Annotated in this window: 50 protein-coding genes (1 of these 50 running past the window's edge); 31 read left to right on the forward strand and 19 right to left on the reverse strand. The window is 62.9% G+C overall.

Annotated features, from left to right (window positions below):
- From rplI to ACK4FJ_RS16680, 6 genes are all read left to right on the forward strand, one after another.
- Positions 1-453, forward strand: a 453-nt coding sequence (rplI, locus tag ACK4FJ_RS16655) for a 50S ribosomal protein L9 (RefSeq protein WP_409767856.1), incomplete at its 5' end; no start/stop codon positions are given.
- Between the two features lie 313 nt (positions 454-766).
- Complete coding sequence (locus tag ACK4FJ_RS16660; protein WP_409767857.1) at positions 767-2,281, forward strand: replicative DNA helicase; 1,515 nt, start codon at positions 767-769, stop codon at positions 2,279-2,281.
- A gap of 156 nt (positions 2,282-2,437) precedes the next feature.
- Positions 2,438-4,528: a methyl-accepting chemotaxis protein gene (locus tag ACK4FJ_RS16665; RefSeq protein ID WP_409767858.1), complete on the forward strand. Its 2,091-nt coding sequence runs from the start codon at positions 2,438-2,440 to the stop codon at positions 4,526-4,528.
- Between the two features lie 2 nt (positions 4,529-4,530).
- Positions 4,531-5,019, forward strand: coding sequence for a chemotaxis protein CheW (locus ACK4FJ_RS16670; RefSeq protein ID WP_409767859.1), 489 nt, complete (start codon positions 4,531-4,533; stop codon positions 5,017-5,019).
- Between the two features lie 165 nt (positions 5,020-5,184).
- On the forward strand, positions 5,185-5,727 hold the full coding sequence (locus ACK4FJ_RS16675) for a Spy/CpxP family protein refolding chaperone (RefSeq protein ID WP_409767860.1): 543 nt from the start codon (positions 5,185-5,187) through the stop codon (positions 5,725-5,727).
- A gap of 53 nt (positions 5,728-5,780) precedes the next feature.
- Positions 5,781-6,617, forward strand: coding sequence for a ZIP family metal transporter (locus ACK4FJ_RS16680; RefSeq protein ID WP_409767861.1), 837 nt, complete (start codon positions 5,781-5,783; stop codon positions 6,615-6,617).
- Positions 6,618-6,643: 26 nt separating this feature from the next.
- On the opposite strand, the gene ACK4FJ_RS16685 is transcribed toward ACK4FJ_RS16680, so the two are convergent.
- A complete protein-coding gene (locus ACK4FJ_RS16685; RefSeq protein WP_409767862.1) occupies positions 6,644-7,558 on the reverse strand; it encodes a DMT family transporter in 915 nt (304 codons plus the stop codon).
- Between the two features lie 178 nt (positions 7,559-7,736).
- Here ACK4FJ_RS16685 and alr point away from each other — a divergent pair, with 178 nt between their 5' ends.
- The 15 genes from alr (at position 7,737) to ACK4FJ_RS16760 (ending at position 23,035) form a co-directional block, all read left to right on the forward strand.
- The gene (gene alr, locus ACK4FJ_RS16690) at positions 7,737-8,882 is read left to right on the forward strand and encodes an alanine racemase (protein WP_409767863.1); all 1,146 of its coding nucleotides are present in this window, start codon (positions 7,737-7,739) and stop codon (positions 8,880-8,882) included.
- Positions 8,879-9,655: an MlaE family ABC transporter permease gene (locus ACK4FJ_RS16695; protein WP_409767864.1), complete on the forward strand. Its 777-nt coding sequence runs from the start codon at positions 8,879-8,881 to the stop codon at positions 9,653-9,655. The genes alr and ACK4FJ_RS16695 overlap by 4 nt, the downstream gene beginning before the upstream one ends.
- Positions 9,652-10,428: an ABC transporter ATP-binding protein gene (locus ACK4FJ_RS16700; RefSeq protein WP_409767865.1), complete on the forward strand. Its 777-nt coding sequence runs from the start codon at positions 9,652-9,654 to the stop codon at positions 10,426-10,428. The genes ACK4FJ_RS16695 and ACK4FJ_RS16700 overlap by 4 nt, the downstream gene beginning before the upstream one ends.
- A gap of 127 nt (positions 10,429-10,555) precedes the next feature.
- On the forward strand, positions 10,556-12,013 hold the full coding sequence (radA, locus tag ACK4FJ_RS16705; protein WP_409767866.1) for a DNA repair protein RadA: 1,458 nt from the start codon (positions 10,556-10,558) through the stop codon (positions 12,011-12,013).
- Positions 12,013-12,681 carry a CvpA family protein gene (locus ACK4FJ_RS16710; RefSeq protein WP_409767867.1) on the forward strand — a complete coding sequence of 223 codons (669 nt, stop codon included), beginning with the start codon at positions 12,013-12,015 and terminating at the stop codon, positions 12,679-12,681. Before radA ends, ACK4FJ_RS16710 begins: the two co-directional genes overlap by 1 nt.
- A 55-nt stretch (positions 12,682-12,736) precedes the next feature.
- Positions 12,737-14,194 carry an amidophosphoribosyltransferase gene (gene purF / locus ACK4FJ_RS16715; RefSeq protein ID WP_409767868.1) on the forward strand — a complete coding sequence of 486 codons (1,458 nt, stop codon included), beginning with the start codon at positions 12,737-12,739 and terminating at the stop codon, positions 14,192-14,194.
- A gap of 22 nt (positions 14,195-14,216) precedes the next feature.
- Positions 14,217-14,939 carry an SDR family NAD(P)-dependent oxidoreductase gene (locus ACK4FJ_RS16720; protein ID WP_409767869.1) on the forward strand — a complete coding sequence of 241 codons (723 nt, stop codon included), beginning with the start codon at positions 14,217-14,219 and terminating at the stop codon, positions 14,937-14,939.
- 3 nt (positions 14,940-14,942) lie between these two features.
- Positions 14,943-15,683, forward strand: coding sequence for a hypothetical protein (locus ACK4FJ_RS16725; protein ID WP_409767870.1), 741 nt, complete (start codon positions 14,943-14,945; stop codon positions 15,681-15,683).
- 191 nt (positions 15,684-15,874) lie between these two features.
- On the forward strand, positions 15,875-16,774 hold the full coding sequence (locus tag ACK4FJ_RS16730) for a DMT family transporter (protein ID WP_409767871.1): 900 nt from the start codon (positions 15,875-15,877) through the stop codon (positions 16,772-16,774).
- A 103-nt stretch (positions 16,775-16,877) separates the two neighbouring features.
- Positions 16,878-17,207 (forward strand): c-type cytochrome, encoded by a 330-nt coding sequence (locus tag ACK4FJ_RS16735; protein WP_409767872.1) that lies wholly within the window; start codon positions 16,878-16,880, stop codon positions 17,205-17,207.
- 16 nt (positions 17,208-17,223) lie between these two features.
- Complete coding sequence (locus ACK4FJ_RS16740; protein WP_409767873.1) at positions 17,224-18,501, forward strand: FCSD flavin-binding domain-containing protein; 1,278 nt, start codon at positions 17,224-17,226, stop codon at positions 18,499-18,501.
- A gap of 244 nt (positions 18,502-18,745) precedes the next feature.
- Positions 18,746-20,137 carry an oxygen-independent coproporphyrinogen III oxidase gene (hemN, locus tag ACK4FJ_RS16745; protein WP_409767874.1) on the forward strand — a complete coding sequence of 464 codons (1,392 nt, stop codon included), beginning with the start codon at positions 18,746-18,748 and terminating at the stop codon, positions 20,135-20,137.
- 122 nt (positions 20,138-20,259) lie between these two features.
- Complete coding sequence (locus tag ACK4FJ_RS16750; RefSeq protein WP_409767875.1) at positions 20,260-21,345, forward strand: alkene reductase; 1,086 nt, start codon at positions 20,260-20,262, stop codon at positions 21,343-21,345.
- 137 nt (positions 21,346-21,482) lie between these two features.
- Positions 21,483-22,535, forward strand: a complete 1,053-nt coding sequence (locus tag ACK4FJ_RS16755; RefSeq protein WP_409767876.1) for a type III polyketide synthase — start codon at positions 21,483-21,485, stop codon at positions 22,533-22,535.
- The gene (locus tag ACK4FJ_RS16760; RefSeq protein ID WP_409767877.1) at positions 22,532-23,035 is read left to right on the forward strand and encodes an isoprenylcysteine carboxyl methyltransferase family protein; all 504 of its coding nucleotides are present in this window, start codon (positions 22,532-22,534) and stop codon (positions 23,033-23,035) included. Before ACK4FJ_RS16755 ends, ACK4FJ_RS16760 begins: the two co-directional genes overlap by 4 nt.
- Here ACK4FJ_RS16760 and ACK4FJ_RS16765 read toward each other — a convergent pair whose 3' ends face one another.
- On the reverse strand, positions 23,036-24,922 hold the full coding sequence (locus tag ACK4FJ_RS16765) for a potassium transporter Kup (protein ID WP_409767878.1): 1,887 nt from the start codon (positions 24,920-24,922) through the stop codon (positions 23,036-23,038).
- A gap of 174 nt (positions 24,923-25,096) precedes the next feature.
- A complete protein-coding gene (ggt, locus tag ACK4FJ_RS16770) occupies positions 25,097-26,698 on the reverse strand; it encodes a gamma-glutamyltransferase (RefSeq protein WP_409767879.1) in 1,602 nt (533 codons plus the stop codon).
- Positions 26,699-27,033: 335 nt separating this feature from the next.
- Between ggt and ACK4FJ_RS16775 the strand changes: the two genes are divergently transcribed.
- A complete protein-coding gene (locus ACK4FJ_RS16775; RefSeq protein ID WP_409767880.1) occupies positions 27,034-27,756 on the forward strand; it encodes a Crp/Fnr family transcriptional regulator in 723 nt (240 codons plus the stop codon).
- Between the two features lie 150 nt (positions 27,757-27,906).
- Here the strand turns inward: ACK4FJ_RS16775 and ACK4FJ_RS16780 are convergent, their stop codons facing one another.
- The 3 genes from ACK4FJ_RS16780 to ACK4FJ_RS16790 are packed head-to-tail and all read right to left on the reverse strand — an operon-like array spanning position 27,907 to position 30,343.
- Positions 27,907-28,299 carry a response regulator transcription factor gene (locus tag ACK4FJ_RS16780; protein ID WP_409767881.1) on the reverse strand — a complete coding sequence of 131 codons (393 nt, stop codon included), beginning with the start codon at positions 28,297-28,299 and terminating at the stop codon, positions 27,907-27,909.
- Between the two features lie 47 nt (positions 28,300-28,346).
- The gene (locus ACK4FJ_RS16785; RefSeq protein WP_409767882.1) at positions 28,347-28,979 is read right to left on the reverse strand and encodes a response regulator transcription factor; all 633 of its coding nucleotides are present in this window, start codon (positions 28,977-28,979) and stop codon (positions 28,347-28,349) included.
- Entirely contained in the window at positions 28,979-30,343 is a 1,365-nt protein-coding gene (locus ACK4FJ_RS16790) for a two-component system sensor histidine kinase NtrB (RefSeq protein WP_409767883.1), read from the reverse strand. Before ACK4FJ_RS16790 ends, ACK4FJ_RS16785 begins: the two co-directional genes overlap by 1 nt.
- Before the next feature lie 202 nt (positions 30,344-30,545).
- Between ACK4FJ_RS16790 and ACK4FJ_RS16795 the strand changes: the two genes are divergently transcribed.
- Positions 30,546-30,890, forward strand: a complete 345-nt coding sequence (locus ACK4FJ_RS16795) for a hypothetical protein (protein WP_409767884.1) — start codon at positions 30,546-30,548, stop codon at positions 30,888-30,890.
- A gap of 7 nt (positions 30,891-30,897) precedes the next feature.
- On the opposite strand, the gene ACK4FJ_RS16800 is transcribed toward ACK4FJ_RS16795, so the two are convergent.
- Positions 30,898-31,617, reverse strand: coding sequence for an aspartate/glutamate racemase family protein (locus ACK4FJ_RS16800; RefSeq protein ID WP_409767885.1), 720 nt, complete (start codon positions 31,615-31,617; stop codon positions 30,898-30,900).
- Positions 31,618-31,767: 150 nt separating this feature from the next.
- Here ACK4FJ_RS16800 and ACK4FJ_RS16805 point away from each other — a divergent pair, with 150 nt between their 5' ends.
- Entirely contained in the window at positions 31,768-32,229 is a 462-nt protein-coding gene (locus ACK4FJ_RS16805; RefSeq protein WP_409767886.1) for an Lrp/AsnC family transcriptional regulator, read from the forward strand.
- Here ACK4FJ_RS16805 and putA read toward each other — a convergent pair.
- Entirely contained in the window at positions 32,226-36,062 is a 3,837-nt protein-coding gene (gene putA / locus ACK4FJ_RS16810; RefSeq protein ID WP_409767887.1) for a trifunctional transcriptional regulator/proline dehydrogenase/L-glutamate gamma-semialdehyde dehydrogenase, read from the reverse strand. The genes ACK4FJ_RS16805 and putA overlap by 4 nt on opposite strands.
- A 106-nt stretch (positions 36,063-36,168) precedes the next feature.
- Positions 36,169-37,410: a hypothetical protein gene (locus tag ACK4FJ_RS16815; protein WP_409767888.1), complete on the reverse strand. Its 1,242-nt coding sequence runs from the start codon at positions 37,408-37,410 to the stop codon at positions 36,169-36,171.
- A gap of 223 nt (positions 37,411-37,633) precedes the next feature.
- Here ACK4FJ_RS16815 and ACK4FJ_RS16820 point away from each other — a divergent pair, with 223 nt between their 5' ends.
- The 4 genes from ACK4FJ_RS16820 (at position 37,634) to ACK4FJ_RS16835 (ending at position 41,475) form a co-directional block, all read left to right on the forward strand.
- Entirely contained in the window at positions 37,634-38,338 is a 705-nt protein-coding gene (locus ACK4FJ_RS16820) for a flagellar hook assembly protein FlgD (RefSeq protein WP_409767889.1), read from the forward strand.
- 7 nt (positions 38,339-38,345) lie between these two features.
- Positions 38,346-39,098 (forward strand): hypothetical protein, encoded by a 753-nt coding sequence (locus ACK4FJ_RS16825; protein ID WP_409767890.1) that lies wholly within the window; start codon positions 38,346-38,348, stop codon positions 39,096-39,098.
- Positions 39,099-39,255: 157 nt separating this feature from the next.
- Entirely contained in the window at positions 39,256-39,981 is a 726-nt protein-coding gene (locus ACK4FJ_RS16830) for a response regulator (RefSeq protein ID WP_409767891.1), read from the forward strand.
- On the forward strand, positions 39,982-41,475 hold the full coding sequence (locus ACK4FJ_RS16835; RefSeq protein WP_409767892.1) for a sensor histidine kinase: 1,494 nt from the start codon (positions 39,982-39,984) through the stop codon (positions 41,473-41,475).
- Between the two features lie 23 nt (positions 41,476-41,498).
- Here the strand turns inward: ACK4FJ_RS16835 and ACK4FJ_RS16840 are convergent, their stop codons facing one another.
- Complete coding sequence (locus tag ACK4FJ_RS16840) at positions 41,499-42,356, reverse strand: flagellar hook basal-body protein (protein ID WP_409767893.1); 858 nt, start codon at positions 42,354-42,356, stop codon at positions 41,499-41,501.
- Positions 42,357-42,864: 508 nt separating this feature from the next.
- On the opposite strand from ACK4FJ_RS16840, the gene flgE reads away from it, so the two are divergent.
- The 3 genes from flgE to ACK4FJ_RS16855 are packed head-to-tail and all read left to right on the forward strand — an operon-like array spanning position 42,865 to position 46,677.
- Positions 42,865-44,202 (forward strand): flagellar hook protein FlgE, encoded by a 1,338-nt coding sequence (gene flgE / locus ACK4FJ_RS16845; protein ID WP_409767894.1) that lies wholly within the window; start codon positions 42,865-42,867, stop codon positions 44,200-44,202.
- 34 nt (positions 44,203-44,236) lie between these two features.
- Positions 44,237-45,646: a flagellar hook-associated protein FlgK gene (gene flgK, locus ACK4FJ_RS16850; RefSeq protein WP_409767895.1), complete on the forward strand. Its 1,410-nt coding sequence runs from the start codon at positions 44,237-44,239 to the stop codon at positions 45,644-45,646.
- Positions 45,647-45,648: 2 nt separating this feature from the next.
- Positions 45,649-46,677, forward strand: coding sequence for a flagellin (locus tag ACK4FJ_RS16855; RefSeq protein WP_409767896.1), 1,029 nt, complete (start codon positions 45,649-45,651; stop codon positions 46,675-46,677).
- Between the two features lie 64 nt (positions 46,678-46,741).
- On the opposite strand, the gene ACK4FJ_RS16860 is transcribed toward ACK4FJ_RS16855, so the two are convergent.
- From ACK4FJ_RS16860 to ACK4FJ_RS16900, 9 genes are all read right to left on the reverse strand, one after another.
- Positions 46,742-48,157 carry a DUF1217 domain-containing protein gene (locus ACK4FJ_RS16860; RefSeq protein ID WP_409767897.1) on the reverse strand — a complete coding sequence of 472 codons (1,416 nt, stop codon included), beginning with the start codon at positions 48,155-48,157 and terminating at the stop codon, positions 46,742-46,744.
- A 256-nt stretch (positions 48,158-48,413) separates the two neighbouring features.
- Positions 48,414-49,688 carry an aspartate aminotransferase family protein gene (locus ACK4FJ_RS16865; protein ID WP_409767898.1) on the reverse strand — a complete coding sequence of 425 codons (1,275 nt, stop codon included), beginning with the start codon at positions 49,686-49,688 and terminating at the stop codon, positions 48,414-48,416.
- 4 nt (positions 49,689-49,692) lie between these two features.
- Positions 49,693-50,766, reverse strand: coding sequence for a phosphotransferase (locus ACK4FJ_RS16870; protein ID WP_409767899.1), 1,074 nt, complete (start codon positions 50,764-50,766; stop codon positions 49,693-49,695).
- Between the two features lie 15 nt (positions 50,767-50,781).
- A complete protein-coding gene (locus tag ACK4FJ_RS16875; RefSeq protein WP_409767900.1) occupies positions 50,782-51,717 on the reverse strand; it encodes a 2-hydroxyacid dehydrogenase in 936 nt (311 codons plus the stop codon).
- Position 51,718: 1 nt separating this feature from the next.
- The gene (locus tag ACK4FJ_RS16880) at positions 51,719-53,323 is read right to left on the reverse strand and encodes an ABC transporter ATP-binding protein (RefSeq protein ID WP_409767901.1); all 1,605 of its coding nucleotides are present in this window, start codon (positions 53,321-53,323) and stop codon (positions 51,719-51,721) included.
- A 14-nt stretch (positions 53,324-53,337) separates the two neighbouring features.
- Positions 53,338-54,165, reverse strand: coding sequence for an ABC transporter permease (locus ACK4FJ_RS16885; protein WP_409767902.1), 828 nt, complete (start codon positions 54,163-54,165; stop codon positions 53,338-53,340).
- Positions 54,162-55,133: an ABC transporter permease gene (locus ACK4FJ_RS16890; RefSeq protein ID WP_409767903.1), complete on the reverse strand. Its 972-nt coding sequence runs from the start codon at positions 55,131-55,133 to the stop codon at positions 54,162-54,164. The genes ACK4FJ_RS16885 and ACK4FJ_RS16890 overlap by 4 nt, the downstream gene beginning before the upstream one ends.
- 87 nt (positions 55,134-55,220) lie before the next feature.
- Entirely contained in the window at positions 55,221-56,708 is a 1,488-nt protein-coding gene (locus ACK4FJ_RS16895) for an ABC transporter substrate-binding protein (RefSeq protein WP_409767904.1), read from the reverse strand.
- Between the two features lie 96 nt (positions 56,709-56,804).
- Positions 56,805-57,671 carry the 3' portion of a class II aldolase/adducin family protein gene (locus ACK4FJ_RS16900; protein ID WP_409767905.1) on the reverse strand. It continues 99 nt past the right edge of the window, so 867 of the gene's 966 nt are visible here — the last part of the coding sequence; its start codon lies off the right edge, out of view — the gene reads right to left on this strand; its stop codon occupies positions 56,805-56,807.

Consider the following 57,671-nt stretch of genomic DNA (forward strand, 5'->3'; position numbering starts at 1 on the left):
CGCAAGAAGGCGCTGCGGGCCACCGAGGCCAACAAGAAGGTCTTCGAGACGCAACGCGCCCAGCTTGAGGCGCAGAACCTGGCCAAGAAGGGCGAGGCCGAAAAGGTCGCCGCCAAGATGGTCGGCCTCAGCGTGGCCCTGCTGCGCCAGGCCGGCGACAGCGGCCAGCTCTATGGCTCGGTCAGCGCCCGCGACATCGCGGAAGCTGTCACCGCCGCCGGCTTCACCCTGAACCGCAACCAGGTGGCCCTCATCGACCCGATCAAGGCGGTGGGCGTTTACACCGTGAAGGTGTCGCTGCATCCGGAAGTCAGCGTCGACGTGAAGGTGAATGTCGCCCGCTCCGAGGCCGAGGCCGAGAAGCAGGTGGCGACCGAGAGCCTGCTGGACGAAGGCGTCACCGTCGAAGGCGAAGAGGCCGAGGAAGCCGAGGGCGAGGCCGAACAGGCCTGATCCCCTTTCCTGTCCGTATTACAGATCGGGCCGGCAGCAATGCCGGCCCGATTCGTTTTTGAAACACGCTTTATACATATGAACGATGCCTGTGGATTTCTTCTGCTAACATACTGACTTATCGAATTGACTTATCCCCAGCGAGAATTCGGGGGATAATGTGCCGTCAATGAAAATCTGGACTGGAAGTGCGGGGCCGCATCGTCGTTAATGCCGCCCCGCTGCGTGGCTTCGCAACAGAACCGTCATAGCGCAGTCACGAAAGGCAAGGCCGGTCCACTGGCCGTACACTGAAGTTGGGAAGAAGTCCGCAATGGCTGTGGTGACCACGTTTTCCGCTCCGACCGCCAATGAACAAGTCGCCCAGGGGACCAATGGGGGGCTGAATACCGCCGGCGAGCCGGCCTTCCGCATCCAGCCGCACAACGTGGATGCCGAGCAGGAGCTGCTGGGCGCCATCCTGGTCAACAACGACGCCGCCATGAAGGTGTCGGGCTTCCTGCAGCCGGAGCATTTCTTCCACGAGGCCCATCGCCGCATCTATCAGGCGACGCTCACGCTGATCGAGCGCGGCGAGATCGCCAATCCGGTGACGCTGAAGGCCTATTTCGAGCGCGACGAGGTGATCGCCAAGGCCGGCGGCACCACCTACCTCGCCCGCCTGGCCGCCGCCGCCACCACGGTGATCAACGCCGAGGACTATGCCAAGGTGATCCACGACCTGGCCCTGCGCCGCGAGCTGATCGGCATCGGCGAGGACATGGTCAACCGCGCCTACGACCCCAAGATCGACGAGCCGGCCTCGGACCAGATCGAGCAGGCCGAACAGAAGCTGTTCAAGCTGGCCGACGAGGGCAATTCGGAAGGCGGCTTCGTCTCGTTCAAGGATTCGATCACCAAATCCATCGAGATGGTGCAGGCGGCCTACCAGCGCGGTGGCCTTTCGGGCGTTACCACCGGCCTGAAGGACATGGACGCCAAGCTGGGCGGCCTGCATCCCTCCGACCTGATCATCCTGGCCGGCCGCCCCTCGATGGGCAAAACCGCGCTGGTCACCAATATCGGCTTCAACGCGGCCAAGGCCTATTTCGAAAGCGGCGGCACGGAAGGCGCGCCGGTGGCCTTCTTCAGCCTGGAAATGTCGTCAGAACAGCTCGCCACGCGTATCCTGTCGGAGCAGACGCGCATCCAGTCGGAACGCCTGCGCCGCGGCGACATCACCGACGAGGAATTCACTCGACAGATCGTGCCGGTGTCGAAGACGCTGTCGCAGATCCCCTTCTTCATCGACGATACCGGCGCGATCTCCATCGCCCTGCTGCGCAGCCGCGCCCGCCGGCTGAAACGCACGCACAATATCGGCATGATCATCGTCGACTACCTGCAGCTGGTGCGCGGCGCCAATTCGCGCAAAAACGACAACCGCGTACAGGAAATCTCGGAAGTGACCCAGGCGCTGAAGGCGCTGGCGAAAGACCTGAACGTGCCGGTGATCGCGCTGTCGCAGCTCAGCCGCGCCGTGGAAAGCCGCGACGACAAGCGGCCGCAGCTCTCCGACCTGCGCGAATCCGGCTCGATCGAGCAGGATGCCGACGTGGTGATGTTCGTGTTCCGCGAGGAATACTACGAGGCCCGCAAGGAGCCGACCATGGACACGCCCGAACATGCCGCCTGGCAGGAAAAGATGGCCCGCATCGCCAACCTGGCCGAGGCCATCATCGGCAAGCAGCGCCATGGCCCCATCGGCAAGGTGGTGCTGCAGTTCGAGAGCGAATTCACCCGCTTCAGCGACTATATCGCCCCAGACCACCTGCCCGAGGCCTACTGAGCGCCCCCTAGGCTCAGGTAAATATCTGGAAACCCTGAATTACAGGGCTGTAACCTTACCGGATAATTACTCATCCTGATTGCATTCCCTGCGTAGAAACGGACGTCACCGGCGTTAGCGCCACCCAACGTCTGAACTACCAGCGGGAGAGCTGTCATGTCCTTTTTCAACAACCTCAAGATCGGCGTACGCGTTGCCATCGTATTGCTGATCGCCGCCATCGGCCTGGGTGCCGTGGGCTTCCTCGGCGTTCGCGACATCATGATCTACGACGCGAAAGTCGAGGAGCTGACCGACACCGCACGGCGCGCCATCTACGCGGAAAAAATCAATGGCCTGGTCAATGCCGTGGTGATGGACTCGCGTGGCGTCTACATGGCGAAGGACACCAACGACGCAAAGCGTTTCGCCAAGGGCCTGCTGGCCAGCCTGGACGAAATGGAAAGACTGATCCCGCTCTATGAGAAGACCCAGACGGCCGATCATCTTGCCGCCTTTCAGGAGCGCAAACAAGCGCTGACCGATTTCATCAAATTCCGTCGCGAGACCGCCCGGCTCGGTACCGAGGTAAGCCCGGCTGCTGCCAACGAACAGGGCAACAACGAGGCCAACCGCGCCAACCGCAAGGCGGTGAACGACCAGTTGGTGGAAGCCGCCACTCGCAACGACAAGGCCATCGACGAGATCACGGCCTATCTGCATGCCTTCGGCGAACGGGAAGTCCCGATGCTGATCGGCCTGTCCGCCGGCATCGCCCTGCTCACCATCGCGCTGGGCCTGGCGATTTCGATGCTCACCATCACGCGGCCCATCGCACGGCTGGCCGGCGGCATGAATGTGCTGGCCCAGGGCGACACCAGCGCCGAGGTCTTCGGTGCCGGCCGCAAGGACGAGATCGGCCAGATGGCCGGCAGCGTGCAGGTGTTCAAGGACAACATGATCGCCCGCGAGAAGGCGGAAGCCGAAATCGCCGAACAGCGCCGCGTAACCGAGGAGCAGCGCGCCGCCCGCGAGGCCCGCGAACGCAAGGCCATCGAGGAGATTTCCGATCTCTGCGACAAGGCCGCAGCCGGCAGCCTCGACACCCGCCTGAACGAGGCCGACAAGGACGGCTTCCTGCTCACCATCAGCCAGCGCCTGAACGGCCTGACCGGCATGCTGCAGCAGATGACCGGCGAACTCGCCACCGTCACCGGCGGCATGGCTCATGGCGACCTGACCCGCAAGGTCACCGGCAGCTACCAGGGTGTGTTCGGCGACCTGAAGGACAGCGTGAACGGCATGGCCGACAAGCTGCGCGATTTCGCCGGCCGCCTGAACGAAAGCGCCGAACTGGTGAAGAGCGCCTCGGCCGAGATCTCGACCGGCAGCCAGGACCTGGCCCAGCGCACGGAAAGCCAGGCTGCCTCCATCGAGGAAACGGCAGCGTCGATGCACGAGATCACCACGACGGTGAAGCAGAATGCCGACAACGCCCAGGCCGCCAGCCAGATGGCAGCCATGGCGCGCGACGCAGCCAACAAGGGCGGCCAGGTGATGGGCGACGTGGTGAATGCCATGGGCCGCATCGAAGGCTCCGCCGGCAAGATCGCCGACATCGTGGGCCTGATCGAGGAGATCGCGTTCCAGACCAACCTGCTGGCCCTGAACGCCTCGGTCGAGGCTGCCCGCGCGGGTGAAGCCGGCAAGGGCTTTGCCGTGGTGGCGCAGGAGGTGCGTTCGCTCGCCCAGCGCGCCGCCGATGCCTCGCGCGACATCAAGACGCTGATCACCGAGTCGAACGGCCAGGTCCGCGAAGGCGGCAAACTGGTCGGTCAGGCCGGCGAAACGCTGACCGAGATCGTCGGCGCGGTGAAGAAGGTGACCGATATCGTCTCCGAGATCGCCGCCGCCAGCCGCGAACAGTCGACCGGCCTGGAGCAGATCAATACCGCTGTGGGCCAGATGGACGAGATGACCCAGCGCAACGGCGCCCTGGTGGAGGAAACCTCCGCCTCGGCTCAGGCTTTGTCGGAGCAGGCCGCCGAACTGGCCAACCTGGTCGGCTTCTTCAAGACCGGCAACAACTCGGCTGCCGCTCCGGCGGTCAGCGCCGCAAAGCCCGCCGCCAAGGTGGTTGCGCTGAAAAAGCCCGCCGCTGCCAAACCCGTGGTCGCGGCGAAGACCACCGCGCAGGCCAAGCCGGCTGCCAAGCCCGCCGCACAGCCTGCACAGCAGGCCAATGACGAAGACTGGCAGGAGTTCTGATCATGGATACCTATGACGCCCTTCTGATCAATGTGGCGGACCAGACCTATGCGCTGCCGCTGCTGCAGATCCAGGAAATCCGCGGCTGGTCGCCGGTCTCGCCGCTGCCCGACACCGATCCGAGCTGCCTCGGCGTGATCAATCTGCGCGGCCAGGTGCTGCCGGTCTTCGATGCCCGCCGCATCCTCGGCAAGCCTGCACCTGAGGCGCGGCCGCAGGATGTGATCGTGGTGGCGGTGCTGCGTGGCAAACCGCTCGGCCTGCTGGTCGACAGCGTCTCCGACATCGTGAGCATCGACACCGGCCGGATCAGCCGCGCCGACGAGGGCGAAGCATGGTCCTCGGGCGTGGTGGACGGCATCGCGACGGTCGGCGAGAAGCTGGTGCCGCTGCTGGCCCTGCAGAAGCTGGCCGGCAACCGCCTGCCTGATCAGGGCATCATCGCCGAACAGGATGCCGCCGCTCTGGAAGACCTGACGGCGGCCGCGTAAATCCGCCAATTCCTGCGGCGGCGGACATGCGCCGCAGGAATTTCCGATGCGTTGCGTGTTTATGGGTGACGACGGTGTTCAGTTTCCTCCCGCGCCGTCTCCGCTCCGGTTCCGATTAAATCCGGGAACCGGAGCGGCACCCGCCCGCAACCCAGGAGTATTGTCATGTCCGTCCGTAACCTCCTCATCGCCACCAGCGTGATTGCCACCGGCTTTGCCGGCGGCCTTGCCTTTGCCCAGCCCGGCCAGCAGATGGGCCCCGGCTCAATGGGTCCTGGCCCGCATGGCCAGCATATGCAGATGCAGGCCGACCAGGCCGGCCCGGCCCGCTTCATCGAAGGCCGCATCGCCTTCCTGCGCACCGAACTGAAACTCACCGCCGCCCAGCAGCCGCTGTTCGACACGCTGGCCAACGAGATGCGCGCCAGCGCCACGGCGATGCAGGCCCGCTTCGAGGCTCATCGCCAGCAGGCCAGTGCACAGCAGCCGGTTCAGCTTTCGGCCGTCGAACGGCTGGAGCAGCGCCAGGCCATGATGAAAGACATGGTGGCCGCGCAGGACCGCTACCTCGCCGCGCTCAAGCCGCTCTACCAGTCGCTGTCGGACGAGCAGAAGAAAACCGCCGATACCCTGCTGGCCAGGGGCATGGGCGGGCCTGGCATGGGCAAGCATGGCATGATGGGCAAACACGGCCCCCGGTATCACTGAGCAGCCGACATCATTCCAATACCGAGGCGGGGCTTCACAGCCCCGCCTTTTCCATGTCGCAACGGCCATGCTACACCTGCGCCATGGACCTCAACGCCGCCACCGCCTCCCTCTCGCCCTTCACGCTTGGCGTATTGGCCAGCGTGGTGGCGGGCTTCATGGCCACCACCCTAGGCGCGCTGCCGGTGTTTTTCCTGCGCAGCATCCGCGACAGCACGCAGAACCTGATGCTGGCCTTTGCCGCCGGGGTGATGCTGGCGGCCACCTTCTTCTCGCTGCTGCTGCCGGCGCTGGACCAGGCCGAGACCGGACTGGGCAATCCCAGCCGGGCGGCCCTGGCAGTGATCGCCGCGCTGCTGACCGGTGCGCTGATCATGCATCTGGCGCATCGCTATGCACCGCATGAGCATTTCGGCGAGAAAGGCCGCGAAGGCATGGATGCCGGCCGGCTGGCCCGCGTCTGGCTGTTCGTGATCGCCATCGCCCTGCATAACTTCCCCGAGGGCCTGGCGGTGGGGATCGGCGCGGCCAGCGGCGATTATGCCAGAGGGCTGGGCGTCACGCTGGGCATCGGCCTGCAGAACCTGCCCGAAGGTCTGGCCGTGGCGGTGGCCCTGCGCGGCCAGGGCTACGACCGCCGCCATGCCTTCCTGATCGCGGCGCTGACCGGTGCGCTGGAACCGCTGGGCGGCATCGTGGGTGCCGGCGCGCTGGCGATCTCGGCCGGCCTGCTGCCCTGGGCGCTGGCCTTCGCCGCCGGCGCCATGCTGTTCATCATCTCGTCGGAAGTGATCCCCGAAACCCATCGCCACGGCGTGGAGCGCGGCGCCACCATTGCCCTGTTCGGCGGTTTCGTGGTGATGCTGTATCTGGATGTGGCCCTCGGATGATGTTTCCGGGCTGAAAAAATCCTGGGCTAGGCGCCGCGCTTCCACTCCGCCAGCAGGATGCCGCCCAGCACCAGCACCAAGGCGGCCACGTGATACAGTGCAAGCTGCTCGTTCAGGATCAGCATGGCAAATCCCGTACTGAACAGCGGCATCAGGTTGGTGAACAGGCCGGCACGGCCGGCACCGATCAGCTCGACGGCGCGGATGAAGAATATCTGCGACAACAGCGACGGGAAGATCGCCACGTAGAGCAGCACCAGCCAGCCCTTCCAGGTCGGGATGTAGAATTCCCCGGCCATGATCTCGATACCCAGCAGGATGATCGACGAGATCGCCGCCGCTGGCGCCATCGCGGCGAAAAAAACCAGGCCGGGCACCAGCGGCCGGTTGCGCAGCAGTACGGAATAGCCGGCATAAAGCACGGTAGCGATCAGGATCAGGATGTCGCCGCGGTTGATGGTGAGCGCCAGCAGGGTGGCGAAATCACCCTTGGCGGCCGTGACCACCACGCCCACCATCGACACAGTCATGCCGATCCATTGCAGCAAGCGCACGCGCTGGCCGAATACCATGAACGCGCCGATGAAGATCAGCGCCGGCATGGCGGCATTGATGATGCCGATATTGATGGCGGTGGTGGTATGCGCCGACCAGTAGAGCAGCGTGTTGTAGCCGGTATAGCCCAGTGTGCCCATGGCGCCGAGATACCACAGCCGCGGCTTCAGCGTGGGCCAGTGTTGACGCAGGCCCCGGCCGCTGACGGCGAACATGATGCTGGCCACCACCAGCCAGCGCAGGCAGGTGAGCGAGGCCGGCGAGATTTCGCCCACGGCCAGGCGGCTGACCACCGAATGGCCGCCCCACATGGCGGTGGTGAGCACCAGAAGCAGATAGGGACTGGAATAAATGCCCTGAACGATGGGCTGGATGGGCTGGAACACGGACGGCAACTCCCCCGGAAGACGCACATGGCGATGCGGACGCAAAACGACTCTGATCGCCCTCTTCCGTGGCCAATCCCCCTTGTCCGTACTCTGGCCCAGCCCGGCGGGCCGGACAAGGTCACAGAACCGGCATTTAACTCTGTCGCTTTCGGCAGGTCTGCGCTAAACACCGGCCATGACCGATTTCGGCGACCAGGCGATTCTCACCATCGATCTTGATGCGCTGGTCGCCAACTGGCGCCGGCTGGGCGGCATGGCCCCCAACAGCGAATGCGGCGCGGTGGTGAAGGCCGATGCCTATGGCCTGGGCGCCGCGAAAGTGGGCCCCGCCCTGTTCGCCGCCGGTTGCCGCCGCTTTTTCGTGGCCCATTCCACCGAGGCGCTGGCCCTGCGTGCGGCGGTGCCTGACGGCACGATTCATATCCTGCATGGCCCGGCTGCCGGCGCGGAAGCCGATCTGGCCGCCGCGAACCTCTGCCCCGTGCTGTCCACCCCGGGGCAGATCGCCGCCTGGGCGGCCGAGGCCCGCCGGCTGGGCCGCAAACTGCCGGCTGCGATCCATATCGATACCGGCATGAACCGCCTGGGCCTGAGCGAGGCGGAAGCCAATATCCTGGCCCAGGACCCCAGCGCGCTGGACGGCCTGGAGATCGGTTTCGTCATGACCCATCTGGCCTGCTCGGATGAGCCGGACCATCCGCTGAACCAGACCCAGCGCGAGCGCTTTGCCACCTGGCGCCAGCGTTTCCCCGACCTGAAAGGCAGCCTGGCCAATTCGGCCGGCATCTTCCTGGGCGCCGGCTTCCATCACGACATCCTGCGGCCCGGCATCGCGCTGTATGGCAGCAACCCGCTGGACCCCGCCGCCGGACCCCGCCGCGAAGCCAGCCGGATGGCGGAAGTGGTTCATCTGCAAGGCAGAATCCTGCAGGTCCGTTCCGTTGACAGGGGCGATACCGTTGGCTACGGTGCCGGCTATATCGTTGAAAAACCGAGCCGAATCGCCACCGTGGCGGTTGGCTATGCCGATGGGTTCACGCGCGCGCTGTCGGGTCGGGGCAGTGCCGTCATCAAGGGTCGCCAAGGCCATGTCAGGGTGCCTATCGCGGGTCGGGTTTCCATGGATCTGATCACACTGGATGTCTCCGCGCTGGACGCGGCCGATTGCGTGCCGGGCACGCCTGTCAGCCTGCTGGGCGGCGGCATCGACATCGACGAACAGGCCGCATCGGCCGGCACCATCGGCTATGAACTGCTGACCCAGCTGGGCCGGCGCTACCGCCGCGTCTACACGGGCGCTTCTCTTCGGGGCGCTGCATGAACCCGCTTGCCGTCATCGGGCGCGTTTTCCTGAATTTCCTGGCCGCCATCGGCCGGGTCAGCGTCTTTACCTTCCATGGCGTGCGCCATGTGTTTGCGCCGCCGGTCTACCTGCGCCTGACCGGCAGACAGATGATGGTGATCGGCTATTTCTCGCTGCCGGTGGTCGGCCTCACCGCGCTGTTCACCGGCATGGTGCTGGCGCTGCAGATCTATCTGGGTTCGTCGCGCTTCAATGCCGAGAATGCCGTGGCCTGGATCGTGGTGCTGGGCATCACGCGCGAGCTTGGCCCGGTGCTGGGCGGCCTGATGGTGGCGGGCCGCGTTGCTTCCGCCATGGCGGCTGAAATAGGAACGATGCGCGTGACCGAGCAGATCGACGCGCTGACCACGCTGTCCACCAACCCTTACAAATACCTGGTGGCGCCGCGCATCATTGCCGGCGTGGTGACCCTGCCGATCCTGATCCTGGTGGCCGACATCATCGGCGTGATGGGCGGCTATCTGGTCGGCACTCACAAGCTGGGCTTCAATGCCGGCACCTATCTGAAGAACACCTTCGACTTCCTGGAGACCATGGACGTGGTCTCGGGCCTGGTGAAGGCGTCGGTGTTCGGCTTCATCATCGCATTGATGGGCTGTTATCACGGCTTCAATTCCAAGGGCGGCGCCCAGGGTGTCGGCCGCGCCACCACCGACGCGGTGGTATCGGCCTCGATCCTGATCCTGATCGCCAATTATTTCGTCACCGAACTCTTCTTCTCGGGCACATGAGCAGCGACGCCAAGATAGCCCTGCGCGGGGTGCACAAGCAGTTCGGCAAGAAGGTGGTGCTGGACGGCATCGACCTGGAAGTGCCGCGCGGCAAGTCGCTGGTGGTGATCGGCGGCTCGGGCACCGGCAAGTCGGTGATGCTGAAATGCGTGCTGGGCCTGATCCGGCCGGAGCGCGGCGAAATCCTGATCGATGGCCAGGATGCGATGAAATTCAGCGCCGGCGAGCGCGAAGAGGCACTGCGCAAGTTCGGCATGCTGTTCCAGGGTTCGGCGCTGTTCGACAGCCTGAAGGTCTGGGAAAACGTCGCCTTCGGCCTGATCCAAGGCCGCCGCATGAACCGCGACAAGGCCAAGGACATCGCGCTGGAGAAGCTGGGCCAGGTGGGTCTGGGCCCGGAAGTGGGCGAACTCTCGCCGGCCGAGCTGTCGGGCGGCATGCAGAAGCGCGTGGCGCTGGCGCGCGCCATCGCCGCCGAGCCCGAGATCATCTTCTTCGACGAACCGACCACCGGCCTCGACCCGATCATGGCCGACGTGATCAACAACCTGATCAAGGATTGCGTACAGAAACTGGGCGCCACCACGCTGAGCATCACCCATGACATGGCCAGCGCGCGCAAGATCGCTGACTACATCGCCATGATCTACAAGGGCCGCATCATCTGGCACGGCACCGCTGCCGAGGTCGATAAGTCCGGCAACGAGTATGTCGACCAGTTCATCCACGGTCGGGCGGAAGGTCCGATCAAGATGGAAGTCCTGAAACCTTGAGCCGGTTACGCACAGTTTCACAAATCGTCACCCCGGCCTTGAGCCGGGGTCCCATTTCCTTGGCGCCGCTAAATGGGATCCCGGGTCTCCGCTGCGCTACGCCCGGGATGACGAGAACGGGCGGATAATGGCCAAAGCGACGGAGTCCTTCGTCTGCCAGAGCTGCGGCGCCGTCTACCGCAAATGGCAGGGCCGCTGCGATTCCTGCGGCGGGTGGAACACCATCCTGGAGGAAGCGCCGAAGGTCGCCGTGCCCAAGGGGCTGTCGGCCGGCAAGGGCAAGGCGATCGGCTTCGCGTCCTTAAGCGGCCAGCCAGACAAGGTGGTGCGCACCGTCACCGGCATCAATGAGCTTGATCGCGTGCTGGGCGGCGGACTGGTGCCCGGCTCTGCCATCCTGATCGGCGGCGATCCCGGCATCGGCAAATCCACCATCCTGCTGCAGGCCGTGGCGCAACTGGCGCGCCGTGGTGCCACGGCGCTCTATGTCTCGGGCGAAGAGGCCGTGGCGCAGATCGGCCTACGCGCGCAGCGTCTGGGGCTGGCCGATGCGCCGGTGATGCTGGCGGCGGCCAACTCCCTGCGCGACATCCTGGCCGGCATCGACACGGCCATGGCGCAGGGCAAAGGCGCGCCGGCGGTGGTCGTGATCGACTCCATCCAGACCATCTTCGCCGACAATATCGAAAGCGCACCCGGCACGGTGAACCAGGTGCGCGCCTGCGCCCATGAACTGATCCGCGTAGCCAAGCAGTCGAACGCCGCCGTGTTCCTGGTCGGCCATGTGACGAAGGACGGCCAGATCGCCGGCCCGCGCGTGGTCGAGCACATGGTCGATACCGTGCTGTATTTCGAGGGCGAACGCGGGCACCAGTTCCGCATCCTGCGCGCGGTGAAGAACCGTTTCGGCGCCACCGACGAGATCGGCGTGTTCAGCATGACCGATGGCGGCCTGTCGGAAGTGCCCAATCCGTCCGCCCTGTTCCTCGGCCGCTCGGAAGCGGGCAAAGGCGAACCGGTGGCGGGTTCCGCCATCTTCGCGGGTATGGAGGGCACGCGGCCGTTATTGGTGGAAATCCAGGCTTTGGTCGCGCCCTCGCCGCTGGCCACGCCGCGCCGGACCGTGGTGGGCTGGGATACCGGACGGCTGGCCATGGTTCTGGCCGTGCTGGATGCGAGATGCGGCTTGCGTTACTCGGGCTGCGACGTCTATCTCAACGTCGCCGGCGGCCTCAGAGTCGTCGAGCCGGCCGCCGACCTGGCTGTGGCCGCCGCCCTGCTCTCGGCGCTGGCCGACAGCCCGGCGCCGGAACGCACGGTGTTCTTCGGCGAGATCAGTCTGGCCGGCGAGGTGCGCCCGGTGAGCCAGGCCGAATCGCGGCTGAAAGAAGCCGCCAAGCTGGGCTTCGAGCATGCGGTGATGCCGGCCGGAGCGAAGAACAAGGTGAAGGGTATCGGGACGAGCGAACTGATGCGGCTGAACGAACTGGTCGAACTGTTTCCCGCCGCCCGGGCCGCCGCCAAGCGGGCCGCCGCCGGCCGCAACCAGCATAGCGGCTGGACCGGGCAGGAGGAGGACGCCTGATGTCGTCCCTGCCGGTCAACATCGTCGACCTGATCGTCATCGTCGTCCTGCTGCTGTCGGCCCTGCTGGCGCTGTTCCGCGGCATCGTGAAGGAAGTGCTCTCAATCCTGGGCTGGGTGGCTGCCCTCGCGGCGACCTATTTCTTCTTCCCCTATGCCCGCGACATCGCCCGCATCTATATCGAATCGCGGCTGTTCGCCGATATCGCCGCCGGCATCGCCCTGTTCCTGCCCACCCTGATCCTGTGTTCGCTACTGACCCACTGGATTTCCGAGCAGGTGCGCGCCTCGGCCATCTCGGCGGTGGACCGCAGCCTGGGCTTCCTGTTCGGCCTGGCGCGCGGCGCCCTGATCGTGGTGGTGGCCTGGTGGATCGTCGACCGCCTGGTCCCGGTGCCGACCCAGCCGGCCTGGCTGCTGGAGGCCCGCACCCGGCCACTGGCCGTGATGGGCTATAGCTGGGGCGCGGAAATGATCCTGCGACAACTCGACCCAAGCCGGGTGCCCGAAAAACGGGTACAACCCGGCCCTGCCCCGACCCCGGTGCCGACGCACCAGACCCAGGGGGGCCAAAGCCAGTCCGGCGGCGCTGACTCGCGCGGCCAAACCGGCTATAAGACCGAGGAACGCCAGGGCATCGACAGTCTTATCCGGCAGGACAAGCCTTGAAGCCGCCGCGAGCCTGCCCCATCTACACCGCTCGCGGGCGACGGAGCCGCTGACCATGCAGACCAATCCCTTCGACGACGACAAGCTGCGTGAGGAATGCGGCATCTTCGGTATTTTCGGCAGCCCTGACTCGGCCGCCAATACCGTGCTTGGCCTGCACGCACTTCAGCATCGCGGCCAGGAAGCCGCCGGCATCGTCGCCTACCATGAAGGCCGCTTCAACAGCCACCGGGCGCTGGGTCATGTGGCACCGAACTTCTCATCCGAGAAAGTGATCCGCGACCTGCAGGGTAACAGCGCCATCGGCCATGTGCGCTATTCCACCTCGGGCGCGACGCTGCTGCGCAACGTGCAGCCGATCTATGCCGACCTGGAACTGGGCGGCATCGCGCTGGCCCATAATGGCAACCTGACCAACGCGCGCATGATCCGCGACGACCTGGTGGCCAAGGGCAGCATCTTTCAGTCCACCATGGACACCGAGGTGATCACCCATCTGGTCGCGCTCAGCCGCAAGACCAGCGTGGTGGACCGCATCGTCGACGCTCTGAAGCAGATCGAGGGCGCCTATGCGCTGGTGGCGCTGACGCCGAAGAAGCTGATCGGCGTGCGCGATCCCTGGGGCGTGCGGCCGCTGGTGCTGGGCAACCTGAAGGGCACGCCGATCCTGGCGTCCGAGACCTGCGCGCTGGATATCCTGGGCGCCGATTTCGTGCGCGACATCGAGCCGGGCGAACTGGTGGTGATCGATGCCGAGGGCATCCATTCGCACCACCCCTTCCCGCCGGTGCAGCGCCGCTTCTGCATCTTCGAATACATCTATTTCGCCCGCCCGGATTCGCAGGTGGAGGGCCTGAGCGTCTATGAGGCGCGCAAACGCATCGGCGCCGAGCTGGCCCGCGAGAATCCCCTCGAGGCCGACGTGGTGATCCCGGTGCCGGATTCCGGCGTGCCGGCAGCCATCGGCTATGCCGCCGAGAGCGGCATCCCGTTCGAGCTGGGCATCATCCGCAACCATTATGTCGGCCGCACCTTCATCGAGCCGACCGACCAGATCCGCCATCTGGGCGTGAAGCTGAAGCACAATGCCAACCGCGCCTATATCCAGGGCAAGCGGGTGATCCTGGTGGACGATTCCATCGTGCGCGGCACCACCTCGACCAAGATCGTCGAGATGGTGCGCGAGGCCGGCGCCAAGGAAGTGCATATGCGCATCGCCTCGCCGCCGACGACGCATAGCTGCTTCTACGGCGTGGATACGCCGGAACGCTCCAAGCTGCTGGCGGCGACGCACAGCGTCGAGGAGATGACCAAGTTCATCAAGGCCGACAGCCTCGCCTTCCTCTCCATGGACGGCCTCTATCGCGCCATGGGCCGCCCGGCCCGCGATGCCGCCAAGCCGGCCTTCTGCGATGCCTGCTTCTCGGGCGATTATCCCATCGGCCTGACCGACGAGGCCGACCGCACCACGCGCGGCCCACGCCAGCTCACCCTGCTGGCCGAAACCGGCTAGTTTCCAAGACAGAGATTCCATCATGCGTCTGAAAGACCGGATCGCGCTGATCACCGGTGCCAGCCGCGGCATCGGTGCCGCCATCGCCAAACGTTATGCCGCCGAGGGCGCGCATGTGATCTGCGTCGCCCGCACCACCGGCGCGCTGGAAGAACTGGACGACGAGATCAAGGCTGCCGGCGGCAGCGCCACGCTGGTGCCGCTGGACCTGGAAAAGACCGAGCTGATCGACGGCCTGGCCGCGCCGCTCTATGAGCGTTTCGGCCGCATCGACATCCTGGTCGGCAATGCTGGCATCTTCGGCCGCATGACGCCGCTGCACCAGTTTCCGCCCGAGCTGTGGGAGAAGGTGTTCAAGATCAACGTGCATGCCAACCAGCGCCTGATCCGCGCCGTGCATCCGCTGCTGAATGCCTCGCCTGCCGGCCGCGCAATCTTCGTCACCTCGACTGTTGCGCGCGACATCCGCGCCTATTGGGGCGCCTATGCGGCTTCGAAGGCCGCGCTGGAGGCCATGGTGCTGGGTTATGCCAAGGAATGCGCGCAGGGCAACATCCGCGCCAATCTGGTCAATCCCGGCGGCACGCGCACCAACATGCGCGCCGAGGCCTTTCCCGGCGAAGACCAGAACACCCTGCCGACGCCCGAGGACATCATGGAAGTGTTCGTCGCGCTGGCCGAAGCGGGCTGCAATCGCAACGGCGAACTGATTTCCGCCCGCGAGTATTGCGGGATCGGCAAGTAGGCGATGCATGCGGGCGCAATTGCCGCCCTGCTCGCCGCGCGCAGCGGCGGGCCGCTGTTTACGCCGGATTATCCGCTTGAGAGCCTGAACGACGTCTGGGCCATCCAGTCGGGCGCGATGGCCGCGCTCGGCCCGGTCGGCGGCTGGAAGGTCGGCCGCTGGGACGCCGATGCACCGCTGATCTATGCCCCGATCCGCAAGGCGATGATCCGCCCGTCGCCATCGGCGTGGCTGCCGGCCGAATGCCGCCTGCGCGGCCTGGAACTGGAAGTCGGCTTCCACATCGATGCAACGCCGCCGGCCACAAACGACCCGGATTTTCTGCGCAAGCTGGCTGCCAGCGTTACGTCCATGCCGGTTTTCGAAGTGGTGGACAGTCGCCTCGCGGATCCGCAGGGCACGACGCCGCTCTGGCGGCTGGCCGATTTCCAGCTCAATGCCGGGCTGGTCTACGGCGAACCGGCAAAGCCCGGCTGGCAGCCCGGCGATTTCGATCATCCGCATGTGCAACTGACCGCCAACGGTACGGACGAATACAACGGACCCGCGACGCTGAATACCCGTACGCCGTTCATCATGCTCGCCGATCTGGTCCGCGAGTGCGGCGATCATTGCGGCGGCGTGCAGCCGGGCCAGATCGTTACCACCGGTTCTTTCACGGGACTGCGCTTCTTCGCCAAAGGTACCAAGCTCACCGGCCGGATCGCGGGTCTGGCGCCGATCAGCGCGACATTTGAAACATAAAGTGCAGCTAGACTTGGATGGCCGGATCAAACCCGGCCATGACGTACCTGAGAGATGTCGTCATGCGCGGGCTTGACCCGCGCATCCACGTCCTTTCTTCTGGGTCCCAGAAAAATCATGGATGCCCGATCAGGACAGCGTCTTGGGTTCGGGCATGATTGAAGAAACTTAAGAATAAAGAAGAAGTGTCCATGTCTCCTCCCCGTTCTCCGCTCGCCGGCATGGCGCTGGTTGCCTTCGGCGCGATCGGTTTCGGCCTGATGCCGTTATTCGCCCGTACCGCCTATGCCGAAGGCCTTCCGCCGCTGTCGCTGCTGACATGGCGGTTCGGCATAGCCGTTTTGTGTATGCTGCCGTTCCTTGGGCACATGATCGCGGCGCGGCGCGAGACGCTGGTCGCCACCCTGAGCGGCGCCGGCTACATGGGCATCAACCTGTTCTACTTCCTCGCGCTGGAGCGCCTGACTGTCGGCCTGACCGTGCTGATCCTCTTCACCTATCCGCTATTCACCATCCTGATCGGCTGGCTGGGCTTCAAAGAAAGGCTCACCTGGCAGAATGCGCTGGCCGCGCTGCTGGTGCTGGCGGCCGCTATGCTGATCCTCTCGCCCGCCGGTTTCGGCGATGGCGTGCTGGACTGGGTCGGCATCGGCATGGCCTTCGTGCCGCCGGCCGCCTATGCATTGTTCGTGCATGTCGCCGCCAAGCGGCTGAGCCGCATGACCATCCCGGTTCGCCTGGGCGGCGTGTTCCTGGGTGGCCTGATCGCCATGCTGGTGCTGGGCCTGATCATGGATGGCGGCATTACCACGCCCGCTTCGCTGCCCGGCTGGGGCGCCGTGGCGGCTTTGGCCATCCTGAGCACCGTGGTGGCGCTGGGCCTGCTGCTGATCGGGGCGCCGGCCGCTGGCGCGGAACGCAGCGCCATTGCGGGCGCCAGCGAACTGGTGACGGCGCTGGCCGTGGGGGCGATTGCCTTCGGCGAAAGTCTGGATATTCGCATGATAGGCGGCACGGTATTGATTTTTGCCGCCATCCTTTTGGCTGCCCGCAGCCCCGCCGCACCGCACAACCAGCCGCATGCTGAGTAAAACACATAAAAAGTGTTTATTAGTATTATCAACAATATAAATTGCGAAAAATAACGGCACCGCCTATCCTCCCTTTCACGGATTTGCAGGGAGGGAAACGCAAATGCACCGTTCTGTCTCGCCAAGGCTGCTGGCCGTCGCGATTGGCCTGGCCAGCATCGGCCTGGCCGCCATGCCCGCCGCCGCCCAGCAGCGTAATGCCGCCATCAGCGACACCATGTTCGCCGCACAGACCTGCAATGTCTGCCATGGCAGCGCGTCCTACATCTCGCCGACCATGCCGGCGATCCATGGCGTGCCGGCCGACACGCTCTATACCGCGCTGACCGAGTTCAAGGCCGACAAGCGCCCCTACACCATCATGGGGCGTATCGCGCGCGGCTACAGCGACGAGCAGCTCAGGGCGCTCGCCGATTATCTGGCCAAGAACTGAGGCAGGAGGACCAGCCATGACCCATATCTCCCGCCGCCACCTGCTCGCCGCCGGCGCCGCGTCTGCGGCCATGTTCGGCCTGCCCCATATCGCCCGCGCACAAAGCGCCGGCCGCGTCGTCGTGATCGGCGGCGGCTTCGGCGGCGCCACCACCGCGCGCTACATCAAGCTGTTCTCGCCCAACACGGAGGTGACGCTGATCGAACGCGATCCCAGCTATGTCACCTGCCCCTTCTCGAACTATGTGCTGGGTGGCATCAAGCAGATCGACGACATCACCCACCGCCGCGATCCGCTGCAGCAGCGTTATGGCGTGAAGATCCTGCGCGGCGAAGCTTCGGCCGTCGACACCAATGCCAAGCGCGTGCGCCTGAAGGACGGCGCGCAGGTCAACTACGACCGCCTGGTGGTGGCACCGGGCATCGAGCTGAATTATGCCGGCGTGCCGGGCTGGAGCGAGCAGGCTGCCAATACGGTGATGCCGCATGCCTGGAAAGCCGGACCGCAGACCCTGCTGCTGCGCAAGCAGCTCGAAAGCATGGCCGATGGCGGCACGGTGATCGTGGCCCCGCCGGCCAATCCGTTCCGCTGCCCGCCCGGTCCCTACGAGCGGGTCAGCATGATCGCCTGGTACCTGAAGACCCATAAGCCGAAATCCAAGATCCTGGTCCTGGATGCCAAGGATGCCTTCTCGAAACAGGGCCTCTTCGTCTCGGGCTGGGAAAGCCAGTATCCGGGCATGATCACCTGGATCGCCGGCAAGGATGGCGGCAAGATCGAAAGCGTCGACCCCAAGGGCATGACGGTGACGGCCGGCTTCGGCAAGGAGAAAGGCGCGGTGATCAATATCATCCCGCCGCAAACCGCCGGCAGGATCGCCATCGATGCCGGCCTGGCCGAAGCGAATGGCTGGTGCGCCGTCGATCCGGCCAGCTTCGCATCCAAGAAGGCGCGCGACGTCTATGTGCTGGGCGATGCCTCGATTGCCGGCGCGATGCCGAAATCGGGCACCGCGGCCAACAGCCAGGCCAAGGTGGTGGCCGCCAATATCGTGTCGTCCCTGCGCGGCACCACGCCGCCAGCGGCGGTGTTCCACAACACCTGCTACAGCCTGGTGACGCCGGACTATGGCATCTCGGTCACCGACACCTACCGCCCCGGCCCGAATGGCGTGGCGGCCGTGCCGAATGCCGGCGGCGTTTCGCCCATGCAGACCAACGCGGCCCAGCGCAAGGCGGAAGCCGAGCATACCGCCGGCTGGTATGCCGGCATCATCGCCGATACGTTCGGCTGAAACCTATCTGCGCACCAAAAAACCCCCGGAGCACGAAGCTCCGGGGGTTCAGTTGGGAACACGAGGGTCATCCCTCGACGCTGACCTGGTTTTTATCCCATGGCAGGCCCATGGATGGCTGTGACCATGGTCACAGCCCGTAGGGCGCCGCAAAACTGTCATCGATCAAATATTTAAGGGGCGGCATCCCCTCCGGTTGCGCTAGGTCAAAGCGCCCTGGCCGGCGCCATGCTCCAGTGGCGCCATGACTGATTCCGCCACAGCCCTGCCCACAGCCATGCTGGCCGCGCTGGCCGCCCAGATCGGCCCGGTGCCGCGCTATACCTCCTATCCCACCGCGCCGCATTTCCAGGCCGTGGATAACGACCGCGTCTGGCGCGGCTGGCTGGGCGAACTGCCCGACGACAGCGCCTTCAACCTGTATGTGCATGTGCCCTTCTGCCGGCAGATGTGCTGGTATTGCGGCTGCCATACCCAGGTGGTGAAGAACGACGACACGCTGGAGCGTTTCCTGCAGCTGCTGCTGCGCGAGATCGACCTGACCCTGCCCTACCTGCCCTCGCGGCCGCGCCTGACCGGCCTGCATTTCGGTGGCGGCACGCCAAGCATCCTGGGCGGCGACGGGCTGCAACGCGTGGCCGAGAAGCTGTATCACCATTTCACGCCGGAGCCGGGCGCCGAGATCGCCATCGAACTCGATCCGCGCCGCTTCGAGGCCGACCTGATCCCCGGCCTGAAGGCTCTGGGCATCAACCGCACCAGCCTGGGCGTGCAGAGCCTGGACGAAAGCGTGCAGGCGGCGATCAACCGGCGCCAGCCGCTGGACATGGTGGCGCGCACGGTAGACATGCTGCGCGAAGCCGGCATCGAATCCCTCAATCTCGACCTGATCTATGGCCTGCCGCGCCAGACGGTGGAGAACGTGGTCGCCACCGTGCAGCAGAGCCTGATGCTGAAGCCGGATCGCGTGGCGCTGTTCGGCTATGCCCATGTGCCATGGATGAAGGCGCATCAGGCCCGCATCGACACGGCCAGCCTGCCCGATACCGCGGCCCGGTTCGCCCAGGAAGCGGCAGCGGCACAGGTGCTGGTGGAGAACGGCTTCTGCCGCGTGGGCATGGATCATTTCGCCCACCCCGACGACAGGCTGGCGCAGCATGCCGTGAACGGCGAACTGCATCGCAATTTCCAGGGCTACACCACGGCGGTCGGTGAAGTGCTGCTGGGGTTCGGCCCATCGGCGATCAGCACCACGCCGCAGGGTTATGCACAGAATGTCGCCTCGGTCGCCTCCTGGCGGCAGGCGGTGCATAACGGCGACCTGCCGGTGGCGCGCATGCGGGCGGTGAGCGAGGAAGACATCCTGCGTCGCGCCGTGATCGAGGAACTGATGTGCCACCTGACGGTCGATCTGGCCGAGATGGCGGCCCAGCATGGCATAGAACCGGGCATCTTCGATGCCGATCTGCCGCGCCTGGCCCTGCTGGAACAGCATGGCGTCGTGCATCGCGATGGTTACCGTGTGGTGATCGAGGAAGCCGGCCGCGCTCTGGTGCGCCAGGTCTGTGCGGCGTTCGACAGCTACCTGCAGCAGCAGCAGGCCGCCTCCGCCCCGCCGCGTCACGCTGCCGCCTGATCGCGTGATGGCGCCTGATCGCGTGATGGCGGCCACGGCGGCTGGCCTTGTTTTTTGACCGCGCTACCCTTTCTGTAGAGGGCGGATAATTCATCCGCTCCTCCCACTCAACGGATTTTCACATGACCGGATTGTTCGATCCCTACCGCATGGGCCAGTTGACGCTGGCCAACCGCATCGTGATGGCGCCGCTGACGCGCAACCGCGCCGCTGCCGGCAACGTGCCCACCGCACTGACCGCCGAATATTATGCCCAGCGCGCCGGTGCCGGCCTGATCGTGGCCGAGGCGACGCAGGTCTGCCCGGAAGGCCAGGGTTATCAGGATACGCCCGGCATCCACAGCGATGCCCAGGTGGCGGCGTGGAAACAGGTGACCGATGCGGTGCATGCGCGCGGCGGCAAGATCTTCCTGCAGCTCTGGCATGTCGGCCGCATCAGCCATGTCTCGCTGCAGCCCAACGGACAGGCGCCGGTGGCGCCATCGGCGATCCGGGCCAATTCCAAGACCTTCGTGAACGGAACCTTCACCGAGGTTTCCGAGCCGCGCGCCCTGCGGCTGGAGGAACTGCCCGGCATCGTCGAGGCCTATCGCAAGGGTGCGGCGAACGCGATCAAAGCCGGTTGCGATGGCGTGGAGATCCACGGCGCCAACGGCTATCTGCTCGATCAGTTCCTGCGCGACGGCACCAACAAGCGCACGGACGACTACGGCGGCAGCATCGAAAACCGCGCGCGCCTGATGCTGGAGGTGACGGCAGCCATCGTGGCCGAGATCGGCGCCGAACGCACCGGCATCCGCCTGTCGCCGGTGACGCCGGCGAACGACGCCAGCGACAGCAATCCGCAGCCGGTGTTCAATTATGTGGTGGAACAGCTCGACAAGCTGAACCTCGTCTATATCCATGTGATCGAGGGCGCCACCGGCGGCGACCGCAATTTCGGCGCCGGCTTCGACTACGAGGCCCTGCGCAAGCGCTTCCGCAACACATGGATCGTGAATAACGGTTACACGCTGGAAACCGCGCAGCAGGTTCTGGCCGAGCAGCGTGCCGACCTGGTCGCCTTCGGCCGGCCGTTCATCAGCAACCCCGACCTGGTGGAGCGCCTGCGTCGCAATGCGCCGCTCAGCCCGCTCGATCGCGCCACGCTCTATGGCGGCGGCGCCAAGGGATATACCGATTATCCGGTGCTGGAAGCCGCCGAGTAATCGTCAGGCTGACGTCAGCGAAATCCGGCCGGTCATCCCCGGCCGGATTTTCATTTCGCCGTGATCGTGCCGGGATTGATGGAGCATTCTACCGATCCCCGCGTTACGCTCGGATAGTGTGTTCCCGAGGTTTCGCAATGCTTCAGCCCCATCTGGTTTCCCTGTCCAGCGCCGTGCCGCGATTCGATCTGGACCAGGAGGAGGTCGCCAGCCGAGCCGGCGCAATCTTCGCGCCGATGGTGAGCGACTTCCAGCGTCTGACCCCGGTCTACCGCAATGCCGAGATCGAACACCGGCATTCCTGCGTGCCGATCGACTGGTACACCGACCAGCATAGTTTCGCCGAACGCAACGCATTGTTCCTCGATCATGCCACCGCCCTGCTGGCCGAGGCGGCACGCAAGGCGCTCGATCAGGCCGGGCTGCAACCCCACGACATCGACATGCTGATGACGATCTGCTCGTCGGGCATTGCCACGCCAAGTCTGGATGCCCGCGTGATGCAGCGGCTGGATTTCCGCCCTGACGTACAGCGCCTGCCGATCTTTGGCCTGGGCTGCGCCGGTGGCGTGCTGGGACTCTCGCGTGCTGCAGCGCTGGCGCGCGCCATGCCGGATGCGCGCGTGATGCTGCTGGCTGTCGAACTCTGCGGCCTCACCTTCCGTCAGCAGGACCGTTCGAAAAGCAACATCATCGCCACCGCCCTGTTTGGCGACGGCGCGGCGGCGGCCATCGTCAGTTGCCGACCCGAACATGCTGGCGGTCCGGCCATCGGCGCCAGCGCCGAGCATACCTGGCCCGACAGTCTGGGCGTGATGGGATGGGATGTGCTGGATGACGGGCTGAAAGTCGTGTTCTCGGGCAGCATTCCCGATCTGGTGCGCAACGACCTGCGGCCGGTGGTGGACGGTTTCCTCGCGCGGCAGGGCCTGGGGCTGGACGATATCGCCGGTTATGTCTGCCATCCCGGCGGCGCCAAGGTGATCGATGCCCTGGAAGCCTGTTTCGGTTTGCCGCCACGGGCAATGACGGAAGCCCGTGACGTTCTGCGCGGGCATGGCAACATGTCGTCGGTGACCGTGCTGTTCGTGCTGAAAGAAACGCTGAAGCGGGGTGCCCATGGCCGGCACCTGCTGACCGCACTGGGCCCCGGCTTCACGGCCGCCATGCTGCTGATGGACCTGCCATGACGGTGCTCTACTGGGTGCTGGCCTTCGTTGTGCTGCAAAGGCTGGCGGAACTGGCCTGGGCTTCGCGCAATACCAGACGCCTGTTGGCACGCGGTGCTCAGGAGCATGGCGCACGGCATTATCCGCTGTTCGTATTGCTGCATGCCTCCTGGCTGATTGCCATCGCCCTGACCGTGCCGGCCGATACCACGCCGAACTGGCCGCTGCTCGGACTGTTCGCGCTGCTGCAACTCGGCCGCGTCTGGGTGATCGCCACGCTGGGACCCTACTGGACCACGCGCATCATCACCCTGGAGGGCGCACCGCTGGTGCGGCATGGCCCCTTCCGTTTTCTCCGCCACCCGAATTACTGGGTGGTGACGGCCGAAATCGCCTGCCTGCCGCTGGCCTTCGGCGCCTGGCCGGTGGCCGTGATCTGGAGCCTGCTCAACGCAGCTCTGCTGCGTCACCGCATCCGCATCGAGGAAACCGCCCTGCAGACCCGCGCCGGCCTGCCCTGATCAGATCTCGATCTGGCTGCCGACTTCCACCACGCGGTCGGTGGGCAGGCTGAAGAATTCCATCGCCGTGTTGGCGTTGCGCGACATCCAGGCGAACAGAACCTCGCGCCACGGCATCATGCCCGGCCGCGCGCTGGGGATGATGGTTTCGCGGCTGAGGAAATACGATGTCTCGAATGGCACGAAAGGCAGTCCGTGCTTCTCGCCCAGCCGCAGCGCCGCCGGCACATCGGGATATTCCATGAAGCCGTAATGCACCGAGATGCGCCAGAAGCCCTGGCCCAGATCGTGCACTTCCAGGCGTTCCTTGCGCGACACATAGGGCCGGTCGGCGATCACCACGGTGAGAAGCAGGTTGCGTTCATGCAGCACCTTGTTGTGCTTCATGTTGTGCATCATCGCATGGGGAATGCCGTCAGCGGTGCCGGTCATGTAAACCGCCGTGCCGGAGACGTGATGGGCCGATTTCGCCCCGGATTTCAGGAACAGGTCAACCGGCAGGGCCTCGCTACGCAGGCGTTCGAACAGCAGGCTGCGGCCGCGCTTCCAGGTCACCAGCAAGGTGAAGATCAGCAGGCCGGTGACCAGCGGGAACCAGCCGCCATGAGGAATCTTCACCGCATTGGCCAAGAAGTAGACCGTATCGACCAGCAGGAAGACCGCCACTAGGAAGCCCATCAGCAGCCGGTTGCCCTGCCATTGCTTGAACATCAGGATGGCGAACATCAGCGTCACGATCAGCATCGTGCCGGTGACCGCGATGCCATAGGCCGAGGCCAGATTGCTGGAGGAGTGGAAACCCAGCACCAGCAGCGCGACGAAGAAAGCCAGCGACCAGTTGATGAAGGGCATGTAGATCTGGCCGCGTTCGTCGGACGAGGTGTGCAGCACGCGCAGACGCGGCAGGAAGCCGAGCAGAATGGCCTGCTGGGTCACCGAGAAAGCGCCAGTGATCACTGCTTGCGAGGCGATCACGGTGGCCAGCGTCGCCAGCACGATCATCGGCATCAGGGCCCAGGCCGGCGCGAGCGCGAAGAAGGGATTGTCGACCGGGCCATTTTCCATCAGCAGCGCGCCCTGGCCGAAATAATTCAGCAGCAGCGCGGGCAATACGAAACCGAACCAGGCCAGGCGGATCGGCCGGCGGCCGAAATGGCCCATATCGGCATACAAAGCCTCGGCGCCGGTGACAGCCAGCACGACGGAGCCGAGTGCGAGAAAAGCCGTCCAGCCATCGAGAATGAAGAACTGCACGGCATAATAGGGATTGAGCGCCAGCAGCACGTCGGGCTGACGCACGATTCCCATGATGCCCATGGCCGTCAGCGCCAGGAACCACAGCACCATGATCGGGCCGAACAGCAGGCCGACTCGCGCGGTGCCGCGGCGCTGGAACAGGAACAGCGCCAGCAGGATCACCAGCGTGATCGGTTCGACAGCATGAGAAAGATGCGGCGTGGCCAGTTCCAGGCCCTCCACCGCGCTGAGCACGGAAATTGCCGGCGTGATCATGCTGTCACCATAAAACAGCGCGGCGGCGAAAATACCGAGGATAGCCACCAGGCCTGACAGACGCGTGCCCTGGGTGACGCGGTCGACCAGAGCCAGCAGTGCCAAGCTGCCGCCCTCGCCCTTGTTGTCGGCCCGCAGGATAAAAATCACGTATTTGAACGATACGACCAGCATCACCGACCAGAAGACCAGCGACAGGATGCCGAAGACATGCGCCTGATCGGTGGCCAGCGGATGCGGACCGAAGAAGCTTTCCTTCATGGCATAAAGCGGGCTGGTGCCGATGTCGCCATAGACCACGCCGATGGCGCCGAGAGTCAACCTGCCGAGCGACGAGCCATGGGCCGCGCCGGCAGACGTCCTGTGAATTGTCACGATAGCCTCTGGGGGATGCTTATCCTGCGCCGGTTCGTCTGGCGGTCTGTCCGCGATGGCGCGGGCGGAACTCTGATCCCGTTCCCCACATTTTGACAAGCGGGAGCAGCCCTGAATTTTTTGCAGGGCTGGAATGCTGGCATAATCAATAGCTTGAGCGTATCTGCAATAGCCTCAACGGCCGATAGCGACTCCCTCCCGCCGCGGATCGGCGCCGCCGATCAGCCGGCCGGACCGGACTTCGATTCCCTGCAATCCGCTGCCCAGTTCGCCGACACTCACCTTGTGGCCGCGTGCCCGCATCTCGTCGGCCAGACCGGCCAGCGGCGTGCCGGCTTCCAGTTCGAGGCCGGCATTGCGGTCGAGGAAATGCGGTTGCACGATGGCTTGCTGGATATCCATCTGCCAGTCCAGCACGCCGATCACCGTGCGGGCCACATAGCCAATGATGCGACTGCCGCCGGGCGAACCAACCACCAGACGCAGCGAACCATCGGCATCGAAAGCCACCACGGGCGTCATCGAACTGCGCGGGCGTTTGCCGGGTTCGATGCGGTTGGCGACCGGACGGCCATTGCTGACGGCATCGGCGGAGAAATCGGTGAGCTGGTTGTTGAGCAGAAAGCCGCGCACCATCTGGCGCGAGCCGAACACATTCTCGATGGTGACGGTCATCGACACGGCATTGCGTTGCGCATCCACCACCGAGACATGGCTGGTGGATGGCAGTTCCGGCGCCGTGTCGCGGCCATACAGCCTGCCTTCGCGCTGCGGCGGCTCGCCGGGTGTTGCCGGCTGCGGCGCCGCCTGCCCCGGACGGATCAGCGTTGCGCGGTCGCGCAGGTAGCCCCGGTCGAGCAGGCCGGTCGGCAGGCGCACATGGTCGGGGTCACCGATATAGAAATCGCGGTCGGCATAGGCCAGGCGGCTGGCCTGGGCGATGATGTCGATGGCCTCGGGGCCGGCAGGCTGCAGCCTTGGCAGATCGAACTGCGCCAGCATGCCCAGCATCTGCAGCATCGCGATGCTGGAAGATGGCGGCGGCATGGTGCAGACGCGATAAATGCGATAGGCGATGCAGGAAGGATCGCGCTCGGTGGCGCGATAACCGGCAAGGTCGGCCATGCTGACGGCGCCGGGATTGGGCGCAGCCCGCACGGCTGCCACGATGTCGGCCGCGATATCGCCGGTATAAAAAGCCGACGCGCCGTCTCTCGCGACCCGCCGCAAAGTTTCCGCCAGCGCCCTGTTCACCAGCAGACTCCCGACGGGCTTCGGGCTGCCATCGGCCTGATAGAACAGATCGCGTGCCGCCGCATTGTCGCGCAGGCGGGAATCCCGCTCCAGAAGAGCATGCAGCCGCGGCGATATGGCAAAGCCCTGCTCGGCCATGCGGATGGCGGGATCAAACAGCCTTGCCCAAGGCAGCCGGCCATATTCACGGTGGGCCAGTTCGAACATGCGTAGCAGGCCGGGCACGCCCACCGAAGCACCGCCCACCACGGCATCGAGGAAGGGTTTCTTCTTGCCGGCGGCATCATAAAACAGGTTGCGGTCGACGCCGGCCGGTGCGGTCTCGCGGCCGTCGAAGGCACGCAGCTTTTTTGCCGCCGCATCCCAGACCAGTATAAAACCGCCGCCGCCAATTCCAGAGGATTGCGGCTCGACCAGATTGAGCACCAGCGCCGTGGCGATGGCCGCGTCCACGGCGGACCCGCCTTCGGCCATGATCTGTGCGCCGGCTTGGGCGGCCAGCGGATTGGCCGCTGAGACCATGTGCTGGTCGGCAATGACGGCGGATTTCTCGGTCCGGCCGGTCTGTGCCTCTGGTGCGATACTTTCGTATGCAGGGGGGATTCTTGGTTGGGGCTGGGCTGCTGTGCGCTGCACAAAAAACGGCAGCAGAATTGCGGCGGCTAGAACCACGATTCCATGCTTAAATGCTGTGTGCAGGTCCATTCCGCTCACCCGGCCGATAATAATTCCGTAATGATAGGGCCATCCCGGCGCAAGGAATAGGTAGTTCCCCTTAGGTAGAAGACCGGGATTATCCGACGGCCGCGATTCCTGTAGGTCTTTTGCGTCAACGCAAACTGGCGGGGGATATCACGATGGCCATAGCACACGCAGTTCAGCAGCACAGCGACCTGTCTCGTGCCCGGTCAGCCGTACCGCTGCCACACAAGGTGGATGCGGGCGTTATTCCTCTCCTGCCCGGCATAGCCACCGAACTGCACCGGATCGGCACGCCTGTCGCCGCGGTACGCGGCGAGGAAGTCTGCGCTGCCGGATCGCCGGCCGATTACGTCTACAAGGTGGTGGACGGCACCCTGCGGGTCTCGCGGCTGCTGCCCGATGGCCGCCGCCATATTGCTAGCTTCCTGATGAAAGGCGACTTCTTCGGTTTCGCCGACCTGGGCGATTACAGCTATTCCCTTGAGGCCCTGAGCGATTGCGCCCTGATCCGCTATCCGCGCCGCCGTTTCGACGCCGTGCTGGAAGCCGATCCACAGGCCGGCCGACAGATGTTCCGCCTGCTCTGCCGCCAGTTCAACGCCGCCAACGAGCTGCTGATGACGCTGAGCCGCAAGACGGCGGCCGAGCGGCTGGCCACCTTCCTGCTTACCATGATCCGCCGCGAAGCCGGCGCCAACAGCCGCCATGTGGCCCTGGCCATGCCGCGCGTGGACATCGCCGACCATCTGGGCCTGACCATCGAAACGGTCAGCCGCGTAGTGACCCAGTTGCGCCGGCAAAAGCTGATCGACCTGCGCGGCAGCAACGAAGTGGCGATCCTGAATCCGGATGGCCTGGAAGACCTGGCGGGCGACTGAGCCCCCTCCCAACTCGGCCTGGTTCACATGCGGCAGCGCTTGGCGCTGCCGCATTTTTTTATCCGCACCAGCGAAACACAAAAAAAGCTGCGACCGGGTCGGGCGCAGCCTCGGAGGGCCTGGTAGGCGACGAACTCGGCGTGGGCCGGCTTAATGCGGGGCCAAGGCCTGTTCGATGGTCTGGAACAGGGTGACATGCGATAGCGGCTTGTCGAGCAGGGCCAGCGCACCCAGTTCGGATGCCTGGTTCTGCAGGATGGCATCGCGCTTGCCGGTGATCAGGATGGTAGCCGGCACATTGCCCCGGTCGCGCATGGCCTGCATCAGCTGGATTCCGGTCATGTTGGGCATATGAACATCGAGAATCAGGCAGCAGTGCGACAGATCCGGATCGGCCGCCAGGAACCGTTCGCCGGATTCGAAATCCCGCACGACATAACGCCGCACCTGCAGCAGTGCCTTGAGCGAGTCACGAACGACATCGTCATCGTCGACGACGTAGATCAGAGGCTCTTGGATCGGGATTTCGGACCGGGATTCCATGATGATCAGAGGATACCGGTCCGGCCCTGCATTACAATTAAGGAAGATTACCTAGCATCCGCCGGATCGCTGCCGGGGAAGCCGGCGGCCAGGGCCATCCGGATCAGGTGCGAGAGGCTGTCGGCCGCCATTTTCTTCATCAGGTTGGCGCGATGGATTTCCACCGTGCGGGGGCTAATGTTCAACTGAAAGGCGATCACCTTGTTTGGATTGCCAATGATCAGCTGTTGCAGGATGTCGCGTTCGCGGCCGGTGAGGCTGGCGATCCGGGCACGCGCATCGGCGGCGTCCACATCGGACAGCAGGCCGGCTGGCGCGGTTTGCAGCGTGCGCGTCACGGCCTCCAGGATGGCGGCATTGCTATAAGGCTTCTCGATGAAGTCTGCGGCTCCCGCCTTCATGGCGCGCACGGCCAGGGCAACATCGCCATGGCCGGTCACCACAATCACCGGCAGGCTGATGTTGCCGGCACGCAGATGCTCCAGCAGGGCGATGCCGTCCATGCCGGGCATACGCATGTCGATGATGGCACAGCCGCTGGCCACCGGCCGATACCCGAGCAGGAAGGCCTCGGCCGAGGCGAAGGCCACCGCCTCCATGCCCTTGGCCATCAGCAGGGCAGCAAGGGAATCACGGACGAATTCGTCATCGTCGACGATAAAAACAATCGGCTTGGTCATTATGCTTGTGTCTCGATGGCCTTCACCGGCAGGCGGAAACGGAAAATGCTGCCGCCATCGGGGTTCGGTTCGGCCCAGAGCCGACCGCCATGGGATTCGATGATCGAATGGCTGATCGACAGGCCGATACCCATGCCATCCTTCTTGCTGGTAACGAAGGGCTTGAACAGGCCGGCAGCGATTTCCGGCCCGATGCCGGGTCCGGTATCGGCGACGACGACCTCCTGATGATCATCATCGGCGAATGTGCGGATCGTCAGTTCGCGGCGGCTCGATTCACGCAGGGCCTCGACGGCGTTGCGCACCAGGTTCACCACCACCTGCTGGATCTGGATCTTGTCAATCTCAACCGGACCAAGGCTGTTATCGAGATCAAAGCGCACCTGGATGGCGTCGACCTTGGCACCGATGGTGGCCAGATTGCTGGCCTCGATTACCAAGCGATTCAGGTCCTCCGGATTGCGCTCCACCGGGCCCTTCTCGACAAAGCTGCGCAGGCGCCGGATGATCTGTCCCGCCCGCTCCGCCTGCCCCACTGCCTTGGCAATGAATTCCGGCACCTGCGGCGGTACGTCGCTGCCGGCGGTTTCCATCATCTGCCGGGCGGCTTCCGCGTAATTCATGATCGCGGTCAGCGGCTGGTTGAGTTCATGTGCCAGCGAGGATGAAAGCTGTCCCATGGCACTGAGGCGCGAGATATGCACCAGTTCAGCCGTCAGCTCGCGCACCCGTCGCTCGGCCTGATGCCGTTCGGTGATGTCGCGAATCACGCCGATGAAGCCGGCGCTGCCATTGGCACCGCGCATTTCACCGATCGACAGGTCGATGGGAAAAACCGTACCGTTCTTGTGTTGCGCCTCCACCTCGCGGCCGGTGCCGATGATCTTGGCCTTGCCGGTGGAATGGTAGTTATGCAGGTACCCGTCATGCTCCCGGCGATAAGGCTGCGGCATCAGGATATTGACGTTCTGCCCGATCACCTCCATGGCGCGATAGCCAAAGATGCGCTCGGCTGCGCGGTTGAAGACCTCGATCCGCCCTTCCGGCGTGATGGCAATGATGGCGTCATGCGCACTGTCAATCAGCGCGCGGAAACGTTCGGCGGCCTGCTGCTCGATGACTTCGCTGCGCGCGCGCCTGGCCACCTCGCTGTCCAGCGCAGCCGTGTGCTCCTGCACATCGCGTTGCACGATGCCTATCCGGTGCTGCAGCCATGCGAAGATTCCCAGCAGCGCGACCGTCACGCTCAGGCCAATCACAGGCCAACGGGCATCCTCTCCGGTCTCGCGGTATGCGATATAGGAGAGACCGAGGCCGATCGCCGCCGTGGCGATCATGATGAATGGAATCTGCAGGCGAGACATTCTGAAACGGCTGGCTTCCGGCTGGCTGGTGGAGCTGATTCTCCACATCTCAAAACGAGATTCGTGTTTACTCGATAACAACCGAGAGAGCCATTGATCTGCAAGCTTTTTTTAGGGAAACCGACCCGTCCGCCGCTCTGGCCAATTGCGTGGAATCCCCCTACAGATAAAAAGATGCATATGGGGGTGAGGCGGATGCGCGGTGTTGCCACAGCCATTCTGCTGGCCATGCTGGCCGGCGGATGCCGATGCCTGGTTCACGCGGGTCGACGCGGATCGTGACGGATTCGTCACGGTCAACGAACTGACGCTGATCCGGCGCAGCCTCGATCCGACGGAGCCGGTTCCTGCTTCCCGGACCGCCAGCCGCGGACGCAGAACAACGATCATCGACCGTTCGCCCGATCCGGTGATGGCGGCGGACGCCAACCTCGATTTCAGGGTCAGCGCGGGGGAATTCCGCCTGCTCAGCGAAAAACGTTATGCCCTGAAAGCTCGCGAAGGTGCGCCGGATCGCATGATCGTCATGGCCGAATGCCGGCGCTAATGACCACCTAGGCGACGCGCTGAACCTGCTGTACCGGGCCATCGGCGAAATCCACCGCGGCTTCCGAGTGCAGCAGGGTGGAATCGAAAACCGGCAGGTCGGTATGCTGCGGCCCGATCAACAACCCGATCTCGGTGCAGCCGAGGATAACGGCATCGGCGCCGGCGGCACGGCCGCGCTCGATCACGTCCAGATAACCCTGGCGCGATTGCGACCGGATAATGCCGCAGCACAGCTCGTCGAAGATCACGTCATGCACCAGGCCACGGTCGGTCGCCTCGGGCACCAGCGCCTCGATGCCAAACCGTTCGGCCAGACGGGCGCGATAAAAATCCTGTTCCATCGTGTAGCGAGTGGCGAGCAACAGCGGACGTTTGGCGCCGGCATCGGTCAGCGCGCGGCCCACCACGTCGGCAATATGGATCAGCGGCACGCCGGCCTTTTCTGCCACCGCATCAGCTACCTTGTGCATGGTGTTGGTGCAGATCAGCAGGCAATCGGCGCCAGCATCGGCGAGCTGTCGCCCGATCTGCGCCAGCGTGTCGGCGGCGAGGTCCCAGCGGCCGGCCTGCTGCAGGGCCACGATGCGGCTGAAATCCACCGAGCGCAGCAGGATCTCGGCCGAGGCCAGCCCGCCATGGCGGCGACGCACCGCTTCGTTGATCTGGCGGTAATAGACCGCCGTGCTTTCCCAGCTCATCCCGCCGATCAGGCCGATGGTTTTCATGACACCCCTCAAGGAATCGAAATCCGGCTGACAGTAGCCGGACAGGGGCGATAAATGCGTGCATTCTTGGGCGTCAATTGACTAGAATGCGAGAAATAATTCCGGCTATATAGAGAAATACCGAATTATTTTCGAATATCTGGCAGAAACATGCTTGAACCGCGCGACCGGAAGATTCTCGATATTTTACAAGAGGATGCTGCCATCCCCATCTCCGAACTGGCTGAGCGCTGCGCACTCTCGGTCTCGGCCTGCTGGCGGCGCATCCGGCGGCTGGAGGAGGACGGCCTGATCGCCAAGCGCGTGGCCCTGCTGGACCGGCGCAAGGCGAAAGTGCCGACCACGGTGTTCGTCAGCGTGCGCACCTCGCGCCATTCCATGGAGTGGCTGGAGAAATTCCGCCAAGCCATCGCCGACATCCCCGAGATCGTCGAGGCCTATCGCCTGACCGGGGATATCGACTATCTGCTGCGCATCACCGTGCCGGATGTCGAAACCTACGATGCCGTCTACAAGCAGCTCATCTCGCGGCTGGATTTCACCGACATCTCCTCCTTCATCAGCATGGAGGAATTGAAATTCACCACCGCGATCCCGACGAAATACGCCTAGCCGATACTCATCAGGCTGGCATTGCCGCCGGCGGCGGCCGTGTTGGTGCTGATGCTGCGTTCCGCCACCAGGCCATGCAGGGGGTAGTCCGGATCGGCGACATAAACCGGCAGCACGATATCCGACTCATCAGCCAGTTGCCGGGTAAGCGCCAGCAAGGCATCGCGGTCGCCTTCGAACAGCACGGCCGAAGGCGGCGTGGCAGGTTCCGATATCTGCTGGCGCAGGTCATCGGGCAGGCTGTCGAGGAGCCCGGCAAAATCGGCGGCGTTGCGGATCAAGACACGATTGCCTGTGGCAAAGACCGCCCCAAGCTGCAGCTTCAGGCCCGCTTCGCTCTGCGGCGCGCATAACACGACGCCGCGCGGCAGCAGCAGATAGAGATTGCGCTCTCCCACCGGGCCGGGCAGCTCCGCCGCCGCTCCCACCGGACTTTGTACCGCCATCGCCATGCAGCGATCCGCGAGTCCCGCATCGCCGCGCTGGCGCAGCCAGCCGGCATATCGTTGCGCGATGGCGGGCGCCTCGCCCTTGATGGCGGTCGGTGGCGCGGATTGCAGCAGGCGATGCAGATAGAGCGGCCCGCCGGCTTTCGGTCCGGTGCCCGACAGGCCATGGCCGCCAAAAGGCTGCACGCCCACCACGGCACCGATGATGTTGCGATTCACATAGAGATTGCCCGTCGCGATGCGCCGGGTGACATGCGCAATGGTTTCATCGATGCGGCTGTGCAGGCCGAAGGTGAGGCCATAGCCGCTGGCATTGATGCGGTCGATCAGGGCGTCCAGGTCCTGCCGGCGGTAGCGCACCACATGCAGCACCGGACCGAACACCTCGCGCTGCAATTCGCCGATATCCTCCAGTTCGATCAGGGTCGGCGGCACAAAAGTACCGTGACGGGCCTGGGGTGGCAACGGTAGTTGCTCGATGCGCCGGCCCTTCGTGCGCATGGCATCGATATGGGCCTGGATGTTGCGCCGGGCTTCGGCACTGATCACCGGACCGACATCGACCGACAGGCGATCAGGCAAACCAATGCAAAGTTCCGCCATCGCGCCTTTCAACATGGCCAGCACGCGGTCAGCGATATCCTCCTGCAGGCAGAGGACACGCAGGGCCGAACAGCGCTGGCCGGCGGAATCGAAGGCCGAGGCCAGAACATCGCCTACTACCTGTTCGGGCAAAGCGGAGGAATCGACGATCATCGCATTCAGCCCGCCCGTCTCGGCAATGAAAGGCACCGGCCGGCCATCGGGATTGAGGCGTTGCGCCAGCTGTCGCTGGATAAAACGCGCCACGTCAGTGGAGCCCGTGAACATCACGCCGCGGATGCGCGGATCGGCCACCAGCGCTGCACCGGTTTCACCGGCACCGGGCAGCAATTGCACCGCGCCGGGCGGCACCCCCGCCTCGCGCAGAATCAGCACCATCTGCATGGCGATCAGGGGCGTTTCTTCCGCCGGTTTCGCCAGCACCACGTTGCCGGCGGCAAGCGCGGCCGCCACCTGGCCAGTGAAGATCGCGAGCGGAAAATTCCACGGGCTGATGCAGGCCACGGGGCCAAGCGGGCGATGACTGTCGGCGGCAAAGCCGGCGGCCTGATTTGCATAGTAGCGCAGGAAATCGACAGCCTCGCGCACCTCGCCAACAGCATTGGGCAGGGTCTTGCCGGCCTCGCGCACAATCAGGCCCAGCAGCTGCGGCATGCGGCTTTCCAGCAGGTCGGCGGCACGCAGCAGTGCCTGGCCGCGTTCACTTGCCGGCGTCGACTGCCAGATCGGCGCAGTCGCCACCGCCCTGTCGATGGCGGCCACAACCATATCCGGCACGGCCGTCACCACATGGCCAACGATATCGGCATGGTTGGCCGGATTGCGCAGGGGCAGTGCTGGCCCCTCTTCCATCGTCATATCGGCCAGCAGCGGCGCGGCGTGCCAGACGACGTCATTGCTGGTCAACAGCGCCGCCGAGAGCGAAGCCAGCCGCTGCTCGTTGGCAAGATCCACGCCGGCGGAATTCGGCCGATCACTGAACATTTCGCGCGGCAGGGCAATTTTCGGATGCGGCGCGCCGACCGGCTGGATAGCCTGCGCGGCTTCCACCGGATCTGCGATCAATGCATCGACCGGAATGTCCTTGTTGGCGATCTGGTTCACGAAGGAGGTATTGGCACCGTTTTCCAGCAGACGCCGCACCAGATAGGCCAGCAGGGTTTCATGCGTGCCGACCGGCGCATAGATGCGGCAGGGCCGGTTCAGCTTGCCGCGCCCCACCACTTCTTCATACAGCGGCTCGCCCATGCCGTGCAGGCACTGGAATTCGTATTGCCCTGGATAATAATTCGCGCCGGCCATGGCATGGATGCTGGCGAGCGTATGGGCGTTATGGGTGGCGAATTGCGGATAGGCCGCATCGGGTGCTGACAGCAGCTTGCGCGCGCAGGCCAGATACGACACGTCGGTGTGAATCTTGCGGGTGAAAACGGGAAAGTCCTCCAGCCCGTCGAGCTGGGCGCGTTTGATCTCGCTGTCCCAGTATGCACCTTTCACCAGGCGGATCATCAGGTGGTGACGGCTGCGCCGCGCCAGGTCGATCAGCCAGTCGATCACAAAGGGCGCACGTTTTTGATAGGCCTGCACCACGAACCCGATGCCGTTCCAGCCAGCCAGATCGGCATCGAAGCAAAGCGATTCCAGAAGGTCGAGCGAGATTTCCAGCCGATCGGCCTCTTCGGCATCAATGTTCAGCCCGATGTCGTATTGCCGCGCCAGCAGAGCCAATGCCTTCAGGCGCGGCAGCAGTTCGGTCTTCACGCGCTCGATATTGGCGCGATTGTAGCGCGGATGCAGCGCCGAGAGTTTCACCGAGATGCCCGGGCCTTCATAGATGCCGCGTTTCGCTGCCGCGCGGCCGATGGCATGAATCGCCTGTTCGTAATCGGCGTAATACCGTGTGGCATCGGCGGCCGTGGTCGCCGCCTCGCCCAGCATGTCGTAGGAATAGCGGAAGCCCAACGCTTCCCATTTGCGGCTGTTGGCCAGTGCCTCGGCGATGGTCTGGCCCGTTACGAACTGCTCGCCCATCATGCGCATGGCGATGTCGACGCCCTTGCGGATCAGCGGTTCGCCGCCCCTGGCGATCAGCTTGGTCAGCGCATTCGACAGCGACTTGCCGCTGCTGGTTGAGGCCAGCTTGCCGGTGATCAGCAAACCCCAGGTAGCGGCATTGACGAACAACGACGGGCTGTGGCCCAGATGTGCCTCCCAGTCGCCGACGCCGATCTTGTCGCGGATCAGGGCATCGCGCGTGGCGCGATCCGGGATACGCAGCAAGGCTTCGGCCAGGCACATCAGCGCCACGCCTTCCTGGCTGGACAGTGCATATTCATGGATCAAGGCCTCGACGCCCCCGCCCTGGGCCTTGCCGCGCAGGGCCTGGACCAGCTTGCGGGCGAGATCGCGCGCTGCCTGCGTCACGGCAGGCGGCTGACTGGCCTCGGCGATCAGCAACGGCAGACATTCCGTCTCGGGCCGGCGCCAGGCACCGGTGATGCGGGCGCGCAGCACGCTTTGCGGCTGTATGCCCTGGGCGAAATCGAGGAAGGGCATGATCGGGGCATCGGCCTGTATTTCGGCCGGTTCGGCAGCACCGCCGTCCAGGTGGGCCTGCCCCAGCAGGTCGCTGACATCCTGGCCGCGCTCGATGCGGTCCAGCACCGTGAGCAGGGCCTGCTTGATCACCCAGTGGGGCGTGCGGCCCAGCCCGTCGGCGGCCTGTTTCAGCCGTGCTTTCAGGTCGTCGTCGATCTTCACCCCTATGGTGGTCGTCGCCATGCACTGTCTCCCGGTGCAGCCGGACGAGACCCACTCGTCAGGCGCAACCGTTATCCAGAAAAAGGCGCAACCCTGTCAAGTATACAGGCGCAACCTATGGCCTGCTTTACCGCTCCGGGACCTTGAACCCCAGATAAATCCCCCCGCTGATGCCCATCAGGGCCAAGAGATTGGTGCCGAATTGCGGCATCTGCAGATCCCAGTAGACCCGGAAGATGTAGATCACACCAAGGATGGCAGTCCAGGCGAGCATCTGGAATCGGTGCACTGTGGCGCCAGTGGCGTCATTAATTAAATCGCGAACAAACCCCTTGGAGCGATACGGTTCGGTCAGGCTCAGGTAACGTCGATGCAGGTCCGACAGCGTGATCCCCGCTGCCTCCGCCTGCCCGCCATCTTCCGCCGGCGGAATGTCGAAATGTCGGCCGGCTTCATGGCCGCCCTTGCCGCTTCTGACCAGGACTTTCAGCCGGGCGGCATCATGGGCATCGCGGATACCCATCGCACTCAGCGACGCCTCCACATCGGCGGCCGGCGATTGCTTGCCTTGGTCCACCATTACGGCAGCCAACGACGTGCCGGCCGAAATGCCGAGCAGGATGAAGGTTTCGGGATTAAGGGATTTCAACTGGCCGGTCACGGCCCAGATGAACACGAAGGCGGCGAAGATCAGGCAGAACCAGACGGACATCTGCAATTTGCCCAGGCAAAACGGCAGATCAGCGGCGGCGACCTGCGGGACCGGCGAACGGTTGCGCAGGGCGGAACTGCGCAAGCCGATATACAGAACGCAGGCAATCACCGCCAACGCGGCACCGAAGCCGAACAGCATCCATTCATCTTCATACCGCAGCAGGCGGAAGCTGGGCGCGAGCGGCTCCTCCTCCGAGCCGGCCATGATGCTGCGCCCAGCATATTCGACATCGAAGGGCACGGTAATGACCTGTGCGGCAGCGAATGGCGACCCCAACAGGCGGGACCACATTTCCCTGTTCAGGTTTTGCGCATCATCGTTGTTGCCGACACCGAAAAGCAGCGGAAATACCACTAACCGCGAGCTCTCGATGATGCGCGGCGTCATATCCACGGGGGCGCCATCGATCTTCAGCTTCAGCCTGGTTTCATCCAGGTTCTCGGTGCCGTTCAGAGTGAAGCAGAGATTGCCCTCCAGTGCCGGCGGATAGACGCAGGTCCAGTCATCGGAAAAGATGCTGAGCCGCGTCGCCTTGCCGGTTTCGGCGCGCATGCCATGCGCTGGCAGCAGGAAAGCAGCAAGAAGCAGAACCGCATATGCCATCGCATGTCGCATCGCGTCATTCCCATGTTCAGGATGGCGCGACGCTAACATGGGTTTATCTGGTCGGAAGATGCCACCGGCTATGATCGCGGGCGGCATTATGCGCGGGGGCCGTCTTATCGTCCGGTGTGCAGATTTTCACCCCGGCAACAAACACGCATTTTGTTGCAAACGAATACTTTGTTACGCGCTGTTGCACCGGCGTTGTTAACCTTTAACACCCTGCCCGTGACATGAGAGCGAAAGATGGACGATCCACGCAGGAGATTTCGCTATGGTCACATCGGTCAGCTCAACCACCGGCACGACTACCACGACCAACAGCGCCTCGGCCGCGCTAGCCAGTGATTTCGACACGTTCCTCACCCTGCTCACCATGCAATTGAAGAACCAGGATCCGACCGATCCGATGGACCCCAACGAATTCACCGAGCAACTGGTGCAGTTCAGCCAGGTCGAGCAGCAGATCAACATGAACAGCAACCTGGAAACGATCATCGCCCAGTTGCAGACCCAGCAGACCAGCGCCAACCTGGGCTATATCGGTAAGGTCGTCGATGTAAACAGCACGGAAGGCAAACTGGTCGAGGGGGGCACGGTATTCTGGTCTTATGAGCTGCCCGAGGGCACTACCAGCGTGCAATACAACATACTGGATGAGGACGGGAACGTAATGCGGACCGTCAACGCCGCCTCGGGTGACGATGGCTTCGTCACCGGCAGCCGGATAGAGATTTCCTGGGACGGCACCGATGCCAGCGGCAATGTTCTGGAGGCCGGCACCTATACCTTGCAGGTGACGGCAAAAGATGCGAGCGGCGCGGTACTCGACGGCACCAAGGTCTATGCCCGCGGCTATGTCGAGGCGGTTGAAACCATCGATGGCGAACAGTTTCTGATCGTTTCCGGCATGCAGGTCTCACCCAGCGACGTGGTGTCGGTTTTCGCCACTTCGGATACCAGCAGCAACGAAGGTTGAGTGTCGCATGTCACGGCCTCTGATCTTCATCGCCACACCGTGCTATGGCGGACAGGTCCATCAATTCTACATGCAGTCGGTGATCCAGCTGATGCAGCATGCGCGCGGCAGCATATTCGACACTACACTGGCCTTGCTGGGCAATGACTCACTGATTACCCGCAGCCGCAATACCCTGGTGTCGGCGTTCCTGGAAATGTCGCAGGCCAGCCATCTGATGTTCATTGATGCCGATATTTCCTTCGAGCCGGCACAGGTGGAACGTATGCTGAAGCTGGGCGAAGATGTGGTGGCCGGCATATATCCATTGAAGGTGCTCGATTGGCAGAATGCCCTGCCCCTTCCCGGCCGAGCGATCATCCATGAAGAGATGGCATTGCGATATTGTGGCGAAGCCTGTCGCGACAATGAGGCCGAGCGACGCGGCGACTTCATCAGCGGCACCTATGCCGGCACTGGATTCATGCTGATCGCCCGCACCGCCTTGGAACGCATGATCGCCGCTTATCCGGAATTGCGCTATGGCGGCGTGCATGTCTATCCGCCCACGCGATCGAACCGGCCGCAATACGCCCTGTTCGATTGCATGATCGATCCGGAAAACGGCACGTATCTAAGCGAGGATTACGCCTTCTGCCGACGCTGGCGTCAGATCGGCGGCAAAATCTGGCTGGACACCAAGGGCCGCCTTACCCATTCGGGCATGCACGATTTCCATGGCAATCCGGCATCGCGTTTTGCTGCGTCAGCGATGCCGTGATCGCCGTCACAAACTTCGCGCCGCGAATACCGATGCCGGATTGTGGTAAATGAAATTTAACTACGGATTGCAACACGACGTTACAAAACTGCGCTTTCGCCTGGTTGTATCGGCTGGCATCATGCAGCCATAAACGGCAGCAAAACGATTCCCCCAGATGTCGCGTATTCCTCATATCCTCATCGTCGATGACGACCGCGAGATCCGCAATCTGCTGATGCGGTTCCTAACCGAGCACGGCTTCCGCGTCACACCGGCTGCCGATGGCCGCGGCATGCAGTCCGCCCTCAAGAACGGTCGTTTCGACCTGATCGTGCTGGATCTGATGCTGCCTGGAGAAGACGGGCTGCAGCTCTGCCGCAAGATCCGACAGGATATGTCGATCCCGATTCTGTTGCTCACCGCGCTTTCGGGTGAGGCCGATCGCATCCTGGGTCTGGAAATCGGAGCAGACGACTACCTGACAAAGCCATTCAGTCCCCGCGAGCTGGTCGCCCGCATCAAGGCCATACTGCGCCGTGCGGCAAGCGCGAACGACCAGGACAGCGACCGGCCGCAGGCCTACAGTTTCGGTGGCTGGATCCTGGAGATCGGCAAACGGCATCTGCGTTCGCCAGACGGCGCATTTTTACCGCTCACCTCAGGTGAATTCGATCTGCTGATCGCCTTTGCCGAACATCCGCAACGGGTACTAAGCCGCGACCAGTTGCTCGATCTGACCCGAGGACGTTCCACCGTCCTGTTCGACCGCAGCATCGACGTACAGGTCAGTCGTCTGCGCAAAAAGATCGAGGTCGACCCGAATATGCCGGATCTGATCAAGACGGTGCGCAGCGGAGGCTATATCTTCACGCCAGAGGTCAAGGCCCTGCAGGCAGCTTAAATGCGTCCATTCCGGCAAGCGCTGCGGCGGATCGGCAGCGATCGTATCATCTGGCGAATAGCCGGCACGATACTGCTTGCCATCCTTTGCACCCAGATCGCCACCGTTCTGCTGCTGCGCAGTACACGGCCGGGCGAAATGCCGGTCTATGCCATCACCGCATTGATGGCAGAGATGCAGCGCCATGTCGCCGGCATGCCACCCGCCGAAGCCGATGCGCTGCACCGCCTGTCGGATCCAGGCCTGCCGCCCGAAACCGATCGGCCGCTGCCGTTTCCGTTCCGTGACGTGGAATACCGGTTGCGTCAATCCCTCGCAGGACCTCAGGTTGCTGAAATCCGCATCGGCGTCGACTTTCCCCGCCGGCCCGGCGGCCGCCTGCTGTTCTGGCCCGTGCCGGTGCCGCGCATTGCCGTCGAACCGCCCGAACCCGGCCCGCCGCCAGATCAGCAACCGAATGGCTGGCCTCCGCCGCCTCCCGGTGGACCCTATGGTCCACCGCATCCGGCATTGGGAACCGAGGATTTCCAGGTACCGGGCATTTTCACCATCTGGGTCCGTCAGGCACCAGAGGCCGAGTGGCAGGCCTGGCGCCCCAAGCAGAGCTTCGAGCCAATCGAGCCGTGGCTGTTCACCCTGCTGTGGTTCGTCGTGATCGCGGCCATCATCGCCGCCCTTACCTTCTGGTCGACCTGGCGGCTGCTGCGCCCGCTGAAAGCCTTGGTGGTCACAGCCCAGGGCTGGCGAGCCGGTCAGGAACCGACGCCCTTACCCGCACGCGGCCCACTGGAATTCCGCGCCATCGCCACCGCCTTTAACGACATGCAGGACGAAATCAGCCGCTTCGTGCGCGACCGTTCGGAACTGGTGGTGGCGCTCTCGCACGATCTGCGCACGCCGCTGACACGGTTGCAGCTACGCGCCGAATATATCGACGACCCGGAACAGCGCCAACGTATGCTGGACGAATTGCATTTCATGGAGGCTCTGACAGACCAGCTGCTCAGCTTCGCCTCCCTCAACCCACGCAACGAACCGATGCAACGCGTCGATATCGCCGTTCTGCTGACCACGCTATGCGATGATCGCAGCGATGCCGGCGCCGTGCTGGAATATGCCGGCCCGAGGCATATGGTGATCGACTGCCGGCCGACCGCGATCCTGCGGGCGATGATGAATCTTATCGAGAATGCCATTAAATACAGCGATTTTGCCTATGTCGCCCTGCAAGCCGATGTCGACGGCGTGTGCATCTTCGTCCGCGACAGCGGCCCCGGCATACCGGAAAACGAACTGGACCGCGTATTGCAGCCATTCTATCGCGTCGATGCCTCGCGCAGCCGCGAGACGGGCGGTTTAGGCATGGGCTTGAGCGTGGCCCGCGCCATCGTGCTGGAACATCGCGGCAGCATCACTCTGCGCAACCGGCTGCCCCATGGCCTGGAGGTGGAAATCCGGCTGCCGGCGACGCAGCACAAGTTGTCCATCGCCTGATCTTCCCCTTCTGATCTGCAGGGCTAGCCCTTCATGTCCATGGCCTTGCTCAGCATCTCGTCGGCGGCCTGGATCACCTGCGAATTCATGGAATAGGCCTGCTGGGCCACGATCAGCTTGGTCATCTGGTCGGCCGTATCGACGGTGGACAATTCCAGCGCGCTGCCGGCAACTGTCCCGACGCCATTGGATCGCGACAGCGGATGACCGTAAACGGCATTGCCTGATTCTTCCGTGATGCTGAAGGCTGTGCCATCGACACGGTCCAGCTTGTCGGGTTCGGCAAAATTCGCCAGCAGTATCTGCGCCTGCACTGCCGTCGTGCCATCATCGTAACTGGCCGTGATGCCGCCGCCATCGGTGATGCTGAGGCCGGTGTAACTGGCGCCGGCGGCATTGTCATCGGTGTCCACGGTGAAGATGCGCGGCGCCCCGTTGCCGCTGGGCGCCGCCGCCATCAGGTAGTAGCCCGCCGCGTTCACCAGCCGGCCACTATTGTCGACGTGGAAGTCGCCTTGGCGCGTGTAATATACCGTGGTTTCAAAGCCCGTGGGCTCACCGGTTTCCGGATCGAGACCGGTAGGTTCGGCGACAGGAAAAAAACCGTTGCCGCTGATCGCTGCGGATGTCGTGCTGGAATCGGATACGACCTGGCCCTGGGCGCGATTGAGGAAATCAGCCGAAGCGGTCAGACCCATCTGCTTCGTGCCATTCAGGACTGGGCTGCTGGTACCATAACTGCCCTGCACCATGTCGAAGAACTGGGTCGACACGGCTTTGTAACCCGCCGTGCTGCTGTTGGCGACGTTATCCGAGATATTGCCGATTGCCATCGCCTGCGCGTTGATCGCCATTACCGCCGCACTCATCACGCTGTTCATTGCATCTTGCTCCTTCGCCTGGCTGCAACTTTCTACAGCCCGTAGAGCAAGGCCCGTGCCTGACGCATCGAGACATGAAATTGGCATGGCGCGGCGCCAAGCCCGCAGATTTCATGTTTGTAGGGCTACGCCGTCTGCGTAAGGCATCATGATAGGCCGCAGATGCAGCCGATCCCGCTAAGTTCCTGTTGGCGCAGGCAAATTGTTCCCGTAATATTCTTTCTAATCATGATTAACGCCGCTTCACGACTTCGTCTTCTTGTTAACTTATGTAACAGGAAACAGGCCGGAAACAATGCGACATTTTCTGGTAAACTGAAATAAATAAAGAACTTTTTTCCCAGCAGGCAAATCCTGCCGATCACGCGCAAAGGCGCCAAAGGTTAAAGCCGGTTCATCCTTTGGCAAGAAATCCAGCAGAATGAAGGATATAGGATCAGAGTCACAAACCGGCACGCTCCTTGCTCAGCGATATGCCAGTCACGGCAACCGACCACAGGAGCACACCATGTCGATCACCGGCGCCATGCAGACCGCCATCTCCGGCCTGAACGGCCAGTCGACCTCGATCAGCTACATTTCCGACAACGTCGCGAATGCCAGCACCACCGGTTACAAGAAGGTGGAATCGCGCTTCCAGACCCTGATCACGCAGTCGAGCGCACAATCGAACACGCATTCATCCGGCGGTGTGCTGAACCAGCCCTTCTTCGCCAACAATGCGCAGGGCTCGATCACCCAGGTTTCGTCCACGACCTCGATCGCCATTTCAGGCAACGGCTTCATTCCGGTGTCGAAGACCACCGGCGTGGACTCCGCCACCGGCCTGCCCACCTTCGAAACAACGAACTACTACACCCGTGTCGGCGATTTCACGCAGAACTCGCAGGGTTATCTGGTCAACTCCTCGGGCTATTACCTGCAAGGCTGGGCGGTCGACCCGGTGACCGGCGTCGTGGATACCTCGAGCACGACGGAGGTGCGGGTCTCCAACCTGCTGGACGCGCCGGTCGCCACCAGCACGGTCGACTATTACGCCAACCTTCCCTCCAACGTGGAAGATACCAATGGCAACCTGCCGGCGACATTGCCCGTCAGCTCGATTCAGGTCTTCGATGCCCTCGGCAATGCCCGGACTCTGAACCTGACCTGGACACGCATCGCCGACAATCAATGGACCTTGCAGGTCGATGCGCCCGATAGCACGCCATCCAGCTTCGGCCCGGCTACCGTGGATTTTGGCGGCACGATAGCGGGCGCCGCCGTGCCTGCCGGCACGATCTCGGGCCTGAGCTCGACCGGCGGCCTCACCGGCAGTGCGGCCGGCGCAGCAGGCGATGATGCGTCATTCAATTTCAATCTGGATTTCGGCACCGGCGCGCAGGCCATCACGCTGGATCTGGGATCCTATGGCAATAATTCCGGCAGCACGCAATATGCCGGCAATACGCTGACCCTGAATGACTTCAAGCAGAATGGCGTGCCACAGGGAACGTTCAAAAGCCTAGCCATCGACGAGCAGGGCTATGTTTCGGTCACTTTCGACAACGGGAATGTCAAAACCTACTATCAAATCCCCATCGCACGATTTAACGACCCGACCGAACTGGATCGCGTGAACGGCAATGCCTTTGTGGCCACACCCAGATCCGGTTCGGCGATCCTGGCCCAACCTGGCGACAGCGGTGTGGGCACCTTCGTATCGGCCGCCATCGAGGGCTCCAACGTCGATATTGCCGAAGAGTTTTCCAAACTGATCGTGGCGCAGCGGGCCTATTCAGCCAATGCGCGCATCATGACAGCGGCCGACGAGCTGCTGCAGGAAACCATAAACATCCGGCGCTGATGGCTCCCCGCTAACCTGAATAGGAGGAGCGGCCATGTCGCTATCGGCAGCGCTCAACACATCCGTCACTGGTCTGGCAACTATCCAGACCCAGCTCAGCGTGATTTCCGGGAATGTCGCCAACGCTCAGAACGAAAGCTATACCCGAAAGATCGTCACTCTGACCACGCCGACTGCCGGTGGCCAGCCCCAGGCTGCCCTGGTATCCAGCGTAATCCGGGCGACGGCGCCGTATCTGCAGGCGGATTATTATGCCGCCACCGCCAACCACCAGCAGCTCATCACGGCATCCGACAATGCCCGCAGCCTGGCCGAGGCCCTGGACGCTACCAGTACCACGGGAGATCAGTCCACTCTCGAAGGCCTGATGACGGATTATGAGAATGCCCTGAAACAATTGGAGGCGACGCCGGAAGACACCGCCCTGAAGGCTCTCGTGGTGCAGCGTGGCCAAAGCCTGGCCACTGAGATCAACCGGCTGGCTGGACTGCGCAGTCAGCTTGAGACCCAGGCGACACAGGACATCCAGAGCAGCCTGTCCACGCTGAACGAAGCCAGCGCCAATATAGCCAAGCTGAACGCACAGATCGTCAGCCAGAAAGCCGCTGGCAATCCGGTCGGCGATCTGGAAGACCTGCGCGACGCCGAAGTAGCCAAAATCGCAGCACTGGTGGGCGTGCGCACAGTGGTCAGCGACACCGGTATCATGACGGTCTACACCGATACCGGCACCATGCTGGCCGGGACTACGCCCCAGAGCTTCAGCTACGATTCCGCCACCGGCAATATCCTGAACGGAAACGGCGTGACTGTTACCGACGGCTTCCGCACCGGATCGATCCGGGCCGAACTCGATTACCTGGACAGCAGCGCTCAGGCGCTGGCAAACCGCGACGGCAATGTCGGTACCCTGGCGAAATTCTTCAACCAGCTCGACTCGCTGGCGCAGAATATCGCCGATGTGGTGAATGCCGCCTACGACGATCCGGCGACGGCAGCGGTGGAACAGTTTTTCACCTACAACGCCGCCGATCCCGCCGGCAGTCTGGCCGTGGATGCCGCCCTGGTCGCCACCCCCGCCAATGTCAATGCCGAGCGCGTCGCCGCCGTCCAGCAATCCATGCGCAGCACTACCCTGACGGCGGCACAGGTCAATCCCGCCGGCGATCCGAACGGTCTGCAGATTTCCAGTGTGACCATCTTCGGACTGGCCAGTGGCATCCTCTCCTATCATGCCAAGCTGACCAGCGAGAACGAAACCAATCGCGATACGGCCGAGAGCCTGCAGCATGCCCTTGATCAGAAAATCAGGAACCTGACTGGTGTCGACATGGATTCAGAACTGGCGCAGCTGCAGACCCTGCAAACCAACTATGCCGCGCTGGCGCAGATCATGAACGCCATCACCGAAATGTTTGACCAGATGATCGCCATCGGGAAATGACCATGACCGCTATTACCGGAACGTCGCAATTGGCACGGCAGATGAGCCTGACCCGCAACATCAGCCTGCTGAATACCATGCTGAACCAGCAGAACCAGCAGCTCGGCACGGGCATAAAGCTGGATGGCCTGCTCAGCACGCCGAACCAGGCGCTGGAACTCGGTCAGCTCAAATCGAAACTGGGCAGTGTGGAAAATTATGCGTCGGCCACGCAGACGGCGCTGAACCGCGTCAGTCTTTATGCCGTGTCGCTGGAACAGATCATCGATATCGCCATCGAAGCGAAGGATACGATGATCAAGAATCGCGACACATCATTTGCCTCCACTTCGGCGCCGGCCGTGCAGGCCAATTCCCTGCTCGACCAGATCGGCGGTATCCTCCAACTGAAGGACGGCACCCGCTATCTTTTTGCCGGCACGAATTATACAGAGAACCCCCTGAATGGGTCTCTATCGAGTATCCCGACCACGTATGCGGCCGGCGCCATACCCGGCGTGACGCCTGGTTATGACGATCCGCTTACCGTGGTGCCCGATGGCGCTACGGTACCGCAGCCAGCCTATCTGAACACCACCCCGGCCGATCTGCAGAATTTCTACGATTACGCCGATGTCGAACTTTACGTCGACGACGCGGAACAGGTTTCCTACGGCGTCTCCGCCGTGGAACCCGGCCTGCAGCGCGTGATCGACTCCATCGTGCGGTTCCGCGATGCCACCGCCGATATCGGCACTGATCCGGCGAATTACCAGGTCCGCGTCGACGATGCCTTGAAGCAGCTGGAGACCGCGATCAGCGAATTACAGACTATGGCCTCGCGGAATGGATACAAGCAGCAGCAGTTGACCGAAATCCAGGACCGGCAAGCCCGCGCCAAGGATCTGCTGACCATCCGGATCGGTGAAATCCAGAATGCCGATACCGCAGAAGTCTCGACCGCAATTGCCAACCTGCAGACCGCACTGGAAGCTAGCTATCTGATCACCAGTCAGACCCTGTCACTCTCTCTGGTCAATTACCTGAAATAGCCCTGATGAACCAACCAGCCGATGGTCTGGATGGAATATCGGCTGGTCCCCTCTGATGCCAATGTCAGGCGAATAGGTTCAGCAGATAGCTATCCTTGCCGCCGCTGCTGGCCTCGCTGTCCTTGATGCTCAGGTAGCGCTGCACCATTTTCTCGACCAGGTCCGGGTCGCTTTTCAATTCGTCGATATCGACCTTCTTTTCCACCGTGGCGATCTGCGCCTCGGTCTCCTGGTAGGCCATCTCGGCAGGAATGTAATTCGCCACCGTGATCACCTCGCGCAGAACAGAATCGCCCAATAATTGTACCGTGGTGCTGACATCCTCCAGGCGGCGCTTGAACTCGATGGCAACCCGCACGCCAGGGGCCTGCTCATCCAGGTATTTTTCATATTCGGTCTGCTGGAACCTCTCCACCACGTCATCTACTGTAGGAGAGCTGGTCAATTGTGCAGTGCCGAATATGTAAAAACTGAAATCCTCCGCCATCTCCTGATAGCGCGGATCCTGGAAGCGGTTAGCCAGCGAATCGCTATCGGTCAGATCGCTTTCCAGAATCTTGCGAATCTTTCCGGGATACTGGGCCTCGCTTTCCATATCGTAAGCTTTGAGAATGAAATTCAGCAGGCGCTGGTTGGCGAACAAATCGTCCACGCTCTTCACCGTGCCGATTGTCTCCCGGTAATACTCCACCTCGCTCTGGATGTCGGTGCGGGTCTTGAACCGCTCGAATTCCTCGCCGTCATAGGCATAGGTTTCTTCGGTCTCGACTGCAGTCAATTCACTGAGCAAAGTCTTGCCCAAAGCCGTGTTATAGGCACTGGTATCGCTGGACACCACATCAGTGCCCGTCAACAGGGCACCCTCGCTGTCCAGCACGGCCTGCCCACTCACATCCAGCGTTAATCCCCTCAATTTTGCCAGCCCGGCTGGCAGGTCGGTCACGTTGCTGCCATCGTTCACCATATTGCCATCGGCATCGATCCCTACCGTATTGCCGTTGGCATCGGTCAGCGTGCCGCTGGCGCCAAAGCTGTATTTGCGTGCCAGTTCCTGCTCGGCCCATGTTCCTTGTCGGGCCACGGAATTCGGATCGCTCATGTCACTGGTCAGGATGTCGCGCAGTCGTTGTCGGTCAGAGGCATAGAGATCTTCCATGCCATTGGCATAAGCGATCACCTTGAGAAAGCGGTCGTCGTTGATCAGTTCATCAACCGTGGTGGCGCTGGCCGCCCGGTTCTGGAAGTAGGTTATATCGTTGGAGATCTGGGCATTGATCTGCTTGTATTGCGCATTGCGCACGCGAATTGCCGCATTCTCCATATCGCGAACCTGGGCCTTAATCTTCTCGGCCTCGGCCTGGTCAGCTGTCTCCGCGGCATTCTCGTCGGCCTGTCGCCCGAGCTTTTTGTACATCGCCAGCGCCGATATCGTACCGGTGCTGCTCGTATTGCTGTAGAGGATGCTGAGATCGATGCTCATCGTCCACCGCCTCTCCTTGTCGCTACAGCGCCGGTCCATATTCTGGGCCCTGGCGCGATAGGATCAGTCTAGGCAGACATGCGATGGCAATAAGCCGAATCCACCCCGTGACACAGAGCGTAACAATGTTTCATGCGCGATGAGCGCGACCCCAACTCGCATCAACCTTCTAGGAAATTTCCTGTTTGGCCAAGTGACAGCGCGGCGCTGGCAGCCCGGCTTATCGTCACGAGATCAACAATTATGCTCAATGTTATCAAGCCTGAACGAGACGCAGATCGGCTAGTACCTGATCCAGCGTTGCCATGAAAAGATCGGCATGGTCGCGACCAAAAACCAGGGGGGGCCGAATTTTTAATACATTGCTTTGTGGACCGGCAGCACTGATCAACACGTGGCGTTTGCGTAGTTCATTGACGATTCGCGCTGCATCCTGCGTTGCAGGCTTACCGTCACGACACAGTTCGATGCCAATAAAAAGACCGGCACCACGGATGGCGGAAATCAATGGATAACGCCCCGCAATCTCCCGCAAACCGCCTTGCAGATAGGCACCGATTGTGGCGGCATTGGCCATGATTCCTTCGTTCTCGATTACGTCCAGAACGGCCAGCCCGGCCGCAACAGAAACCGGATTTCCACCAAACGTATTGAAGTAACGCGACCGGCGGCCAAATTCCGCCAGCAGTTCCGGCTTGGCCGCCATCGCGGCAACCGGATGACCATTGCCCATCGGCTTTCCCATGGTAATCAGGTCCGGCACTAGGCCGTGCCGCTGGAATCCCCACATATGAGTGCCAGTACGACCGAAGCCCGGTTGCACCTCGTCGGCAATGAACAGGCCGCCTGCCGCGCGAATCGCGGCAACGGCCGGCTGCAGGAATCCAGACGGATCTGGAAAGACGCCATCGCTGGAGAAGATCGTGTCTACCAGAAGCGCGGCCGGCTGAATGCCGTGGGCACGCATGTCCTCGATGGCCTTACACACGCCAGCAGCAAAAGATGCCCCCGGATTCCCGCATTCTGACGGCGCCGGCACCAGCCGAACCGGACAGCCCGGGTCAATAGGCAACCCGAGCGATGGCGACAGTTTGGCCAGGGCCTGGGTAACGCCGTGATAAGCATTGGCGGTGACGATGAACCCGGTGCCTCCGGTGCATGTCTCCGCCACGCGCAGCGCAAGATCGTTCGCTTCACTGCCACTGCAGGTAAACATGACATTGCCGATCTCCGGCGGAAACATCGCCAGCAGCCGTTCGGCATAATCCAGCACCGCTTCATGCAGATAGCGCGTATGGGTATTGAGATGTGCCGCCTGGCGGGCGATGGCACCCACTACATGAGGGTGGCAATGCCCGACCGAAGCGACATTATTATAGACATCGAGGTAGCGTTCTCCGGCCGGGTCGAAGAGCCAGACCCCTTCGCCGCGCACCAAGTGCACCGGCTCTTCGTAGAACAGGCGATAAGCCGGACCAAGCAGCCTCTGGCGGCGCTGCAGTAGGTCGGAAGTTGTTCTGGTCTTGCCCATGCTCTCAATCCATGTTGCAGGCGCGCCTCAGCTCGACTCTTACCCTCTCAGCCGGAACACGCATCAGATAACGCAGCCTGGACCAGGCGCCGGGTGCGTGACGCAGGATATAACCCCGGTTCTCCGGGTGGCGGGCGGCGCGCCACCCTCCGATCACTACGGTCATGGCGCTTCGGATAACTATGAGGTCAAACAGAATGTCGAGCTCTGTTTCCTCCAGCGGCACAATCGCATGGTAACCGGCAACCAGAGCCGCCACTGGCTCAAGCAGGTTATCGCCACTGCCAACCTGATATGTCGCAGCGATGGCCACATCGTTGATTAAAGCGGTTCTGGTCATATCGCCGAAATCGAGGATACCCGACACACGCGTATGGTCGGCCGGATTAACCATGACGTTATTCGGATTGAGGTCGTTATGTACCAGCTGCTGCCGCAGTCGGGGCAGCGCCGGTGCGATGCGGGATGCGAAGCCATCCAACACTCCGGCCAAAAACCTGTAATCCTCTGCGGACAGTCCCTCAATCTCGTCCAGCAATGGCCGCAGTTGGCCAGCGTGCTGCAGATCCCATAAAAGGGGATAACAGGCTGCCGGATGATGAAAATTCTGCAAGGCACGGCCCAACTGGGCCGCACGCCGCCCCAGATCACGACATAAGGCCAGCGACGCCGTCGCCTGATGCAACGGCAGGCCAGGCAAATACGACAGCAGACGCATGATACGGGCTGGTCCATCATCAACAGCTAAATCCAGCTCTACTGCGCCATTACGAGCCGGGAACACCTGTGGCACCGGCAACTCCGGATCCGTTTTCGCCACGTGCAGCAGCGCCATGGTCTGCAGGTTGGTCACCTCCGGCGCTTCGGCAGGGCTGGAGACCTTGAGCACGAAGCAGTTGCCGGAGCCATCCTCCATACGGAAATTCTGATCGCGTTCGCTGCTCAGCCGGGTCGCGGTTGCCACCAGGCCAAAATGCTCCGCCGCCAAGGCAGCAGCCCGGCTTTCAGACAGGGGCACCGACGTGCTGTTAAGAGCATGAATCAGGTGGGCCGCACGGGAGCGAGCAGGGCCAGGCATGACGCGATGCTATTCTTAATAGCCGCGCTGCCGGTCGACCGCATGCGGCGGTCGCTCGCCGGCCCGCACTGCGACCGCGGTCGCGACCAGGGTCGCCGCCAGGGCGTCGGCGCTGATGTCGCAGGCATCATGCGGGGTCATGATTATCTGCGGATGATCCCAAAAGACATGATCCTGCGGCAACGGCTCGACGGCAAATACATCGAGAGAAGCTCCGGACAACTGCCCAGAATCCAGTGCCGCCAGCAGATCGGCCTCGACCAGATGCTCGCCGCGCCCGACCTGAATCAGATACCCGCCCGGCCGCATCGCCTGAAATGTATCGCGATTAAGGATGCCGCGGGTCTCCGGCGTCAGCGGCAGCAGATTCACCAGTACCTCGGTTTCCGCCAGCATGGCAAACAGGCCGTCGCGGCCATGGAAACCGCGCAGACCGGCCGGCAGCGGCTTCGGTGCCCGGCTCCAAGCCAGTACCGGGAAGCCCAGGCCGGCCAGATGGGCGGCAACCCGTTCACCGATCTTGCCATAGCCGAGGATACCGACCGGAACGCCGCTGGCCGGGCGCTGTTCCAGGCGCTGCCAGATACGGTCACGCTGATGCTGCATGAAGGTGGCGAATTTGCGCTGATGCCAGATCACATGCCAGGAGACGAAACCGGCCATCATCTGGGCTTGGTCCGGATCGACCACACGCACCACATCCACATGCTTCGGCAGGCTGGGGCAGGCCAGTACATTGTCAGCGCCAGCGCCAATGGTGCAGACCGCCTTCAGGTTTGGATAGCACTCGAAAGCATCGGGATGTGGATGCCAGGCCAGCGCGATGCGCACGGTATCGGCGCCCTCAGTCACCGGATGATCGACGCTTTCGATGCGATCCGCGATCTGCGCCAGCGCTTTGCCGTAATAGGAGCGCAGATCGAATTTCCGGCTGATGACCGCGCAGCGCATGTCAGGCGGTCTTCCGGCCCGGCACGGCGGCGAGCAGCTCGCGTGTATAGGGGTGCTCGGCCGCGGCAAAAAGGGCTGCCGTCGACTTCAGTTCCACGATCTGGCCGCGCTGCATCACGGCGATGCGATCGCAAATCTGGGCCGCCACGCGCAGGTCGTGGGTGATGAACAGCATCGACAGGCCGAGGCGTGATTTTAGGTCTTCCAGCAGTTTCAGTACCTGGGCCTGCACCGAGACATCGAGGGCGGAGACGGCCTCATCGGCGACAAGGATTTCCGGGTTGAGGGCCAATGCTCGGGCGATGCCGATGCGCTGACGCTGACCGCCGGAGAACTCATGCGGGTAACGCTCGACCGCGCCGGCATCGAGCCCCACCAGTTGCAGGAGATCGCGTGCCCGTTGCAGAGCCTGATCCGGTGCCTCGCCATGGGCAACCGGGCCGTCGGCGATGATCCAGCCAACCTTGCGGCGCGGATTGAGCGAGGCAAACGGATCCTGGAACACCATCTGGATCCGCTTGCGCTGGTTGCGCAGCGCCTGGTCGCGCAGCAGGGTGATATCGGTGTCGCCCAGCCGGACGCTGCCGCTATCGGCCTTGATCAGTTGCATCACCAGGCGGGCCACAGAGGATTTGCCCGAACCGGACTCTCCAACCAGGCCGAGGGTCTCACCCTGGCGGATCGAGAAATTCACATTTTTCGCGGCCTCGACGCGGCGGGCCGGACGGAACCAGCCGCTGGCGGTGACATAGGTCTTGTTCAGGTCGATGACCTCGACAGCCTTGCGGCGGTCATCCAGCGCCTGCCGCACCGGCGGTTCCATGGTGGGGACCGCGGCCAGCAGGGCTTGCGTATAGGGATGCTGTGGCCACAGCAGCACGCTGGCGGCATCGCCCTGCTCAACCAGCTTGCCATGTTGCAGCACCACGACGCGGTCGGCAATTTCGGCCACCACGCCGAAATCATGGGTGATGAACATCACGGCCATGTTGCGGCGCTGTTGCAGGTCGCGTACCAGATTCAGAATTTGCGCCTGGGTGGTGACATCCAGCGCCGTGGTCGGTTCATCGGCCACCAGGACGGAAGGCTCCAGCGCCAGCGCCATGGCAATCATCGCGCGTTGGCGCTGACCGCCGGACAGCTGGTGCGGATAAGCGCGGATGATGCGCTCGGGATCAGGCAGACCAACCTCACGCGCCAGCTCCAGCGCGCGCTGGCGCCGTTCGGCTGGCGTCAGCAGGTCATGAGCCTCAAACATTTCAGCCATCTGGTCGCCGATCCGCATCAGCGGATTCAATGCGGTCATCGGCTCCTGGAAGATCATAGCGATGCGCCGGCCACGCAAGGCCATCCAGGCCTCTTCATTCAGTCCGAGCAGGTTTTTGCCTTCGAAGAGGATTTCGCCTCCCTGGGCCTTCACGGCTTTCGGCAGCAAACCCATCAGCGCATGGGCGCACATCGATTTGCCCGAGCCGGACTCACCCACCACGCAAAGGATTTTGCCAGCTTCCAGGTCGAAGGAGACGTCATCGACGGCAAAGCCGCGATCGCCGCCGATAGGCAGTGATAGCTTCAGGTTTTTGATGGCAATGACGGGTGTGTTCATGCTCAGCGGCCTTCCTAGGCAAGCCGCGGATTGAGCGCATCGTTCAGGCCTTCGCCGATCAGGTTGAGCGCCAGCACGGTCAGCAGGATGGCGATACCGGGGAACACCGTGATCCACCAGGCCTGACGGATCACGGTGCGGCCGGCGCCGACCATATAGCCCCAGGACATCAAATTCGGATCGCCAAGGCCGAGGAAGGACAGCGAGGATTCCAGCAAGATCGGGGTGGCGATCATCAACGAAGCCAGCACGATGATCGGCGACAGCGTGTTGGGCAGGATTTCACGCCAGATGATCCAGCCATTGCTATGGCCGGTGACAATGGCAGCCTGGACATATTCCCGGCTGCGCAGCGACAAGACTTCACCGCGCACCAGCCTGGCCACCGGCGGCCAGCTGACAATTGCAATGGCTGCAACGATGGAAACGATGGAAGGCTGCATGATCGCCACCAGCACAATGGCGAGCGCGAAGCTTGGCACGGTCTGGAAGAACTCGGTGAAACGCATCAGGGCATCATCCGCCCTGCCGCCGGCATAGCCGGCGATGGCACCCAGTGGTACGCCGATCGACAGCGCCGCCAGCGTCGAGACCAGGCCGACGAGGAGGGAAACGCGCGCGCCATGGATCAGGCCGGCGGCGACATCGCGACCGAGTGCATCAGTGCCGAACGGGAAGCCGGGCGCCACCATCGGCGCCAGGAAGGGACGCTGCACCATGCGCCAGGGCGAGGTGGGGAATAACAGCGGGCCGCAAATCGCAATGAACAGCACGGCCGCCATGATGACGAGGCCGATCACGGCGCCGGGATGCCGCAGCAGGGTTTTCCAGAAGCTGCTCATGTGCTCATCTCGATGCGCGGATCGACCAGGCGATAGATCAGGTCGGTGATCAGGTTGAAAGCGAGTACCATGGCCGAGGACACGACGAACACACCGAGCAGCAGGTTGTAATCGCGCTGGATCAGCGCGTCATACATCAGGCGGCCGATGCCGGGCCAGGCGAACACGGTCTCGGTGAGGACCGCACCGCCAACAAGCGTGCCGGCCTGCAGGCCAGCCAGGGTCACCACCGGCAGCAGAGCGTTACGCAGCACATGGCGACGCTGAATGACGTGGTCTCCCAGACCTTTGGCGCGTGCCGTCTTGACTAAATCGAGACGCGAAACCTCCAGCATCGACGCGCGGGTCATGCGGGTATAGGTCGCCATGAAGAACAGGCCGAGCGCCGTTGCCGGCAGCACCAGATGGGCGGCAACGTCGGCGACATGGCGCAGGCCGGTATAGCCGGCGCCGACGGTCTCGTAACCAAAGCTGGGCAGCCAGTCGAGTGTCACCGAGAAGAGCAGGATGCCCATCAGCGACACCCAGAACAGCGGCGTGGCGTAAAACACCATGGAGAAGGTCGTGATCAATGTATCGGTCCAGCGGCCCGCGCGTCGTGCTGCCATACCGCCAAGCAGTACGCCCATGCCAAGCGAGATCATGAAGGCGGTGCCAGTCAGCAACAGCGTGGCGGGCAGGCGGTCAAGGATCAGCTTCGAAACCGGCATCTGCTGGCGGAAGGAGAACCCGAGATCGAAGGTGACGATCCCCTTCACATAGAAGAACAGCTGCTCATGCATCGGCCGGTCGAGACCGAACTTCTCGCGCAGCTGGACGACGAACAACTCGTCGGTGGCGCCAGCTTCGCCGGCCATCACCGTAGCCGGATCGCCGGGCGCGGCGCGGATCAGGAAGAAGTTGAGGACGACAATCGCCAGCAGGACGATTATCGCCTTGATAAGGCGCTGGGCAACAAATGACAGCATCAGGGCAATCTGGGGAAAGCGGAGAAGGCTGTGTAATGCAGAGGATCACCTGCGACAGCCGAGGCTGCCGCAGGCGGAACGTCCTGCTTACTTGTCGATCCAGGCGTCGCGGAAGCCGTCATTCACGCCGATACCGGTGGTGACAAGATCTTTGACCTTGCACTTGGTAATGGTCGGGAATTCCAGCTCCAGCAGCCAGGCGACGGGAACGTCGTCGATCAGGATCTTGGTGACCTGATTATAGAGTTCCTGACGCTTGGAATCGGGGAAAGCGACAGCGGCTTCAGCAAACAGCCGGTCGACTTCCGGATTGGAATAGCCTTCAACGTTGTTGAATGGCGAACCCTTGGCGATATTCGTGCTGACATAGCTGCGGCCGACGCCGAGCGCCGGATCGCCATACTGATAAAGGTAGCTAAAGCCGATGTCATAATCCCATTCGCCGAGCTTCTGGTTGTAGCCAGGCACGTCGGTGGCGACGACTTCGAGATTGATGCCCACATCCTGCAGGTTCTGGCGCACGGCCTCACCCCAGCGGGCCCAGGTCTCGCCATAGGGCAGCGGCATGAAGCGCACCTTCTCTCCCTTGTAGCCGGCTTCCTTCAGCAGGGCCTTGGCCTTGGCCGGATCGTACTTGTACTTGGCCAGGCTCTTGTCGAAGAAGCGGGTCGAGGAGGAAATCGGACCGACAGCCACTTCACCCAAGCCGTTCCACACCACATTCTTGGCGAAGTCGCGGTCGAGGGCATACATCACGGCCTGACGGAACAGCTTGTTCGCGGTCGGGCCCTGACGGTTGTTCAGCCACATCCAGGCAAGCGGACCGAAATATTCCCAGCCTTTGCCGGTGACGCAGACATCCTTCATCTTGCTCAGGCGCGGTACGTCGAAATTCTCGACTGAGCCGCCGGGCAGAATGTCGACCTTGCCGGTTTCGAAGGCAACCGAGCGCGCGGCAGCATCCGGGATGATATGCCAGTAGATCTCGTCCAGATACGGTTTTCCCTTGACGTGGTAGTTCGGGTTTTTCACCAGCTTGATGAAAGAGCCCTTCTGCCATTCCTTGAACATGAAGGGGCCGGTGCCAATCGGCGTGTTGTTCGCCGGCGCGGTCTTCCAGTCGATGCCGTCATAGATATGCTTCGGCACCATCGGCATCGAGCCGACCTCGAAGATGCCGATGAAGGGGCCGAAAGCCTGCTTCAGCTTGAAGACCACGGTGTAGTCATCTGGCGCCGTGACACTTTCGACCTGCGCCAGATTGGCGCGGGCACGCGGATTGGTCTGCTTGATGAATTCCGCGGTAAATAGCACGTCGGCAGCCGTAAACGGCTTTCCGTCGTGCCAGCTGGCATTCTTGGTCAGCTTGAAAGTATAGGTCTTGCCTTCATCGGTGATCGTCCAGCTCTCGGCCAGGCCGGGCAGCTGCTCTAGTTTCGGGCTGTAGCGCAGCAATCCTTCGTAGATATTGCCGGCCACCATCTGGGTCGGGCCGTTCTGCACGATGGCCAGCATCAGGCCTGGCGGTTCCGGCTGGATGATGGCGTTGGCGATGCCGCCGGTTTTTTGTGCCATGGCACCGGAAACAGGACAGGTGGCCATACCTGTAGCGATGATTAGACCAAGCAAGCTCTTTTTTAGCACAGCAAACCCCCTCTGTGGCAGTCGTGGTCAGGTGCGGTAGTCGGAATCCGTACGTTCCAGCATCCGCTTGAAAGCCTCCCATTCAATATCCGGGCCATTTCCGGCCTCTATTTTGTCGTAGCCGCGGCTATATTGCCCGGCGGTCTTTTCCGCGATGCCCGGTGGGGCCTGCACGACCGGCGAACCTGCCGACTGGATGGCGAGCTGGGCCCGGCAGGAGCGCTCCAGGTTGAACATCAGCTTGAAAGCTTCCGACACCGAGCGGCCGCAGGTCAGCAGACCGTGATTGCGCAGGATGAGCACCGACTTGTCGCCCAAATCGGCGATCAGGCGCTGTCGCTCATCCAAATCGAGCGCGATCCCTTCATAGGTGTGATAGGCGATACAGCCATGGAACTGCATTGACCACTGATTGAGCGGCAGCAACCCATCCTGTTGGCAGGACACCGCCACGCCGGCAACCGTATGGGTATGCAGCACGCAGACCACATCCGGCCGCGCCGAATGGATCGCGCTGTGGATGGTGAAGCCGGCCGGGTTGATATTGAGGCCGAGCGGATCCTCGATGACCTTGCCGTCTATATCGACGGTGACGAGGGTGGAGGCTTTCACCTCCTCGAACCGCATGCCGTAGGGATTGATCAGGAAGCGATCATGGCCGCCTGGCAACCGCGCCGAGATATGGGTGTAGATGCTGTCGTCCAAGCCATGGCGGTGGATCAGGCGATAGGCGGCCGCGAGGTCGACTTTGGTCTGCCAAGTGAGATCATGGCTGTTATTGAGGGCACGGATGGAGGCCGTCATTGGGATCATCTCCAGAAAGGTGTGACATACTGTCATGTGCTTGAAATGAACTGCAATCGAAAAGTGTCGACAGTCGACATTTTTATTGAT

The sequence above is a fragment of the Ferrovibrio sp. genome, assembly GCF_046297595.1.
Lineage (GTDB): Bacteria > Pseudomonadota > Alphaproteobacteria > Ferrovibrionales > Ferrovibrionaceae > Ferrovibrio.

Bases quoted from the DNA above. Each gene is read 5' to 3' on its own strand.
- ACK4FJ_RS16660 (WP_409767857.1), top strand. From the start codon at position 767: ATGGCTGTGGTGACCACGTTTTCCGCTCCGACCGCCAATGAACAAGTC.
- ACK4FJ_RS16665 (WP_409767858.1), top strand. From the start codon at position 2,438: ATGTCCTTTTTCAACAACCTCAAGATCGGCGTACGCGTTGCCATCGTA.
- ACK4FJ_RS16670 (WP_409767859.1), top strand. From the start codon at position 4,531: ATGGATACCTATGACGCCCTTCTGATCAATGTGGCGGACCAGACCTAT.
- ACK4FJ_RS16675 (WP_409767860.1), top strand. From the start codon at position 5,185: ATGTCCGTCCGTAACCTCCTCATCGCCACCAGCGTGATTGCCACCGGC.
- ACK4FJ_RS16680 (WP_409767861.1), top strand. From the start codon at position 5,781: ATGTCGCAACGGCCATGCTACACCTGCGCCATGGACCTCAACGCCGCC.
- alr (WP_409767863.1), top strand. From the start codon at position 7,737: ATGACCGATTTCGGCGACCAGGCGATTCTCACCATCGATCTTGATGCG.
- ACK4FJ_RS16695 (WP_409767864.1), top strand. From the start codon at position 8,879: ATGAACCCGCTTGCCGTCATCGGGCGCGTTTTCCTGAATTTCCTGGCC.
- ACK4FJ_RS16700 (WP_409767865.1), top strand. From the start codon at position 9,652: ATGAGCAGCGACGCCAAGATAGCCCTGCGCGGGGTGCACAAGCAGTTC.
- radA (WP_409767866.1), top strand. From the start codon at position 10,556: ATGGCCAAAGCGACGGAGTCCTTCGTCTGCCAGAGCTGCGGCGCCGTC.
- ACK4FJ_RS16710 (WP_409767867.1), top strand. From the start codon at position 12,013: ATGTCGTCCCTGCCGGTCAACATCGTCGACCTGATCGTCATCGTCGTC.
- purF (WP_409767868.1), top strand. From the start codon at position 12,737: ATGCAGACCAATCCCTTCGACGACGACAAGCTGCGTGAGGAATGCGGC.
- ACK4FJ_RS16720 (WP_409767869.1), top strand. From the start codon at position 14,217: ATGCGTCTGAAAGACCGGATCGCGCTGATCACCGGTGCCAGCCGCGGC.
- ACK4FJ_RS16725 (WP_409767870.1), top strand. From the start codon at position 14,943: ATGCATGCGGGCGCAATTGCCGCCCTGCTCGCCGCGCGCAGCGGCGGG.
- ACK4FJ_RS16730 (WP_409767871.1), top strand. From the start codon at position 15,875: ATGTCTCCTCCCCGTTCTCCGCTCGCCGGCATGGCGCTGGTTGCCTTC.
- ACK4FJ_RS16735 (WP_409767872.1), top strand. From the start codon at position 16,878: ATGCACCGTTCTGTCTCGCCAAGGCTGCTGGCCGTCGCGATTGGCCTG.
- ACK4FJ_RS16740 (WP_409767873.1), top strand. From the start codon at position 17,224: ATGACCCATATCTCCCGCCGCCACCTGCTCGCCGCCGGCGCCGCGTCT.
- hemN (WP_409767874.1), top strand. From the start codon at position 18,746: ATGACTGATTCCGCCACAGCCCTGCCCACAGCCATGCTGGCCGCGCTG.
- ACK4FJ_RS16750 (WP_409767875.1), top strand. From the start codon at position 20,260: ATGACCGGATTGTTCGATCCCTACCGCATGGGCCAGTTGACGCTGGCC.
- ACK4FJ_RS16755 (WP_409767876.1), top strand. From the start codon at position 21,483: ATGCTTCAGCCCCATCTGGTTTCCCTGTCCAGCGCCGTGCCGCGATTC.
- ACK4FJ_RS16760 (WP_409767877.1), top strand. From the start codon at position 22,532: ATGACGGTGCTCTACTGGGTGCTGGCCTTCGTTGTGCTGCAAAGGCTG.
- ggt (WP_409767879.1), bottom strand. From the start codon at position 26,698: ATGGTCTCAGCGGCCAATCCGCTGGCCGCCCAAGCCGGCGCACAGATC.
- ACK4FJ_RS16775 (WP_409767880.1), top strand. From the start codon at position 27,034: ATGGCCATAGCACACGCAGTTCAGCAGCACAGCGACCTGTCTCGTGCC.
- ACK4FJ_RS16780 (WP_409767881.1), bottom strand. From the start codon at position 28,299: ATGGAATCCCGGTCCGAAATCCCGATCCAAGAGCCTCTGATCTACGTC.
- ACK4FJ_RS16785 (WP_409767882.1), bottom strand. From the start codon at position 28,979: ATGACCAAGCCGATTGTTTTTATCGTCGACGATGACGAATTCGTCCGT.
- ACK4FJ_RS16790 (WP_409767883.1), bottom strand. From the start codon at position 30,343: ATGTCTCGCCTGCAGATTCCATTCATCATGATCGCCACGGCGGCGATC.
- ACK4FJ_RS16800 (WP_409767885.1), bottom strand. From the start codon at position 31,617: ATGAAAACCATCGGCCTGATCGGCGGGATGAGCTGGGAAAGCACGGCG.
- ACK4FJ_RS16805 (WP_409767886.1), top strand. From the start codon at position 31,768: ATGCTTGAACCGCGCGACCGGAAGATTCTCGATATTTTACAAGAGGAT.
- putA (WP_409767887.1), bottom strand. From the start codon at position 36,062: ATGGCGACGACCACCATAGGGGTGAAGATCGACGACGACCTGAAAGCA.
- ACK4FJ_RS16815 (WP_409767888.1), bottom strand. From the start codon at position 37,410: ATGTTAGCGTCGCGCCATCCTGAACATGGGAATGACGCGATGCGACAT.
- ACK4FJ_RS16820 (WP_409767889.1), top strand. From the start codon at position 37,634: ATGGTCACATCGGTCAGCTCAACCACCGGCACGACTACCACGACCAAC.
- ACK4FJ_RS16825 (WP_409767890.1), top strand. From the start codon at position 38,346: ATGTCACGGCCTCTGATCTTCATCGCCACACCGTGCTATGGCGGACAG.
- ACK4FJ_RS16830 (WP_409767891.1), top strand. From the start codon at position 39,256: ATGTCGCGTATTCCTCATATCCTCATCGTCGATGACGACCGCGAGATC.
- ACK4FJ_RS16835 (WP_409767892.1), top strand. From the start codon at position 39,982: ATGCGTCCATTCCGGCAAGCGCTGCGGCGGATCGGCAGCGATCGTATC.
- ACK4FJ_RS16840 (WP_409767893.1), bottom strand. From the start codon at position 42,356: ATGAACAGCGTGATGAGTGCGGCGGTAATGGCGATCAACGCGCAGGCG.
- flgE (WP_409767894.1), top strand. From the start codon at position 42,865: ATGTCGATCACCGGCGCCATGCAGACCGCCATCTCCGGCCTGAACGGC.
- flgK (WP_409767895.1), top strand. From the start codon at position 44,237: ATGTCGCTATCGGCAGCGCTCAACACATCCGTCACTGGTCTGGCAACT.
- ACK4FJ_RS16855 (WP_409767896.1), top strand. From the start codon at position 45,649: ATGACCGCTATTACCGGAACGTCGCAATTGGCACGGCAGATGAGCCTG.
- ACK4FJ_RS16860 (WP_409767897.1), bottom strand. From the start codon at position 48,157: ATGAGCATCGATCTCAGCATCCTCTACAGCAATACGAGCAGCACCGGT.
- ACK4FJ_RS16865 (WP_409767898.1), bottom strand. From the start codon at position 49,688: ATGGGCAAGACCAGAACAACTTCCGACCTACTGCAGCGCCGCCAGAGG.
- ACK4FJ_RS16870 (WP_409767899.1), bottom strand. From the start codon at position 50,766: ATGCCTGGCCCTGCTCGCTCCCGTGCGGCCCACCTGATTCATGCTCTT.
- ACK4FJ_RS16875 (WP_409767900.1), bottom strand. From the start codon at position 51,717: ATGCGCTGCGCGGTCATCAGCCGGAAATTCGATCTGCGCTCCTATTAC.
- ACK4FJ_RS16880 (WP_409767901.1), bottom strand. From the start codon at position 53,323: ATGAACACACCCGTCATTGCCATCAAAAACCTGAAGCTATCACTGCCT.
- ACK4FJ_RS16885 (WP_409767902.1), bottom strand. From the start codon at position 54,165: ATGAGCAGCTTCTGGAAAACCCTGCTGCGGCATCCCGGCGCCGTGATC.
- ACK4FJ_RS16890 (WP_409767903.1), bottom strand. From the start codon at position 55,133: ATGCTGTCATTTGTTGCCCAGCGCCTTATCAAGGCGATAATCGTCCTG.
- ACK4FJ_RS16895 (WP_409767904.1), bottom strand. From the start codon at position 56,708: ATGGCACAAAAAACCGGCGGCATCGCCAACGCCATCATCCAGCCGGAA.